General features: G+C 41.2%; 30 protein-coding genes (2 of these 30 only partly in view). 6 read left to right on the forward strand and 24 right to left on the reverse strand.

All coding sequences use genetic code 11. The annotated features are described in order from the left end of the window. Window positions 1–2,166: the 5' portion of a SusC/RagA family TonB-linked outer membrane protein gene (locus tag ABD769_RS09455; RefSeq protein ID WP_344851185.1), read on the reverse strand. Its footprint begins 1,041 nt before the window's first position; the window shows 2,166 of its 3,207 coding nt (coding positions 1–2,166); the start codon lies at window positions 2,164–2,166; the stop codon falls past the left edge of the window. 657 nt (window positions 2,167–2,823) lie between these two features. On the opposite strand from ABD769_RS09455, the gene ABD769_RS09460 reads away from it, so the two are divergent. Together ABD769_RS09460 and ABD769_RS09465 are read left to right on the forward strand one after the other, a co-directional pair. Continuing rightward, entirely contained in the window at window positions 2,824–3,825 is a 1,002-nt protein-coding gene (locus ABD769_RS09460; protein WP_344851186.1) for a family 43 glycosylhydrolase, read from the forward strand. A gap of 8 nt (window positions 3,826–3,833) precedes the next feature. Further along, the gene (locus tag ABD769_RS09465; protein WP_344851187.1) at window positions 3,834–6,803 is read left to right on the forward strand and encodes a glycosyl hydrolase 2 galactose-binding domain-containing protein; all 2,970 of its coding nucleotides are present in this window, start codon (window positions 3,834–3,836) and stop codon (window positions 6,801–6,803) included. 284 nt (window positions 6,804–7,087) lie between these two features. Here the strand turns inward: ABD769_RS09465 and ABD769_RS09470 are convergent, their stop codons facing one another. The 20 genes from ABD769_RS09470 to ABD769_RS09565 all read right to left on the reverse strand — a co-directional run bounded on the left by ABD769_RS09470 (window position 7,088) and on the right by ABD769_RS09565 (window position 46,486). Beyond that, window positions 7,088–8,341 (reverse strand): glycoside hydrolase family 28 protein, encoded by a 1,254-nt coding sequence (locus ABD769_RS09470; protein WP_344851188.1) that lies wholly within the window; start codon window positions 8,339–8,341, stop codon window positions 7,088–7,090. A 116-nt stretch (window positions 8,342–8,457) separates the two neighbouring features. After that, the gene (locus ABD769_RS09475; protein ID WP_344851189.1) at window positions 8,458–9,471 is read right to left on the reverse strand and encodes a tetratricopeptide repeat protein; all 1,014 of its coding nucleotides are present in this window, start codon (window positions 9,469–9,471) and stop codon (window positions 8,458–8,460) included. An 81-nt stretch (window positions 9,472–9,552) separates the two neighbouring features. After that, the gene (locus ABD769_RS09480; RefSeq protein ID WP_344851190.1) at window positions 9,553–11,301 is read right to left on the reverse strand and encodes a RagB/SusD family nutrient uptake outer membrane protein; all 1,749 of its coding nucleotides are present in this window, start codon (window positions 11,299–11,301) and stop codon (window positions 9,553–9,555) included. 24 nt (window positions 11,302–11,325) lie between these two features. Continuing rightward, entirely contained in the window at window positions 11,326–14,589 is a 3,264-nt protein-coding gene (locus tag ABD769_RS09485; protein WP_344851191.1) for a SusC/RagA family TonB-linked outer membrane protein, read from the reverse strand. Window positions 14,590–14,616: 27 nt separating this feature from the next. Beyond that, the gene (locus ABD769_RS09490; RefSeq protein ID WP_344851192.1) at window positions 14,617–16,041 is read right to left on the reverse strand and encodes a fasciclin domain-containing protein; all 1,425 of its coding nucleotides are present in this window, start codon (window positions 16,039–16,041) and stop codon (window positions 14,617–14,619) included. A 91-nt stretch (window positions 16,042–16,132) separates the two neighbouring features. Beyond that, window positions 16,133–17,980: a fasciclin domain-containing protein gene (locus ABD769_RS09495; RefSeq protein WP_344851193.1), complete on the reverse strand. Its 1,848-nt coding sequence runs from the start codon at window positions 17,978–17,980 to the stop codon at window positions 16,133–16,135. Between the two features lie 8 nt (window positions 17,981–17,988). Continuing rightward, window positions 17,989–19,461 carry a RagB/SusD family nutrient uptake outer membrane protein gene (locus tag ABD769_RS09500; RefSeq protein ID WP_344851194.1) on the reverse strand — a complete coding sequence of 491 codons (1,473 nt, stop codon included), beginning with the start codon at window positions 19,459–19,461 and terminating at the stop codon, window positions 17,989–17,991. A gap of 11 nt (window positions 19,462–19,472) precedes the next feature. Beyond that, window positions 19,473–22,724, reverse strand: coding sequence for a SusC/RagA family TonB-linked outer membrane protein (locus tag ABD769_RS09505; RefSeq protein ID WP_344851195.1), 3,252 nt, complete (start codon window positions 22,722–22,724; stop codon window positions 19,473–19,475). Between the two features lie 6 nt (window positions 22,725–22,730). Continuing rightward, a complete protein-coding gene (locus tag ABD769_RS09510) occupies window positions 22,731–24,953 on the reverse strand; it encodes a fasciclin domain-containing protein (protein ID WP_344851196.1) in 2,223 nt (740 codons plus the stop codon). 386 nt (window positions 24,954–25,339) lie between these two features. Continuing rightward, window positions 25,340–28,111 carry a glycosyl hydrolase gene (locus tag ABD769_RS09515; protein ID WP_344851197.1) on the reverse strand — a complete coding sequence of 924 codons (2,772 nt, stop codon included), beginning with the start codon at window positions 28,109–28,111 and terminating at the stop codon, window positions 25,340–25,342. A 4-nt stretch (window positions 28,112–28,115) separates the two neighbouring features. Continuing rightward, a complete protein-coding gene (gene rhaM / locus ABD769_RS09520; RefSeq protein WP_344851198.1) occupies window positions 28,116–28,424 on the reverse strand; it encodes an L-rhamnose mutarotase in 309 nt (102 codons plus the stop codon). 614 nt (window positions 28,425–29,038) lie between these two features. Next, the gene (locus ABD769_RS09525) at window positions 29,039–31,492 is read right to left on the reverse strand and encodes a glycoside hydrolase family 31 protein (protein ID WP_344851199.1); all 2,454 of its coding nucleotides are present in this window, start codon (window positions 31,490–31,492) and stop codon (window positions 29,039–29,041) included. A 2-nt stretch (window positions 31,493–31,494) separates the two neighbouring features. Beyond that, window positions 31,495–33,996: a glycosyl hydrolase 115 family protein gene (locus ABD769_RS09530; protein WP_344851200.1), complete on the reverse strand. Its 2,502-nt coding sequence runs from the start codon at window positions 33,994–33,996 to the stop codon at window positions 31,495–31,497. Between the two features lie 5 nt (window positions 33,997–34,001). After that, window positions 34,002–35,129, reverse strand: a complete 1,128-nt coding sequence (locus ABD769_RS09535; RefSeq protein ID WP_344851201.1) for a glycoside hydrolase family 88/105 protein — start codon at window positions 35,127–35,129, stop codon at window positions 34,002–34,004. Between the two features lie 16 nt (window positions 35,130–35,145). Continuing rightward, on the reverse strand, window positions 35,146–38,049 hold the full coding sequence (locus tag ABD769_RS09540) for an exo-beta-1,4-galactosidase (RefSeq protein WP_344851202.1): 2,904 nt from the start codon (window positions 38,047–38,049) through the stop codon (window positions 35,146–35,148). Between the two features lie 95 nt (window positions 38,050–38,144). Continuing rightward, window positions 38,145–38,939 carry a rhamnogalacturonan acetylesterase gene (locus ABD769_RS09545; protein ID WP_344851203.1) on the reverse strand — a complete coding sequence of 265 codons (795 nt, stop codon included), beginning with the start codon at window positions 38,937–38,939 and terminating at the stop codon, window positions 38,145–38,147. A 110-nt stretch (window positions 38,940–39,049) separates the two neighbouring features. Continuing rightward, the gene (locus tag ABD769_RS09550) at window positions 39,050–39,820 is read right to left on the reverse strand and encodes a rhamnogalacturonan acetylesterase (protein WP_344851204.1); all 771 of its coding nucleotides are present in this window, start codon (window positions 39,818–39,820) and stop codon (window positions 39,050–39,052) included. Window positions 39,821–39,827: 7 nt separating this feature from the next. Next, on the reverse strand, window positions 39,828–42,164 hold the full coding sequence (locus ABD769_RS09555) for a glycoside hydrolase family 2 TIM barrel-domain containing protein (RefSeq protein WP_344851205.1): 2,337 nt from the start codon (window positions 42,162–42,164) through the stop codon (window positions 39,828–39,830). Window positions 42,165–42,182: 18 nt separating this feature from the next. Beyond that, window positions 42,183–43,955, reverse strand: a complete 1,773-nt coding sequence (locus tag ABD769_RS09560; RefSeq protein WP_344851206.1) for a rhamnogalacturonan lyase — start codon at window positions 43,953–43,955, stop codon at window positions 42,183–42,185. A 119-nt stretch (window positions 43,956–44,074) separates the two neighbouring features. After that, window positions 44,075–46,486, reverse strand: coding sequence for a hypothetical protein (locus ABD769_RS09565; RefSeq protein ID WP_344851207.1), 2,412 nt, complete (start codon window positions 46,484–46,486; stop codon window positions 44,075–44,077). Between the two features lie 517 nt (window positions 46,487–47,003). Here ABD769_RS09565 and ABD769_RS09570 point away from each other — a divergent pair. Further along, a complete protein-coding gene (locus tag ABD769_RS09570) occupies window positions 47,004–47,939 on the forward strand; it encodes a glycoside hydrolase family 43 protein (protein ID WP_344851208.1) in 936 nt (311 codons plus the stop codon). Between the two features lie 45 nt (window positions 47,940–47,984). On the opposite strand, the gene ABD769_RS09575 is transcribed toward ABD769_RS09570, so the two are convergent. Then, window positions 47,985–49,313: a rhamnogalacturonan acetylesterase gene (locus ABD769_RS09575; RefSeq protein WP_344851209.1), complete on the reverse strand. Its 1,329-nt coding sequence runs from the start codon at window positions 49,311–49,313 to the stop codon at window positions 47,985–47,987. Window positions 49,314–50,093: 780 nt separating this feature from the next. Next, the gene (locus ABD769_RS09580) at window positions 50,094–50,387 is read right to left on the reverse strand and encodes a hypothetical protein (protein WP_344851210.1); all 294 of its coding nucleotides are present in this window, start codon (window positions 50,385–50,387) and stop codon (window positions 50,094–50,096) included. Between the two features lie 1,157 nt (window positions 50,388–51,544). Between ABD769_RS09580 and ABD769_RS09585 the strand changes: the two genes are divergently transcribed. From ABD769_RS09585 to ABD769_RS09595, 3 genes are all read left to right on the forward strand, one after another. Further along, window positions 51,545–53,413: a hypothetical protein gene (locus ABD769_RS09585; RefSeq protein ID WP_344851211.1), complete on the forward strand. Its 1,869-nt coding sequence runs from the start codon at window positions 51,545–51,547 to the stop codon at window positions 53,411–53,413. Window position 53,414: 1 nt separating this feature from the next. After that, window positions 53,415–54,638 carry a cytochrome P450 gene (locus ABD769_RS09590; protein WP_344851212.1) on the forward strand — a complete coding sequence of 408 codons (1,224 nt, stop codon included), beginning with the start codon at window positions 53,415–53,417 and terminating at the stop codon, window positions 54,636–54,638. A gap of 581 nt (window positions 54,639–55,219) precedes the next feature. Beyond that, complete coding sequence (locus ABD769_RS09595) at window positions 55,220–56,038, forward strand: hypothetical protein (RefSeq protein WP_344851213.1); 819 nt, start codon at window positions 55,220–55,222, stop codon at window positions 56,036–56,038. Window positions 56,039–56,694: 656 nt separating this feature from the next. On the opposite strand, the gene ABD769_RS09600 is transcribed toward ABD769_RS09595, so the two are convergent. Further along, window positions 56,695–57,671, reverse strand: partial view of an SDR family NAD(P)-dependent oxidoreductase gene (locus ABD769_RS09600; RefSeq protein ID WP_344851214.1) — the 3' portion only. 7 nt of this gene lie beyond the right edge of the window; only the last 977 of its 984 coding nucleotides appear in the window; its start codon lies off the right edge, out of view; it ends in the stop codon at window positions 56,695–56,697.

The following is a 57,671-nucleotide window of genomic DNA, read 5'->3' on the forward strand; positions in this document are numbered from 1 at the left end:
ATAGGTTAACGGCTGCAAAAGCCCCAAAGTGCTGCCAATATCAACAGCAGAGTTACCGGTACTGCCAACACCCAGTCTTAATTTCAGCTGACTTACCCACTTAATATTTTTCATAAATTCTTCCTGATCCATACGCCATGCCAAAGCTGCTGAGGGGAAAAAATCCCATTTGTTGCCCTCAGCCAGTTGCGAGGCCCCATCCGAACGCAATGATGCCGTTAGCAGGTATTTATTATCAAAACTGTAATTGATCCTGGCCATGTAAGATTCGAGGGTAGATTTTCTAAAATCGGTATCAAATCCATCCAGAGCGGTAATGCTTCCTGCCCTTAATCCATACCAAAGTGGCGCGATGAGGTTTATTTTACTCCCCGTTAGTGATGACGATTCATCCTGAAACAGCGATGAACTCTGCAATAAGGTTACGCCGAAACTGTGCTTGTTAATGGTTTTATCATAATACAATAAATGATCGAGGGTATAAGCGAATTTATTGCTTTGGTTTAACTGTGCATAGTTGTTAACTGATCCCGGAATACCCGCATCGCGGTTTACAGATTTTGCATCCTGGTATTTTCCGTTGTAAAAATTAGAAAAATCGGGACCGAAATTGATGCGGTATTTCAATCCTTTTAAAATATTTACCTCAGCAAATGCCGAACCTAAGGTTCTTAATGTTTTACGTAAATTGATGTTATAATCGGCTTCCAGAATTGGGTTCTGGATGTTGATATCGCCACCAGGGAGATTAATCCTGTTTCCATTTGCATCGTAAGGGATAGCCATTGGAAGCATGCCACGTGCCGCTGCATAAATATTACCTGCACCCGAAGCACTGGCTGCAACGAAACCATAATTTTGTAAACTGTAAGTTGCAGTAACGTTTAAGCCCATTTTAAACCATTTTACCGGATTAATTTCTACACTTAACTTACCACTGTATCGTTCAAAATCCTGGCCCAGCTGTGTACCGGTCTGGTTCAGATAACCGAATGATCCGTAAGCTTTCATTTTATCTGTTCCGCCACTTACACTCAGTACGTGGTCCTGCGTAATGCCCGTCCTCGTTACCAGATCGCCCCAATCGGTAGTGGGTACCAAACTTCCATCATAAATACCGTTTACCCAGCCCTTTTCGATGTTTGCAAGCACATTGGGATCTCCTGCAAAAATTTCCCTGTCTTTCGCCAGCGTTGGAACGGTTGGATATTTTCTGCTGTCTGTAGCAGGTAATGCCCTGAATGCGTCTCGGCGGAAATCGATATACTGTGCCGAGTTCATCATCTCCATCCTGTCATTTAATGTTTCGATGGTTGCAGTACCCACATAATCGAGTGTTAACCGCCCTGCTTTGCCTTTTTTTGTGGTTACCAGCACCACTCCGTTTGCACCGCGCGAACCATAAACAGCAGTTGCAGAGGCATCTTTCAAAACGTCGATATTTTCAATGTCGTTGGGGTTAATAGCATCAATTCCACCAGCCTGCAGTGGGATACCATCTACCACGAACAACGGTGAATTACTGGCTTTTAACGACCTGAGGCCACGGATTTTAATGTCTCCTACCTGTCCCGGCCGCTCATTCGAGGTAATGTCTACACCAGCAGCTTTACCCTGCATGGCCTGCAGTGCATTGGTTACAGGCCTCGATCTGATTTCTTTTGCGCCGATACTTACTACCGCACCGGTTAAATCACTTTTCTTAACCGTATTGTAACCAACAACTACAACTTCATCCAAATCGTTTGCAGAACTTTTAAGTTGAACCGTTATGGTGGTTTTTCCTGTTACAGGTATTTCCTGTGTGGTATAACCCACGTACGAAACCACCAAAACCGGGTTGCTCACCGTTGATGGAATAGTAACCGAAAAAGCACCGTTAACATCAGTTGATGCTACAATCGTGGTACCCTTAATTTTAACACTCACACCAACCAGCGTTTCGCCCTTTTCATCCACAATTTTTCCTTTAAGGCTCACATCCCGTTTGCTCAGAACGGTGTTTGGAGCTGTTTTAGCAAGTAATGTTTCGCGGATAAATGAATCTGCACGGGCTGTGTTTACCACACATAGTAGGCTCAATGCCGAAATTCCGGTGACCAGGATTTTTTTGTACGAAAAGACTTTACGCCGGTTGAGGTTTTCAGGATAAAAATTAAGATCCATAGTATTATTTTTTATGTAAATATTTGGTTATTAGAAAGGTATATTGCAGAATCTGCTAAATTTTAGAGCGAACGTGTTACCGGGCAATCAACATCATGTGATATGGATGAATACCCTTTTCAGAAAATAATGGGTTTAATAAGCCTGTTTTTTGATGCCCTGTGTTTCCGACGCACAACTTATGCCGTATCGGTTTGGCACATTATAAAATAGCTATCCCTGCAGACTTTGGTATTTAATGCTCATATAGAAAGATTTAATTAGTATTTATATTTGGTTATACGAGGTTAGGGCTTTTAATTTATTAATCCGTCCTGTTCTATCCTGCAATGGGTTGCATTGTTTAAATATGGTGCAGCGTCAATCACCCTTGCAACCCTGAAAGGGATTTTCCTGCCCGGTTATTTTTATTTAACGGATAAAGATTAAGGAAACAGGAGAAACCAGAAGAATTAGATTTTCTTAATCATTTTCAATCGTTTGAATTTCATTTAAAACCACCTGCGGGATAATTAATTCAATTTATACAGGATAGCACAGGATGGCTTTTTTAATTTTAAATGTTAACCTCGTTTAACATTTAACCAAATATTTCTCCTTTAAAAATGGCGTTCCGTCCGGTGGTATGGATACGATGCCATGATGATCATTTTTACGATGAAGAAAATCCTGCTTGCCTGTTTAATGCTGTTTTCAACATATACTTTTGCCCAAAAAATCACAAAGGCGCAGCTTGTTCCAAAACCCTTGTACAGCGACCCTGTTTACGATGGGGCTGCCGATCCGGTGGTGATCTGGAACAAAGGGGAAAAGAAGTGGTTTATGTTTTACACCAACCGCAAGGCCAATGTTAAAAACCTCGATGGCGTAAGCTGGGTGCATGGTACACGCATCGGTATTGCAGAATCTAAAGATGGGGTAAAATGGAAATACCGCGATACCTGCGACATCCAGTACCGGTTAACTGATTACACACACTGGGCACCGGAAGTAATCGAAAATAAAGGAATTTACCACATGTACTTAACCTATGTGCCCGGCGTTTTTAAAGACTGGCACCACCCCCGGTATATTGTTCATCTCACCAGCAAAAACCTCCTCAACTGGAAATTTGAATCGAAACTGAACCTTGCCTCCGATCGCTGCATTGATGCCTCCATATTTAAACTACCTGATAATAAAGGCTGGCGCATGTATTACAACAACGAAATGGCAGGCAAATCGATCTATTACGCCGATAGTAAAGATCTCTATAACTGGGAAGATAAAAACACCAAACTGATCGGCGATAAAGGCTGCGAAGGCCCAAAAGTTTTCTATTGGAAAAACACCTATTGGATGGTTGTAGATAATTGGAAAGGCCTTGGTATATATTCTTCAAAGGATCTGTTAACCTGGAAACGCCAACCCAAAAACATTTTACAGGAGCCTGGTAAAGGAGCTGATGACGGGGTAATGGGCGGACATGCAGATGTGGTGGTAAATGGCGATAAAGCCTACATTTATTATTTTACCCACCCTGGCCGAACACCTGAAAATAAAGGAACCGATAATGCAATCACCAGAAGAAGTGTAATCCAGCTGGCAGAACTTGAATATCAGGATGGCGAAATTACCTGCAACCGCGATAAACCGTTATCCATCAGCTTAAAACCCTAACCAAACATATGAAGCTTATTTACGTCATGTTAATAGCTGCGCTCCTGCCCTTTTTCGGGATGGCGCAACAAACTGCCGCCACCCGGCAAACCTATAACTTTAATCCTGGCTGGAAACTTCATGTTGGTGATTTATCGGCAGCAGAAAACCCCGGTTTTGATGACCACACATGGAAGCCAGTTACCCTGCCCTATGCCTGGAATGAGGATGAAGCCTTCAAAAAATCGATAGAAGATTTATCAACCGGCATTGCCTGGTACCGGAAACATTTTACCCTTCCGGCAAACAGCCAGAGCAGCAAGGTATTTCTTGAATTTGAAGGCATCAGGCAGGCTGGAGAATTCTACCTGAACGGCAAATTTATCGGCCGGCATGAGAATGGTGTAATGGCCTTTGGTTTTGATATCAGTGCATTAATTATTCCAAACCAGGAAAACGTACTTGCCGTAAAGATTGATAACGCCTGGAACTACAAAGAAAAAGCCACCAACTCCGGCTATCAATGGAACGACAAAAATTTTAATGCCAATTATGGTGGTATCTCTAAAAATGTTCGTTTGCATATAACAGGTAATGTATATCAAACCCTTCCGCTTTATTCTACCTTAAACACCACGGGAAATTACTGCTACGCCAAAGATTTCAACATTATAGGCAAATCAGCCGTCGTGGTTTCCGAATCGCAGGTTAAAAATGAAAGTAGTACAGATCAGAAACTGGTTTATGAAGTGGAGTTAAAAGATCTTGATGGAAAAACCGTAAAAACATTTACATCTGCAGAAACCACGATTAAAGCTGGCGATACTTTAACCCTAAAAGCAGAAGCACTGGTAACCGGTTTAAACTTTTGGAGCTGGGGTTACGGTTACCTGTACACGGTTACTTCAAGGTTAAAATCAGCAGGAAAAATCATCGATGAACTGAGCACCAAAACCGGTTTTCGAAAAACCGGTTTTAAAAACGGTATGGTGTATTTAAACGACCGCGTATTGATGATGAAGGGTTACGCACAGCGCAGCAGCAACGAATGGCCTGCAATAGGCCTGTCGGTACCACCCTGGTTAAGCGATTACAGCAACCGCCTCATGGTAGAAAGCAATGCCAATCTGGTACGCTGGATGCACATTACCCCATGGAAACAGGATATAGAATCCTGCGATCGGGTGGGTTTAATCCAGGCAATGCCTGCCGGAGATTCAGAAAAAGATGTAACCGGTACCAGATGGGACCAACGCAAAGCAGTAATGACGGATGCCATCATCTACAACCGCAATAACCCGAGCATAATCTTTTACGAATGTGGAAATGAATCGATCAGTGCAGCGCACATGCAGGAAATGAAAGACATTAGAAATCTTTACGATCCAAATGGCGGCCGGGCCATCGGATCGAGAGAAATGCTCGATATTCCTGAAGCCGAATATGGTGGTGAGATGCTGTACATCAATAAAAGTGCAACGAAACCCCTATGGTCTATGGAATATGCCAGAGATGAAGCCCTGCGAAAATACTGGGACGAGTTTTCCCCTCCTTTTCACGTAAATGGCGCTGGCCCTAAGTATAAGGATGCCGATGCAAGCGATTATAACCGCAACCAGGATTCGTTTGCCATTGAAGACGTAACCCGCTGGAACGAATATTACCAGGAACGCCCTGGTACAGGAACCCGCGTAAGTTCGGGCGGCGTAAACATTATATTTTCCGATTCGAACACCCACCACCGTGGCGAAGAAAATTACCGCAGAAGTGGCGAAGTAGATGCCATGCGCATTACGAAAGACGCCTATTTTGCACACCAGGTCATGTGGGATGGCTGGGTTGATGCAAAAAAGACTGGTCTTCATTTAATCGGGCATTGGAACTACAAAGCTGGCATAAAAAAGAATGTGTATGTGGTGGCCGCCGGCGATAAGGTTGAACTAATTTTAAACCATAAATCGCTTGGTTTTGGCGAGAAAAGCAATGGCTTTCTGTTCACTTTTAGAAATATTGCTTACCAGGACGGAACCATCAGGGCCATCTCCTATTCTTCAGCAGGAAAAAAACTGGCCGAAACACAATTAAAAACGGCGGGCAGGCCAGCAGGATTGAAACTTACCGCAATAAAAAACCCTAACGGTTTTAAGGCAGATGGCGATGATGTGGTGCTTGTTCAGGTTGAAGTAGTAGATCAGGATGGGAATCGCTGCCCCACGGCTTCAAATATGATCAGTTTTAGTTTAAATGGCCCTGCTGAATGGCGCGGAGGCCTTGCCCAGGGACCTGATAATTACATTTTAGCCAAAGATCTTCCTGTGGAAAGTGGCGTAAACCGCGTTTTGATCCGCTCGACAACCACTGCCGGACAAATCAATTTAACGGCAAAGGCTGAAGGCCTGCAAACCGCAAACCTCTCTTTTGAAACTTTAGCAGTTAAAACTAAGAACGGATTATCTGCTCAACTGCCGTCCGACGGTTTGAAACCTAACTTAAGCAAAGGTGCAACCCCGCCCGGTCCCTCGTACACGGTAACGAGAAAATCGGTTAAAATTGCATCTGCCGAAGCAGGAGCCAATAACGACAAAGCCATTTTAAGTTTTGATGACAATGAACTGAGCGATTGGGTAAATGATGGCAGAGTTGCAACGGCCTGGATAAAATACACGCTGGCAAAGGAAAGCAGTGTATCGGCAGTTGCTTTAAAATTGAATGGCTTCAGGACAAAAATTTATCCATTAAGAATTTTAGTGGATGGAAAAGTTGCATTTGAGGGTAATAGTACACCAAGCCTGGGTTATTTTACTGCAAACTTCAAAGCAATAAAAGGAAAAACAGTAACCATACAACTGGCCGGTTCGGGAAAAGAAAAGGAGAACAGCAATATTGGTGTAGAAGTGAACGGCAAAAAGTTGGATGATGGTGTTGAACGTGCCGAAACCAAATTAAAAGGGGGCTTAAGCATTATTGAGGCAGAAATTTACGAGCAGCCTCAAGGCTGAGCCACGCTTAAACCATCACGGAGAAAAGAAAAATGTACATACTTTTTTATACGGAAACACGGAAGGCAAGAAAACAGAGAAATGTTTATAATGATGTAAAAAGATTAAGGATAAGAACCCGACATATTCTTTCTGTTCCGGAAGTATATTTTTGTACCGCTTTCCTCAATCATTTAACCTAAAACCTTAATCAATTAACCTCAACGCTTAATCATTTGGCCTACGCCCTTAAATGATTAACCCCGAAACCTGTTTCTTTTACTTCAGATCAGTATGGTGGAAGATTAAGGTTTCACTACTAAAGGCGCTCCGTTTACCATTACATGATCGATCTGAACATCCTGGTATTTATTTTTTAGAAAAGGTGTTTTAGTACTCACTTCTAAGTTTTCAAAAAGGAAACCGGATACCTTATCATCAGGATTGCCATCCATTTCACCAAATTTTGTTGCTTCTACTTTAATGTTCGAAAGCCTGATATTTCTGATGGTACCAAAGGGTTTTGCGGTACTGCCCGCCAGATCGAAAAATTGCTTCCAGGGGTTTAAGTCGATGATTGAGCCACATTTACCGGTAATGTTTTCTACCGTAATGTTTTCGTAAAGCTGAAAGGTATCTCCACGCATTTTCATCTTTAAAATGGGGCAGTTATTATCTACCTTACAGTTGCGCATGGTAATGTTGCGGGCATGGATGCATTCGCTACCCATGGTTAGGGTTGCATGGGCTTCGCCAATGGTGCAGTTTTCAATCAATATGTCTTCCACAATTCCGTTTTCAGGAAGTTTCTGAGCATCTACCCCTTTGCCCCCTTTGATGCAGATGGCATCGTCGTTTACAGAAATATAACAGCCTCTGATGGTTACTTTTTTACAAACATCAATGTCTATCCCATCAGTACTGGGTGCTTTTACCGGTCTGAATGGCGAACGGATATCGCAATTTTCGATCAGCACATTGTTGCACTGATACAAATGAGTGGTCCAGAATCCTGAATTACGCAGTTTTACTCCTCTGATATTGACGTTATTGCATCCCCATATAAATAATAAGCGCGGACGACTTACTTCGAGGTTTGTAGATTCTCTGCCCAGTTTGTTTAAAGAATCGCGGTGCGACCAGAATGTTTTCCAGAATTTAAGTCCGTTGCCATCTATGGTGCCCGGTCCTGTAATGCTAAAACCATCTACCTTGGAGGCATTAATTAAGGCAGCAAAATATTTCAGGCTCCTGCCTTCCATACGCGAAGGGATAAAAGGATAATCTTTAATGTTATCTGATCCTTTAAGTACGGCGCCCTCCTGCAACAGCAAATTGGTTTTGGGTTTAAAAAATAATGCCCCGGTTAGGTAAGTACCTTTCGGAACCACAATTGTTCCCCCACCTTTTTGGAAGGCTTTATCAATTACACTTTGAATGGCTTTGGTATTCAGTTTTGTACTATCGGCGTTTACGCCAAATTTGGTGATGACGTATTCCTGGGCACCTCCATTGAAGCCCATAAAAGCAAAAAAAGTGAGTAAGGTTAATCTTTTCATAGTAAGCAGGGGCAGATATTTGGTTAAGTAGATTGACAGCACAATCTGATCAAAGATCAATAAAGCTTTTCTATTTTGCATCCTGCGGTATCCTGCTTAAAAAGTTAATTTTGTAATTATCGGCAATATTTAGCCAACAGTGCGTCAGCTAAGCTGCTGTTAAGAGATTGCACCTTCTTCCAGTCACTACAGGCCCCTTCGAGGTTTCCAAGCTGCTGCCTGCAAACACCTCTGCGATAAAAATTCTCTTTGTCATCTGGTCTATCCTTTAAGCTCAGGTCGTAATAATAAAGTGCTACTTCATAGTTTTTTTCTTCATAAGCAGCATTAGCTTTTTGTGCATTAAAAAAACTGGGTATAACTTCATCTGTTTTAAAATATTTCTTTTCCTGATGCATTAATACATTAACAGGTTTCCCATTATGTGTTGCAGCTTCCCATTTATATTGTGCCGCATAAAATATCTTGGTGTAGGCCTTGTCGTAATTGGCATTAATACCCTGAATAATCTTTAAACTATCGGCTTTACCTGAGGCATTTACAATAAAAGTTGCCTGTAGAGCTCCTGTTTTAACATAGATCCCCATTTTGCTAAGCTCATAAGAAATATAATTACTAAAATCCGGGCCCTTAAATAATGCATATATTTTTTGGCTGGAATTAAATACGGTATCAGTGCCCTTAATTTTATAGATATCATCTGGACTAAGTGCAAGGCTGCGCTGCACTAGCGGTTCTGGATAAAAAGTATATCTGATGGCCGTTGGACTTTCTAAAGAACCATTTGCATCAGCCATAACCAAAACCAATTTGGTTTTGCTCAGTTCCATTATCTTTAACGTATTCATTACAAACCCGACACTCGATTTTACCAAAAGTTTATTTCCGCGAAGTTCAAAAAGCAATTCAGAGCCTAAAGTATGATATACTGAAGAAAAGTACATTTTGTCTGGCATTGTAAATGTGTATTTTACATAAGTGTATTTCAGCACATTTTCATCCGGAAGATCATCACCACTAAGATAATTCACCTTACCGGCAACCCACGAGCCTGAAAGATCACCCGATTTTATCTGTGCTTTGCACAATACAGAAGTTAAACAAAGTAGAAGGACAATTAAGAAGCGCATGATAGATTATTTTGTTTGCGAATATAAAAAAAGCTTTCACCTATTTTAACAGATGAAAGCTTACAACCAATTTTTCAGATTTTATTTCCAGTCAAACGGTAAATACCAGTTTGCCGGATCCATTAATTTCGCCCTGGTTGCGGTGGCATTGGGATCTCCGGCTTTTAATAACTTCTGATAAACCTTTTCAGCTAAAAAAGCAGGATTGTTCTGCCTGCGGGCTACACGTACCAGATCTGGCCAGCGGCTGCCTTCAAAGGCCAATTCTAAAGCATCCTCATCAATAATTTTTCCTTCTAAACCCAACATATCAGTTTGAAAGCTTACATCAATAGGGCGCACGTTTGCCCTGTTTCTGATTCCTGTGTTTCTGTACCAGGGCGATTTATAATCAGAATTACTTCTTGCATCAAAATAATATGGCGATGAGGTAGGATAAGGTGTTTGCATGGTGTTAATTTCGGCTGTTGATACCGGCGATTTAGCCCCGTTCACGAAAGTACCTGTATAATAAGTGTCCTGAATTCCGGTATTTAAAAAGGCCCATCCCAATTTGCTCTGGCCATCGCGGTTTGCTGCTTCAGAAAAACGCAGATGCAAAAGACCTGCACGATAAATGCCCCATTTACCACCTTTATTAAAACTACTCAATACAGTATTGTTATCTGTTAATTTGGTAATTACCGGACCAGCGGCAGAATTTTCGTAAGATAATCTTCCGCGTGCATCATAAGGAATGCCACTGTATTGCCTTTGTGCATTCCAGTTATCGATTGCTACCTGCGATGGTTTGATCAAATATTTACCATACAGGGAAGAGCAAACATCAACCATTGGATTACCAGGTTTATAACCCGGGTTATAAGGTATGCCCCAAAAGAACTCCGAATTCCAAGTGATGTTATTAGTAGGCTGTATAAACATATTGCGCCAGCCACCATCGGTAATTAAAGCACCTTCATCCTGGGCCCTGGTATAACGAACCACCAGATCGTTGTAGGCAGAACTTAAATAACCAACTACTTTATACGCATCAAACTGAACATTGATGTTGGTATTGGTATTTTCTACATTCATCACCTTTGCATAATTCTCTGCAGCCTTTAAATAATTACCCTTCCATAAATATAAATCGCCCAGAATAAAAGGTTTACAGATGAATATTTTTTGGGTGTTCTGCCCGTCGATGGCCACATTTAACGCATTGCCTGCCGGATAAGAATAAACCTCTTTATAAGGCAGCTTTTCGGTAAAATCAATTAGTCGGGTTAACAGCTCATCGAAAGATATGCGGGGATAAAGGCTTAAATTTTTAACATCTTCTACCTTTTCTACCGGTTCGGTGATATAGGGAATGCTACCGTATTGCGCCCCCAGCTGCAAATAAATAAAACTGCGTAAAGCACCCAAATCGGAATAATGTTTATTGTAATCATCAACACTCATCCGATGGTCGGCAAGCATCAAATTAAAATTTTTAAGTGCGTCGTTAATATTTAAGATCACTGTGTAATAAGGCCGCGGGTCGACATAAGGGTTATCTTTGCTGGTGGTATGGTTTGATAGTTGCTTTAAATATGCATCGGCATTACCCGTAACATCTACCAGATCGCCACGTAGTTCATTTTGCAAAATATATAATTTTTCGAGCCCCAAAAACTGACCATAAGCACCAATAACCGCTGCATCTGCATCACCCACGTTCCGATAAGCGTTGGTAATATCCAATTTATCTTCGGGTACTTCATCTGTAATTTTTTTGCACGACCATGAACCTGTTGCAAGCAGGGCTACCGCTAAAAGGGCAATAACTTTTTTATTAAAATCCATCTTCATCTTTTTAAACATTATCAATTATAAACCAATTCTAACGCCCAGCTGGAACGACCTGAACTGAGGTTCCAAAGTGGTATCTACACCTTGAGTGAAGATACTGCCCGAGGCACTAAACTCAGGATCGTAACCTAAGTAATTGGTTAAGGTGAATACATTGCTGGCTGTTGCATAAAGCCTGGCATATTTAATTGCCTTTGCTTTTAGCGGTACATTATAGGTTAAATTCACCGTGCGCAAACGTAAGTAAGAGCCATCTTCGATCCAGCGGTCAGAAAACTGTGCGTTGCCCATCGGGTCGCCATAACTTGCTTTAGGCACATTGGTTACCTGGCCCTCTCCGCGCCAGCGGTTACGCACAATATCAGTCTGGTTATAATAACTGTTTCCCGATTCCAATACCGAACGGGTATAGTTGTAAATGTCGTTGCCCGCCACAAAAGAGAAGAGCACATCTAAACTCCAGTTTTTATAGCTGAACGTATTGTTAACACTACCATATACATCAGGGTTAGGGTCGCCGATAACCACACGATCTGCGTCATTAATAATTTTATCGCCATTGGTATCAATAAACCTGGTATCTCCGCCTGTAAATGGCACTAAAGCACCTGAACTATTCCTGATGGATAGCCCTGCTTCAGTAGCCTCGGCAGTGGTAGCATATACACCATTGGTACGCTGCCCGTAAAATAAATTAGCCGTTTGGCCCACCCTGGTTAAATAAGTGCCATTGGCGTAACTGGTTAAAATATCGGTACCGCCGGGCAAGCTATTTATTTTATTCTTATAGGTACCCAGGGTAATGCCTAAATCCCATTTTAAGGTTTTATTTAAAATGCGGCTGTTTAAACCAAAATCCAAACCCGAGGTACGCATACCGCCCTGGTTATCGATATAAGAATTGATCCCTCCTACTGATGCAACAGGCACATAAGCCAGCATTTTGCTGGTGGTATGGATGTAATAATCAAGGCTCAGGCTTAAACGTTCATTAAAAAACGAAGCATCTACACCGGTGTTAAATTTGGCTACCTGCTCCCACTGGATGCCAGGATTAGCAATGTTGCCACGAACAAGGCCCTGTAAACCCAGCAGGTTTTGGGAAACATAGTATTGCCTGTTGTTATAGTTGCCAATATCATCGTTACCAACCAAACCGTAACTTAACCTGAATTTCAATAAATCGATGTATTTATAATCGCGCATAAAGTTCTCTGAAGAGATTAACCACGCAGCACTTAAGGCAGGCAGAATAGCCGATTTATTACCGAGGATATCTAAACCATAACCGCCAATATAGCGAACTGAAGAAGAAATATCTTTGCGGCCAAACCTCGACGACTGATCTACAGCAGCATTAAGACTTAAATAATATTTGTCCTTATAGTTATAATTGGCTGTGAAGTAACTATTCAAATTGCTCCATTTGCCAATATCACCCCCAAAATAGCGCAGCGCGGCATTACTGTTGCCAATACTGATTAATACATCGGTTGCGGAGTTGTAACCAATGGCATAATCCTGCTCGCTCTGGCTCGAAGTATAACGTGTACCCAATGCCGCATGTAAAGTATGGTTGTTACCAAACTTACGATCGAAGCTTAAATGCAGATCGTCGAAAACACTGAAATAACGGATCACCTGCGTTCCCAGTTTACTATCGCCAATGGTGGTTGGCAAAATTTCGTTAGTTACGCCCTTCCGCGGAATAAATAACGTTTCCTGAGTTTTATCGTAGGTTATCCCTGTAAGATTAGAAAGTTTGAAGGTTTTGTTAAAAGCATAATCAAAATTAATGTTACCAAAAAAGCGGTAGGCTTTTTTCTGATTTAGTCCTTTTTCTATTAATGCCCTTGGATTACTTACGCCCAATGTATCGGCTTCGGCCAGGTTTGGTGAAACCGCCCCGCTTGCGCTAATCTCATTTACAGCCAAAAACGGTGCCTTAACCAGCGACAGGAAGATCGGGTTTGAACGGGCCGATAAACCCTGGTCTTTTAACCGTTGCTCGGCATAGGTAAACGATAAATTGGTGTTTCCTGTAAGTTTCTTGGTCAGATTTAAATCACTGTTGAAACGCATGGAATACCTGTTGTTGCTTGTTGAATCGATAATGCCTTTATCTGATGAATAACCTGCAGAAAGCGCGTATTTGGCAATGTTATCGCCGCCACTAACTTTCAGGTAATAACTCTGATCGATGCTGTTTTTAAAAACCTCGTTCTGCCAATCGGTATTTTGGTGGTACATCTGGTAGGTTGGATTGGTTACCGGATTTGGATCATCGTTCATATAAGGTTTAGCGGCAATTTCACCGGCACTTAAACCCTGGCTTTTCAAAATATCAGATAAATAACTGCGGTAATCGTCTACCCCCATTACGTTGATTTTTTTAGGTTTCAGGTTAATCCCTGTATATGCCGAAAAATCGATCAGTGTGGCTAAATCTTTGGCATGGCTGGTGGTAATAATCATTACGCCGTTTGCAGCTTTGGTGCCATAAACCGCAGCGGCCGATGCATCTTTAATGAGCGTAATGTTTTCGATATCGCGTACATCAATAAATTGTAAAGGATTATTTTTATGCCCGGTGGTGAGCGATGTACCATAAGAATTGGCATCGTAAACCATACCATCCACCACATATAAGGGCTGGTTTGTGGCATACAGGGAAGTGAAACCGCGTACAAATACATCGGCACCAATCCCCGGGGTTCCCGATCTTCTGATTGCATTAACCCCGGCCATACGGCCTTGTATATAACTGTCTGGCGTTTCGGAATTAGCGCTCCAGCCGCCCTGAGGGTTTAGGTAGCTTAAGGCCGACTGAGACCGTGCCAGGTTTTGCATACCTGTAGGCAAAGTTACTTCGGTAAATAATGAATTGTAGCCATTTGGATAAATTTTGATGGTAGCCAGCTTACCTTTATGTACCGGTAATAATTTAGTGTGGTAATTGGTAAAACTGACTAAAATGGTTGCGTTAAAATCGGGGACAATGATGCTAAACTTCCCGTTGTTATCTGTTAAAGCACCCGAAAAATCGGTTACAGTTAGTTTGGCTCCGGTAATGGGCTTATTGGTGTACCCATCTACCACAACGCCGGTTATTCTCTGGCCTGCCAGTTTTTTCTGCCGCACCTTTACGGTAGTGGTATCGGTACTGTACTGGCTCGAATCTGTTTTGCCGGTATCGGTTTGCTGAGCAAAAGCCATAGCCGAGCACATCAGCCCAAACAGCACAAGTAAAATTCCTTTTTTTATGATGGTAAAATTATGCATAGTCTTTTTTTGAGTCAGATTACTTATTTAAGGAAGAATGGGTTCAAATCGCAGGTAATCTAAAATGAGCGTATTTTGGTCTTTAGATGTGGTATTCGCTGCCGTTAAGCGTAACTGTAATTGCCCGTATTGTTGTGGCGTGTAATCGCCAAGGTAAACCTCTGCGTAATTTAAAGGCGTTACCGTTTGTGTGGCAAATAAGTCGAAAACCAAAGTGGCTGGGTTGTAAATAAAATACCGTTGGGTAAAATTGGCTACCTGGGCATCACCTTGCCCGCCTGATATGGCCCTTGCATATACTTTGTATTTAACCGAAGCAACGGTTGAGAGGTACTGAACATAATATTCGGCTACGCCATGGTTATACACCTCAATATCTCTATAAGGAATGCCCTTATCATCCAGCTTTAACCGGTACAGTATATTGCCTGTTCTATCCGATCTAAAGCTAAAGGGTAGTTCACCTTCTATTTTAAAGGCTGGTACTTTATCTTTTGTTCTGAATGGTAATGCATTCATGACGTAGACTATTCCATTACTGGCACGGTACGATTTTACAATAGCCGATTTTTTGATGGGAATTTTAACACCCCTTGTCGAAATCAGGGTATCAGGTAATTTATCCAGCGTGTATAAACCTCTTGCCACCAGATCGCGCACCAGAATAAACGCTCCGCCATTTGGATAAAAAGGCTCTAAACGGTTGCGTTCGGTAGTGAATGTGGCATCCTGCAACATAAAAAAGGTGTACTGCTGATTTTCTGTCCTTAAATCGGCAACACTGTTCCAATAGGCATTTCTTGATACCATTGGTGGATTGGGTGCAAATATCGGATTGCCCAAAGCATTGTAACCAATAATGGTTGCATTGGCGGTATCGATAACCTGTACAGATAAATTGGCAATGTAATTGGTTTGGATGGATGCATCGGTACTGCCAAGCATAAAATCCCAAACATTCAGCTTGGTTGGAATCGCTTTATCGATTACATACAAAGCACCGTTCTTTACAAAAGCAGGTTTGCCTACAATAGCCGCTTCTTCGAAGGTAGAACCTACCATGGTAGCGTATTTTTTATTTTGAAGCAATACTTTAACAGTATCAGTAGGCCCCTTAGGTGCAGCGGTAGCAGTTAAGCCTATATGGTTGGCCACAAAATCTTTTAGTTTAACAGGATCGCTAATAATGGCAGCATCAAGCGTTGCCAATGCATCGTTTGTAGGCGCCCATACCGTATAGGTTTGCGATGAGGTAAGCAGTTTATCGTAACCGGTACTCCTCACGTATCCGGCAAACTTACTTAAGTCGGGCTGAGCAGCAATTTTTTGCAACAGATCGGTGGTATTGTCCACATTTACTATTTCTGCATGTTCTTCCAACGCATTTTTACATCCTCCCAGCCAAAGCACTGCTCCCAGTAATAATATGGCATGTAGTATATTTTTTTTCATTTCTATTCTTTTATTCCCCTTTTACAGGTGTATTTTTTTACTGTAAAATGAGGTTGCACCACTGTTTGTGGCACAGCCTCCTATTTAATGATTAGGGTTTTTGAAAAATCAGGCCGTCTTTACCCGGCGAAAACCTTGGATAGTTCTGGTCGTCGTTTTCCGGTATAAACTGGATCATATCCAGCCAGGTACCTCCTGACCCTGTACCGGAGGCCTCGGTACCACCTACCATGGTTAACCTGATCCAGTGTCTGTCAGTTGTGGTAATATTTACTGTTCCTGCCAAACGGGCTACGGCACTTCCCCAGTTATTTTTAACCGCAGGCTGGATTAAACCTAGATTGCCGTTTTTATCTTTATCGTTAGTTGTGGCCAGATAGCGTTTAAAGCCCTGGGCTAACATTAATGGATCAGAACTTGGTAAGGCTGCACCTGCATCAGTCATTCCGGAAGAAGTAAGCGATTGCCTGAAATCTACCAGATTGGGCAGTATCTGCGCATCGGGGGTGCCAATATCCATCCCCACCTGGCAAAGTGGTGATGAACCATTGTAGCTGTAACAAACCCAAACTTTATACTTACCTTTTACCAGCATGGGCGTTTTTAACTCCACCCATATTGCCCGGTTTGCATTGGTTAAGCCTAACGACAATACCAATTTATCATCGTAAGCCACTCTTCTGGTCTGCCCGAAAACAGATACTGCGTAATCATAGTATTGAGGTAAGGTGGCTTTAGCAGGGTTATTTACCCTTAATCCGGCTAATGTACTGGCACCATTGGCAAATAAGGGTATTGTGCCGCTTGTTGCGCCGTTACGGCCGCGCCAGATCGGATTAGCTTTGAGTTCTGGCTGGTCGCACACGTCGAAAAATACCGCCGTAGGGTAACGCACCTTAATGGCATATAAGTTTTTAGTTTCATGGAGTACACCGTTAGCGGTTGTGATGTTGCTAAAGGTTCTGTTTACTTCTACCCCAGGTTCTAACACACCGTTAAACTCATCGTCGTTAAGTAAAATTTTCTGATTAATGTATTTGGTTGTAACTACTTCTTTTGGGGCTAAAGTATTAATGGTGGTTGATGAAATGATATCTGGTGTATAGGTGGCCCCGGCCGAAAGGTGATAAGCAATGTATAACCATAAACTATCGTTATGGTTTTTCGGATCTCCCGTTTTAGAAAACTTAGCCTTAAACGCCTCATAACTGGAGTAACCCGCTTTTACCAGAGCAGAATCGGATTCGATAATGGCGGTTTGAAGGCGACGGGTGGTATCTTTTACGGCCGATGAAGCCACATTTAACGAATCGTAGAAACCAGTTTCTTTTAAAGCCTGCGTAAAATATTTATACCGGCCGCTTGCCTCAATGGTTTGAGCGGTTGTTAATGTTGCCGGAATCAAAACATGATCAATTACATGAACAATTCCATTACCCAGCCTTACATTGGATTGGCTTATTTTGGCCTGTTTGTTTACAATATAGCTACTTACACCGCCATCGTTTATGGCACCTGTTTGCAGGTACTGGCCATATAAGGTAATTTGTGGCAATTTCCCATCTGTAAAACGATTGGTTGCAACTGTATCTGGCAGTAAATGGAATTTAACCATATCCTTCGATTGCTCAACAGTTAAATCGGATACATTTGCTTTGCCAATGCCTTTAAGCCAGGCGGTAACCGCATCATTGGTGGGGGTAAACAAAGTGTACCTGCCATAAGCACCCAAATATCCCGCCGTGCCCGAGCGTTCTACAATCTGCCTCATCATCGAGAACTTATCGGGGTATTTATCCAGATAGCCGGTAATGTTTACATCATCTGTGGTGGCTAAGGTGTACGATTCTCTTTTACATGCATTTACAAATATGAAAGCAATAACGCCTATCACCATCAATATGGCGAAGCTGCGTAAATTTGGATTATTTTTCATCATGCTAAAATTTATTTGGTGTAAAATGGATTTTGGACAAGTTTTGAATCGGCAAAAAGCTCGTTTTCGTTGATGGGTAAATAATGGCTGTTTACATCCCTGAATTTGGTTATAGCCGATTGTTGTACGGCAGGTGATACCGTTCTGGCAACCATTTCAAGCAATACGTTAATGCGTCTGTAATTTTCATGTTTGGCAATCCGAAGTAAATCGTACCAGCGTTTGCCTTCAAAAGCAAATTCGCGCGATCGCTCAGCTAAAATGTAATCGCATATGGCATCCTTGTCATTTTCGTCGGGGCTTTGTTCGGTTATTTTAACGGCGTTTCTCTTTAACCTTAAATCTTTAATGAGGTTAATGGCCTGTGCACCAGCTCCAGTATAAGCCAGGGCCTCGGCTTTTAGCATCCAGATATCGGATAAGCGGTAAGCCTGCCAGTTTACATAAGAAGGGTTTTCGGTACCATATTTAACAATGCTGTTATCGCCACTGTAAAATGCCGAAGCGCGGATATCATAAATGCGGTCGGGATCTACATCATCCGGAGTAAATATATCGGAGGTTAAAATGCCCGAAGCAATAAAGCGTTTTTTAGATTGTATGAGTAAATTATAGAATACGTTATTTACGGCGTTTTTATTCGAGAATTCGAAAATGGTTTCGGTTGAACTGCCATTGTAAAACACATTGTTGTACCAGCCGGAAGCCGCCCCCTGAACGGCAAATTTCTGCGAATCGATAATTTTGTTGCATTCGGTAATGCAGCCGTTAAAGTTATCCATCCACAAATACACATCGGCCAATAAGGCATTAACCGTAAATTTTGTAATTCTTCCTTTATCTGATACGGTATTGCCATAAGTGTTTACCGCTCCGGCTTCAGCCTTTTTTAAATCGGCTACGATCTGGTTCAGAATATCGGCAGCAGGCGTTTTAGTAAGCTCCTGCAAATCGGTATCTTTTGATGAAGAAGTTAATTTTAAGGGTACATCCCTAAAATTCCTGACCAGATAGAAATACATCATGCTCCTGAGCGCAAGTGCCTCACTGATATAGGCATTTAATTGTATGTCGGTTAAAGTTGGATCGGTTTCCTTTACCGCAGGCGCAAAATCCAGTACGGTATTGCAGAAGTTAATGGTACGGTAAAAAGCGGCCCAGCTGGTTAAGGTATTGCCCGGAACAATATTGTTATCAAAAACATCCTTCTCTTCAATGGTTCCATTTGGTCCGGCATCGATCATATCGGCCCGTATTTCGCCGTATATAAATATATACTCGGTTAATGCTTTATCTGTAATATTTGGCGGAGAGGCCAGTAAAGATGCATAACAACCTGCAACCGCAGCCTGAATATCTTCTTTGGTTTTCCAAAAGCCCTGCCGCGTAATGCCATCCCGGGGTTGTAAATCCAACCATTTTTTACACGAGCTGCTCATGATCAGCATCACGATTATGCCTGTACTATATAAAATCTTTTTCATGGTGTTGCTGATTAAAAATTTGCGGTTAAACCAAGGGTGATTGTTTTGATCGGAGGCGTGGTAGAATTATCAACCACGGTAGAAAATGCTGTTAGTTTTACCGGGACTTCCGGATCCTGACCTGTGTATCTGGTAAAGGTTAAAATGTTCTCTACCATTAAATTGGCACTTAAACTTTTCATCCCCAGTCTTTTCATAAAGTTTTTACTGAAATCGTATTTCAGGGTTACACTACGCAAACGCAGGTAAGAACCATCTTCTACGTACCGGTCTGATCCTAAAAAGTTATATCCGGTAGCATATACAGCCCTGGGCATATCAGTTACATCGCCCTCAGCCCTCCAGCGTCTTAACACGGCTGTACTTTGGTTACTAAAACCATTCATATTGGTGGTGGTGATTTTGGTTCCGTTGATGATCTGATAACCGGTGCGGTAACTAAAGTTGGCACCAAAGCGGATGTTGCCGTTGATGGTAATTCCGGTGCCAAAGCCTCCGGTTAAGTTGGGATTACTGTTACCCAAATACACAATATCCTTATAGTCGATATTTCCGTCGTGGTTAATATCTTCGTACATGGCATCACCAGGCTGGAATACGTAATCGATAGACGGATATGCAAAACGCATATACACTTTTTGCCCATTGGGACCAACGATCTGGTTTCCGCTTTCATCCACTGCAATCGTTGAGTTCAGATCCTTGTAAACACCTTTGAACTTAAATCCGTAAAAAGAGCCAAACGGGTTGTTTTCCTGAATATAAACCTTAAACACATTGTTTGTGGTGATTTTTCCTTTGTTTTCGCGGGGATAAAGCGGGTCGATTTCGCGGATGATATTCTCATTGTGCGAGATATTGAAGCTAAAGTCCCATCTAAAATTTTTCTTTCTGATCAGTGTGGCATTCAGGTTAAATTCCCAGCCCTGGTTATCCATCGTACCCACATTCAGGTCTACCCCCGAATAACCATTATAGGTTGGGATGGCAATACCGGGGTAAAATAAATCGGTTGTGCGCTTGCGGTAGATGTCGAAATCCATATTGATGGCATTTTTAAACATGTTTAGCGTAAGCCCAAGGTTAGACTGGGCTACTTTTTCCCATCTTAAATCTGATAATTCGAGATTGCTGGAATATACGCCAGACATGCCCAGGTAACTGAAACCATAATTCTGATAGGTATTTAAATAAGTATAATCACCACGGGGTGCATTACCTACAATACCGTAACTGGCCCTGAAACTGAAATCATCAATGTATTTTTCAGTTCTTTTCATAAACGGCTCCCCTGAAATCCTCCAGCGAAGTGATGCTGAAGGAAATACGCCATAACGGTTATTCGGGCCAAACTTAGAGTTACCATCGCCCCTTATACCGGCATTAAAAATATAGCGGTCTAAAAATTTGTACTGCGCACTCAATAGCAAACCAACAGAGCGGCTTTGTGCATAAGATGAATAGGCTGATCCGGTGGCATTTGTACGTCCGTCAATAGATGGATCGGCGAGGTAAGATGATGCCGTGTTGGTGGCAAACATGCCCTGCCCTGTTCTACGGCTATCGTTACTATCGAACCTTGCAAAAGCGATCAGATCGTGTTTTTTGCCAAGTTCGGGCGTGTAAGCCAGGGTAATGTTAGAAGCCATGGTAAACCCGTCGCCATCCACATCGCCCGTCGAATTTACAACGGCATCGGTAAATAGTTTACCTGTTGCAATTTGTGGCAAAAAGGTTTTGGTTTTAGAATTGTTAATGTCGACCTGAAAATTTGCATTTAACCTTAAACGCTCGGGAACAATCTGGTACTGTAAGGAGAATTTCGGAATTACCCTTTCGCCAAGCTGGTGGTTACTGGCTGCATTTGCCATAGCTAGGGGATTGTAAGTGCCCGGATAATTGCCCTGAGCGGTAGCCAGCGGACTGAAATAATTGGAGGTTAAATTACCGTATTCATCATACTCGTAAACCGATTGATTTGGCATTTTTTGATAGGCAATATCCCTAACCTTTGTGCTGTACAGATTTTCGTTATCGATGTGCGTGTACACAATATCGGCACTAAACCTGATTTTATTGGATACCTGGTAATCTAAATTTACACGGGCGCTTAAACGGCCTAAACTTGTACCACGGGTAGTACCCTCCTGGTTAAAATAATTTAGCGATGCCCTGTATTTGGCCTTTTCGCCCCCACCCGAAATGGAGAGGTTATGATCCTGAAGGTAGCCGATCCTGGTAATGGCTTTTAACCAATCGGTATTGTTGCTGTAATTAAAATAATTGTATGGATCGTTCGGGTCGTACTGAAATTCTTTGGCAAACTCTGAAGTAGAAAACTGTCGGCCGGCATTGTAAAACTCTTCTAAAACCAACGATGAATATTGGTTACCGTTAAGCATTGGTATAGGACTTGGCTGTTTTGAATAAGAGCCTTTAAAGTTATAAGAAATAGTAGGCGGCCCCATTGTTCCCCTTTTGGTATTGATCACCAAAACACCATTTGCTGCCCTCGAACCCCAAATAGCCGTAGCCGCAGCATCTTTTAACACACTGATGTCTTTAATATCTGAAGGAGCAATATTTAATAACTGTCCGTAATTGGTTTCATCAGAAGTTGCAAAGTTAAAATCAGATGGAATGGAAATATCGTAAGGCATACCATCCACTACGATCAAGGGATCTACCGCACCATTAATGGAAGAGGTACCACGGATCCGGATCTGCATCGGGGCACCGGGATCGCCACTGCTCGCTGCAATATCCAAACCTGCCAACCGGCCCTGCAAAGCCTGATCGATAGAGGCGGCCTGCATATCTTCCAGTTCTTTGGCATTGATGGTTCCTATAGCAGAAGTTTGATCCCGCTTATCGATATTCATCCCGCTGCCATTATCAGCCCTTGCTTTCGAAACAATCTGAACCTCATCCATCTGGTTATCTGAAGCTTCTAATTGAAAGTTAATGGTGGCCTTATCAATTGCAACAGGCGCAGTTGATTTATAGCCAATGTAAGAAACTGAAATCCGGTAGGTTTTATCGGCAACAGGCAAGGTATAGTTACCATCAATATCAGATGATACCCCTTTGATTACCCTGCGGTCTTTATCAACAATTACTACCGAAGCACCGATAATGGGCTGTTTATCTTTTTTATCAATAATCTTACCCCGCACGTAGTTAATTTGCTGTGCACCAGCAATAGCAGACGCAAATAAAAGGCACAGCAAGGCAAATAAACGTAAAGTATATTTTTTAGTCATATCGGTTTAGAATTGATATTTTAAGTAATTATTGATCTGATGAATTACTGTACGGTTTGATAATACATTGCTCCTGTCTGCCGGGTTTAAAAGCACGTTAGCTGTTCTGCCGACCACATCTCTAAGCGTTAAAGAAGAGGTGGTATTAATGGCAACGCTTATCTTGGCGGCATCACCGCCATCGTTTTTCATTAGGGTTTCAAACTGCCCGGTTTTTTGCCCATCGCTTGCAATGGTGTTTTTATTGATTATGTGGTAGAGGAGGAATTTACTCACCCTGGTTACATCCGAACCATCGGTTGGAGCAGTAGCTGGAATGCCTGTGGTTACGTTACCAGGTAAAATGCCATCTTTTACAGCCTGCATGATGGCCGCATTGGTAGGGATAAAAACGGTATAGTTTACGCCCTCAACGGTTCCCTGTATTACACCAGTGGCTTTAGTATAAATGATGTTATTGTTTAACAACTGAAAAAAGTAATAATATGGATCGGTAGTGAGTGTACCATATTTTTCGATGTGTTTGCCAATGTTCAGCACGGTATAGGTAAGTGCTTCTTTTCCGTAAACGGCTGCACCATTAACCGGTGAGGTGCTGATAGAATCGACAGGGATACTTTGTTTGGCAACGGCAACACTATCCTGTGTACCTGCCGAAATCAGTTTCCCGGCAGCATATTTAATATATTCGCCGTTCGAGGCTTCTAAAATTCCGGATCCGGTGCTAAAGTTGGGGATATCCCTATCGCCCAAAGCAATAATGTGGGTTTGCAAAATGCGTTTCAGTGCGACTAAATCGCCTCTAATCGGGGCTGATGCATAAAACGGATCATAATTAAAACCCATTCTCCTAAGCGTTACGTCAGGAATCATCACCACCACATAACGCAATGTTGGTGTTTTTAAGGCAGGTATCAGCCCGAAATAAATTAAAGCCTGTTTCATCACACTGTAATCGGGATCAAGGTTTACGTTGCCATAAACTGTAGAGAATACATTCGCGTTCTGGGCCTTATTTATACCATATAAAAAGCCATTGCTCAGAGCCTGTTTATCTACCACATCGGCTACTACACGGGTTGTAAAATCGTTTAGGGCATTGGGTGTAGTGGCAAATTTGCTTGGCCAAACGGTAGTGGTAAACAAATGTGAATTCACAAAATCCTTAATTACATCGGGTGCCACTACATAAAGGTCGTTCAGGTTGTTTACGCCTTTTTTCTTCCAATATTTAAGCAATACATTTTGGGCATAAGTATTTACTGCAGCATTGGTAGGGGCAAAAATGCTGTACGAACCCTGTTGCGCATCATTTGCATCTACTTTTAAATAATTTTCGTTGTTTGGCGAGAAAGCCAGTAAAGTACTGTAGGTTTTGGCATAAACATTGGCCGCTTTACCACTCAGCACCTCGTAACGGTGAGAGATATCGGCGTTTAAAGAATAGGTAACAAACTTATCCAGTAAGCCTTTAAAAACACTGTAATCGGGCTTTTCGTTAATATACTGATCAATACTTTGAGGCGGGGTTAATACCTTGTCGATTACATGGATTACACCATTTTCGGCTACAATATTCTGTTGTCCGTCAATTAATCTTGCTGCACCTATATTGTTGCCATTGTAAGCAGTGTTTGGATAGAAGAAATTATAATCGGCAGCCGACAGACCATTGAATGTCATGTAAGGCGATAAAAAATAGGTAATATTCTTATTGTTAAAATCGGTTGCCAGATAAGAACCATTACGGTTTGCTGCAATAACCTTAATTGCATTTCCATTATTGTCTTTTCCGTCATAAACGAAATCGTAGTACACGCTTCTTCTTCTAAAGGCGCTGTTTTTGATAAATCCCTTAACAGAGAAAAAATCGCTCAAACGCTCCACCTTTTCCCCATCATAAATCATGGCGTAACGAACAATTCTGGAAGCAAGATCTACCGAAACTTCAGTTAAATTATTGTCTTTCAGATAAGTGACAAATGCTTCGTCGGTGGGTGCAAAAACCGTCCACGAGCCTGCCGTACTCAGGGTTTCTTTGTAACCGGCTTTATCAATACAATCCAGAAATTTGGCAAAGTTCCCTTTTGCCTGAAGTTGCTGGTAAATTGGATCTCCCAAATTCTCCGGGCGACCATAAAAATCATCGAATTCTTTTTTCCGGCAACTGCTCAGGAAAAAAATAACTGTTAAAAAAACGATTAAAAATTTGGGTAAAATTTTACTCATAGCAATTCTATTGGGTGCGAACGCCCATTAGCTAAACTGCGATAACAATAGAAATCAGTAGCGGGATTGGTTAGAAAAGAATGGAGGAAAACGTAGATTTTTTATTGCATAGCGTTAGTTTAACGAAACGTTGTAGGTGTTGGTTTATTAGTTATTTGGTTAGTGAATTATTTCTTAAATATAAACAGGAGGTATAAAATTCCCATCCTGTACTATCCTGTCTTTTTCTTATAAAATATTATCATGAATGCAAAACAGAAGCCCAACGCATACTAAATCGATTAACGATGGTTAAAATTTATTTGTTAAATCTTTTTCGACTGATTACTCATACACATTTTAAAAAACAGATGTGATTTGTGCTATACATTTATGTTAGCGAAAATTTATTGATAAGGCATAATGGTAACCGGACCGATTAATCCTGAAGACATTACATTCCAGCTTGAAGCATCAAAATCCTTATAATTAATATTGACGAAATTAATTTCGTGGTAATTCCGCCATTGTATTTTTTTGATGTCCATATCACGGATGCGGTTCGCCATCAAATTAACCACTTCAATTTTAATGGTATTATGACCTGCTTTTAAATATTTACCCACACGGGCCTGAAAAGGAATGCTCCATAAAATACCTACTTCCTGTCCATTGATCCACACCCTGGCACTTTCATCAACCTGGTTCAGGTTCAAAACATATTCTTTAGCGGTTTTTGAGCTTAAGTTAAAACCTGAAGTATAAACACCAGTACCCGAAAAGGCCTGTAGTTTAGGATCACTCAAAGTTGTCCAGCTAACCAGTTTAGCTAACTGCTGATCTGCAGGAAGCTCGGGTCCACCTTCTGTAAAATGTAAATTCCAGGCTTGGTTAAGGTTTATAACACCCGCAGCTTTATTTAAATAAACCCACGGCGTATTGATTGTTCCATTATGCTCCACTTTTAAAAACAAACTCTCCCCCGATTTAAGTTGTACGTGAACCTTTTTATCGCGTATTGCCGCTACACCCACATTCGAGCTTTGCGGGTCCATAATTAAAACCTTGCCTTCTTCATTTAAGGAAAGTTCGGTATCGATATCTTTAGCGGTGTGGTTAACCAGATAATAGTATTTGCCGGTTGTTGTTTTTCTCCTGATAAACTGAAGGCCGGTATCGGTTAAAGTTTCTCTGTTAATGGCTATCGAACTTAATGCTTTTTGTATATCGCTGGCTAGTAAAATTACTCCTGCACCAACTTTAAACTGTTTAATACCATCTGCGCCATCCGTAAAAATTAATTTCGCCAGGCTGGCTTTGAGCTGCGTTCTCCTTGCTTCCAGGTTATTTAAACCCGGAACATCTTTAGGCAATGCCTGAAAAATAACTTTTGCGCCGTTGCTGGCCAGTTTGATCATCTGATCTAAAGTTTCCGGACTGATCATTTCGCACTGCGGAACAATTAACACCTGATATGGCGCAGCTGCCGCGTTAGTACTGATCAATGTTTTGTTCACCGTTGATTGCTTTAATAACCGATCAGATGCAAAATCAAAAGAATAACCTGACTTAGAAAGTTCTTTCGACAATTTATAAAAGGCTGTTGGGTGTAACCACTCATCAACATCATGTACTTTTAAGGCCATATCCAAACCTTTGGCTTTGTTCCATACATCATATATGGGCCAGTAGATTAAAAGTTCGTTATCTGGCTTTCCTGATTGAAGAATAGACTGGCAACGAGTGATATAATTGTTTAAACCCTGTGCATGTGGCCATAAACTGTTGTTCGGGTTCATTTCTACGGAGGCGTAAAACAGCCATCCCGGCCAGGGTGCATTTGTGGGCGAATTGGTAGTACCGTGATAAAAGATATGGTTGATGCCTGCCAGAAACAATTGTTCTGCTTCCGGTTTACATTGCGAAAATGAAGTTTTAAAATGTTCTGTTAACCAGGTAAAGGTTTCAGAAGAAGCCAGTTTTTTACCACCGGTATGTGCTGCAGATGAGGCAAACTTACACATCATCGGGTCTGGATCTACATTGCGGATATCTGCTGCATCACGCCTAAGCCCTGGGATAGGAAAATAACTTGAACCAAAAGTTTCGGTTTCGGGGATATCTACCGCACCGTAAAGATCGAGCAGATTACCGGGCGAACCATGCGACTGGTTTTTGGTAGCCGATTTAAGCCGATGTGCCCAACCGGTCCAGTTTTGCGTAAAATTATGCAGTAAAAGTTCATCCATGGTTTCGCGGTAATCAGATTTTAAACGGGCAATATTTGCATTTGTAGAATCTTTACCGGTTAATTCTTTAATATGACTGGCCAGATCATAACCCCTGTTTTTCTTAAATTCCTGAAAGAAGGTGGGCGTCCAGGTTGCGCCGTAAACTTCATAACTGTCATTAAAAAATGAGCGAATACCTTGTGGTTTGCCACCAAAAGCATCCGAAAATCTTTTCAGGTAAACATCAACTGCATTTTTATCGAGGTGATCTAAAGTAAAACCTTCGCCTCCAGGTGCAGCACGTTTGACCATTTGCCTCGTTTTACCGGAAAATGTGGCATAAATATCCCAGTCTCCACTACTTGGCGACCAATTTAAAAATCCATCAGCCTGAACTTTAGAAAGCAAATTGAGTACCTCACCATTGTTACCGTAAGCGGTTAAAGCCTGTAACTGCGCGAAATCTTGTTTGGCTTCTTTAACCTTAATCGCTTCCGTCAACTTTTCGCCGGCTTTGAGCGTGTATTGCTGGGTAATTAGTTTTGTTGCAGCATTTTCGGGTTTAATCTGCGGACCACCGAACGGCCAGCCCGTGCCTGTGTTCATATCAACCCCCAGGCCTAAAGTATTGGCTTTATTTACCGTATGGTGTAATATATTCATCCACTCTGGAGACAAAAACTGGAGGTATTGTTTTTCAAATCCTTTGGCTCCATAAATTGGTGTAATTTCTACACCACCGAGGCCAGCATCGGCATATTTCTTTAACACAAGGTCTAAATTCTGTTCATCTACAGCATTCCCCATCCACCACCAGCGGGTCCAGGGTTTCATCTGCTTTTCGATAACCGGCCAGCTACCGGTACTTTTTACAGGCTTTTGTGCTTTGGCCAGACCAAAAGTTAGCGTACTAAACAGCAGAACAGAACAGAATCGATGTAATTGCATATTGTTAATCTAAATGGAATACCATTTCTAAAGGGAATGTTTTTGGAGAATTATCGGCATTGGTCTCCATAATATCGGCCATGTATGCCCACCATTTCTGCACAATCCGCGTGCTGCCTAAATCTTGCGAAGAGCTGCCGTTTTGTTGTTGCACAGCGAAAAGGGTATTGGTTTCTTCATCTAAAAAAATAGAATAATCGCTGATCCCGTTTTCTTTTAACAAAGTTGATAGCTCTGGCCAGATCTCATTGTGGCGCCTTTTATATTCTGTTTCAAAACCGGGTTTAAGTTTCATCTTAAATGCAATTTTCATGTGATCCATTTTATTATTTAAGGATTTTATTTCTTCCGTGGTTCGTGTCCCCACGAACCACCTGACAATTAATCTTTTAGTTTCGGTCTGTGGGGACACAGACCGAGGGAATTGACCCTGAGATTCTTCACTGCGTTCAGAATGACAAAGCTTATTGACGTGTTTCATGTCCGTACAAACCACTATCTGTCATTCTGAGGCACGAAGAATCTCTAACCCATTGGCACTCAAACTGAGTCCTTCATCAGCCTTTAGTTTCTTCCAAGGTTCGGATACCCTCGAACCATTAATACTATTTTATACCCAAGAAGTAAGCCTCATCCGTCGTGGTTCGTGTCCCCACGAACCACCAATTATTATTCTCTGCCAAAAAAAATCGCTCAGTTTCGATCTGTGAGGACACAGACCGAGGAACCAGAGATCGTCATTGCAAAGCCGATTTTTCATCGGCTGAGGCAATCTTAACATTAACAAAAAGATTGCTTCGTCGTACCTCGTCGCAATGACGCCAGATTTTGATATCTCATCCGCTGTGGTTCGTGTCCCCACGAACCATTAGTTAAATTTATTGTTCCGTTTCGGTCTGTGAGGACACAGACCGAGGAACTCCCCCATTAATTCACGACAAAGCTCAAATCAGTACTGTTATCTCCGGCCGATTTAATCCATAGTATTTTATTCCTGGTATCATAAAACCATCCCTCTGTTTTATCCAATCTATCTGGTGTTTTTAAAACTTTTAATTTTATACCATTTTCGGAAACTATCGAAGGCACAATTTTGCTATTCCAGTGTACCTTTGCCGAATATTTATGCTTATCCGTTTTAAAATTTCCAATCGGCTTTGCCACTTTCAGCGTAAAATTTGAAGCACCTAACAAAGAGGTGATTTTGGTTAAAGCATAATTTCCTGTCTTATATGCCGCGCTTAAATTATCATCTTCATAAAGGTCATATTTAGATTCGCCATAAGGGAAAACATCCAGGGTAATCACATCAACGGGTTTTTCGCCACTGTAGGTCATTTCTGGCTGCATCGGAATAATGCTACCCGCTTTAACAAAAAGCGGAATCGTATCTAAAGGCGCCACCACATGGTGATAACTTTTGCCTTCGTATTTTTGGTTTGTCCAGTAATTAAACCAGGTGCCTTCTGGCAGATAAACCGAACGCGTAATGGCCCCTTTAGTGGTTACCGGGGCGACCATTAAATGATCGCCAAACATATACTGATCGCCAATTTCGTACACATTTTCGTCATCCTGATGGTTTAATACCAAAGCCCTCATCATCGGCAAACCCGCTTCATATTGTTGGTGCATGCTCGTGTATAGGTAAGGAAATAAACGGTAACGCAACAAATCATATTTTTTAAAATTACGCAAAGCATCTTCACCATATTTCCAGGGCTCTTTATAACCAGGGTGATCCATCCCGAAAACCAATGCAATCGGACTGAACATCCCAAACTGCACCCAACGGATATACAGCTCGGGATCAGCCTGATGCTCGAAACCGCCCATACAATGCGCCCACGAACCTACGCCTGAAAGACCAACATTTAAACCCGCTTTAATTACCGGAGCGAAATATTGCCATTCGCTAGGCCAATCGCCTGCGAAAATATAAGGATAACGTTGTATGCCTGAATAACCTTCACGGGTTTGGTTCAATCCCCTAAAACCATTAAATCGTTCAAACTCCAAAAACGGCGCTTTAGCATAAGCGATAGGGAAAAGATTATGTAAACGTTCGGCATCTTTTCCGGTTGGCCCTACTTTCTCACTTTCGTTGGCCAGTGATCCAAATGCACTGCCTTCGTCTGTTTTGAGAAATTTTGCCCCCAATTTTGCTACCCGCATTACGCCGTTATCCCACCACCATTGTGTTGCCTTTTCATCGAAAAAGTTTACAAATTCGCCGGGTTTACCATTTTCAGGGTAGGTATAACCTTTTTCCCTCGCCTGATCTAATAGGTTTAATGTTTTAGCATTATCAAACCGCGGACGAAGATGTAAGCCCACCATTTTATAATTCATAGCGTAAATGCTATCGAACATCGATTTTGGATCTTTAAAGGTTTCTCTCCATTCGAAAGAAGTGGCACCTTTACCGCCATTTTCGCCAAACAAGCGCCAGGTAGAATCTAACCAAAGCAGATCAACCGGAATACCCAATGACCTGTATTTTCTTGCCAGCTCAACCACATAATGATCAGACGATTGTGCCTCATGCCCCCATGTACCTCCGCTATACGTACCAGCGTGTAAACCTAAAGCGAACTGTGGCAACATCGGCGATTTGCCGGTAATACTGGTATAGTGATCTAAAATGGCCGGAAAAGTTGGCCCATACATGAAATAATAATCCAATTCTCCATCAGCAGCTTTAAAACTGTACTGATCTTTTTTCGTAGCGCCCATATCCCATTCGGTGGCAAAGGAATTATGGAAGAAGATACCGTAGCCTTTTGTGCTCATAAAAAACGGAACCGGACAATAATTGGCCTCTAATATATTGTAAGCACCAATAGCATGCGGCAAACCTTTACCACGGCCTACATTTAAGGTTAGTTTTTTAAAACGGCGATCCATAAAATCCATGCGTTCGCCAAAACCAAAAAAATGTTCATCGGCCTGCAGTTTTTTGCTTACCCCAACCTGCGTATTTTCTTTACTTACCGCTCCCTTTACTTCGCTACTCAGTAATTTACCTTTGGCATCAAAAACATCAATCCTGAAAGGGGCCTTGTATAATTTAACCACCAATTTTGCTGTGGTAAGCAAGAAATGATCTTTTTTATCCGAAACTTTAACCGCAACATTGGGCCAGTTGTAATTGATTACCATCAGGTTTTCGTTGGCTTCGAATTTACCGCTCCAGCTGCTTCTGATCCTGAATATTTCCGGTGTACAGAATTCGAATTTCACTTCTCCCCTTGTGGTTGAAAATAAAATGGTATTTCCCGTTTTCTTAAAACCATATTTATAATCGCCAATGCTTTGTGCCCTGGCAATAGAAAATATAAAAATTAAGGTTAGCGCAAAAGCTAAAAGTTTCTTCATCATATTTATTGTATTTCCAACTGGTTAATTACTAAGCCCGGATCGAGCATATAAATTTTTACCGTCGATTTACCTGTTTTATTAATCTCGTGTTTGGTTAAACCTGAAGCGTAACCTTGTAATACATTCTGTTTCCAGATGTTATTTTCTGAAGCCGGAGAAATATTAATGACCTGCGGCTGATCGTTATTTACCGATATGGCATAACGCACTTTAATACCATTATTAACCCCTTGGGTAGGCAGGCATTTCACTTCGATCTGGTGCTCACCCTGTGTTTTAAAATCGACATTGTAAATGGCATAGGCAGCATTTTTAATCTCTTTTTCATCAATTGGTTTAAAAGTAAAAGGATAAACCGAAATACCATCGCCACCTAAACCCAATCCTTTTAAAGTTTGTAATGTTACTCCTTTTGGAACAGATTTCTCGGTATATTTAGCGGCCTGAAGAATAATTTTATTTTCAGTTTTCGCTACTGCACCTGATGGTTTCGCAGCAATAGAATCGGCCACTTTTGGCATTTTAAAAACCGCTAAATCGCGAGGTTTCCAGCTCATCATGCCGTTCCACTTGCCACCTGCAATTTCTTCATTGTATTTTTTGGTGATCAACTGGATCTGTTCAAAAGCAGCTTTCGATTTTTTCGAATAAGTCAAAGCGGACTGATCTCCGTTTGCCGCTAAGGCCAAACTTTTTTTAGCGTATAAAATCTTTTGGTTCATCAGCAGGGCACCTTCAACAGGATACAAAATCAATTCAAAATAAGCATCTTTTAACCGTGCAGGGATCTGGTCATTTAAACTTTTAGCCTGATTGTAAATCTTTTCATAAGCGGCCAATCTTTCTTCGGCCTGCTCATCAGTGAAAGTAACACTGGCCATATGCTCTGGTTTAGCAGCATGTGCCAAACGGTAATAAACGGCTTTTATCTCGGCAATGGGTTTTGCAAACTCAGCGCCAAAGGTTTCAGCAGCCCAGCTTTCGGCATATCGATCTGCATTTTCGAGTTTCCATTGCTTTACATTCCAAGCCAGGTCCATCGCAAACTGTGTTTCCATCTCAGCAGGTTTAATATCGCCCACATTTATGACCCAAAGTCGATCGGCTTTGTACTGGTAGGCTTTGGTTAACTCATAAGAAATTAAAGATGGAGAAATAGAAGAAAGCCACAGGTAGTCTTGCGGGGCACCCCAGTACGAAATATGGTAATACACCCCACTTCCGCCCGATCGTTTTTGTTCTTCAGGGTTCGAAAGCTGGCGGATATAACCATGATTATCATCCGCCCAGACAATGGTTACATCATCAGGAAGTTCCAATCCTGCCTGATATAAAGATAAAACCTCTTTATAAGGGCAAAAAATCTGTGGGATAGTGCTTACAGGTTTAGTAATATTCTTGCTTAAAATTGTTCTTTGATCAGTTATGATTTCACCCAGCAACTTTACTTTTGCATTTTTATCTTTCGGTCCGGGCATACTGCCGTCGTGAATACCACGCATCCCAACGGTATAAACCGATTCGTAATTTTTAGCTTGTTTTACACGGTCGGTCCAGTAATTGGCCATTTCATTTTTATTCAGATCGTAACGCCATTCGCCAGGTTTTTTACCGTATTCGTGCTCAAAATTCTCTGCCCATTCGAAAACATTATTCCGCAACATCGGTTCGCAGTGACTGGAACCTAAAACAATGGCATATTTATCGGCCATGACCGGATTGTTGGCATAATAATAAAACGCTTTGGTTGAAGGATGCATACCTGGCCAGATGTAATTGGCTTTTAACCGCAGCAACAATTCGAATATTTTGGTATAGGTTTTCGGACCAATATCTTTCACATCGGTATCCATCATTTTAGCAGCCCAGGGTTGGATGCCCCAATCTTCATCATTGATAAAAACACCGCGGTATTTAACCGATGGAGATTCCACCAAAGGCTGACCAGCTTTAATGTATAACGATTTTTTTGTTGCAGGTTTCACATCAGCCCACCAACAAAGCGGAGATACCCCAAGCATCCTTGACAATTGAAATACACCATAGGCTGTTCCTCTCCTGTCACTTCCGGCTATCACCAATGCTCTTTTTACGCCTTTTACAGGATTTTCGATTACTGAAACAGAAAAAGTTTCCCATTTACCGGATAAAGTAGTACGGTCGATTTTCCCGGCTTTAGCCAGTTGATCGATATAAAATGATTGACCTATTGTACCGATAATGATCGGATAGGCACTTAAAGTTGTATTATTTTTAAAAACCGGCGAAGTAAGGCCAGTTAATAATTGAATGTCATCTTTAAAAGCAGTGGCCGCAATTCCTACCACTTCGGCATCCTTTGCATCGATATAAATGGATGATGCTTTTCCTCCGTCAACAATCGGGAACGATGAAACACTGCTAATTTCAGAAACAGCAATGCCTGCCCTTTGTGCCATACTTTGTTTAGGCAGCAAGAACAACCACATTAATACCGATAAAGCAGCCAGCTTTCTGACATTCATTTTTATTACTTTTTAAGTTTATAAACTTCAGTTCCGGCCAATAAAAAACAGCCCAAACCATAATCTTCAAAATCAGGTACACTGGTATAGGTTACCGGTTGCCCATCTTTTGGCTCTTTACCTGTTCCCTGCATAAAACCGATGGATCCGTTTTTCTGAACGGCATCTTTGGTCATGGCATTCCAGGCTTTGGTAATGATAGGCAAATAAGTTGCCTTATCTAAAATACCCTGGTTTACCCCCCAGGCCATACCATATACAAACAAGGCAGTACCCGAAGTTTCTTTACCACCAAAATGCGTGGCATCGTGTAAACTTACATTCCAAAAACCATCAGTACGCTGGATCGGCACCAAAGCTTTGATCATTTCATGATAGGTTTTTAAATATTCGTTGCGATGTGGCTCATTTTCGGGGATAATTTCTAACACACGTACCAGTGCAGCCACAACCCATCCATTCCCTCTGGCCCAATAACAATCCTCGCCGTTAGGTTCTTTGTAAGGCGGCACAAAATCCTTATCGCGCCACCAAAGACCATCTTTGGCATTGTACAAACCACCACCTTCAGTATTTTTGGAGTGCAGGTACATTTTGTACATGTAATTGTAATAGGTTGTATCCTTATATAATTTGCCCAATTTGGCGAAAACAGGCATCCCCATTTGTATCGCATCGATCCAGGTCCAATCGTTTACCTTACCCGATTTAATCACCAGATCGATCGAGGCTTTAATATCTTTAATGCGTTCGGGCTGTTGATCAATCCGGTAAAGATCGATATAGGTTTGTCCACAGGCCTGATCATCAGCATTTTTGGTGCTAATACCATTTCTTAAACCCCAGTTATGTTTTTGCCCCCATTGAACGGCATAATCGTAATATGCTTTTTCAGGATGGATTTGATAAAGATTCATTAATCCTTCGTAATAAACGGCCCTTGTCCAGATGTTGCTTGGCCTTTCCCGGTTGGTTATGATCGATTTCCCGGCATCAGGCCACTTATTCATGAAATAAGCATTTGTAGATTTTAATACTTTTAGAACTTCCCTTTTATTTGGGATTTTCTGTGCCAAAAGTAACTGGACAGATATGCTGAATAGTATAGCGGAGCTGAATATAAATTTCTTCATGGTGGTTTCGCTTATCTTAATTGGTTTTCGGTTTTGGTTTTAATTCGTCCGGACTATCTTTTGTAAAGGTATCGAACTGGATTTTCGACGGACTTTCGAAGATATCTTTTACGGTATTAAAAGCCACTTCGTATTTTGGATTAAACTGATCAGATATCATGTATTGCTGTAAACTGAAATAAAGTTGCTGAGCCGCCGGGCTATCTTTTAAATCAGGTGAAAGATTGGCACTCGAAACTACTAATTTCCCCTTGCCCACTTTTGCCTCAAAAACCAGCGCCAAACGGCGGTTCAAAAACCAGGTATCAATCGGTTGAATAATTGGTTTAAATCCAGATGGAAAATCTTCGAGGTTCATCACCTGCGATTTGTTCACAATCTCCCACCATTGCATATCGCTGTGGAAATCGGTCGGGAAATTTTTAAAAGCAGCGTGTTTTGGGTCGCATAAAATACCCAGTGTATGTGGCGGACGCATTTTGAACCAAGAGGTATTCCAAAACACCGGTAAAAAAGTCTGCACCACTTCTTTTCCTTTTACCACTTTGCCTGCTGCATTGAGGAAAACATTGCCCCCTCCGGCCAAAACCGACTGGGCTTTGTCATCTAAACTGGTGCAATAGTACACATCGGTTTTAACTGCAGGCAATTGTGCAGGATAAACCCAGAAACTCCAGTCGTTGGCAAATTCAGTTCCATCAATGGTAACTTCTAATTTCAGTTTGGTTGCTTTTGTAATGCTATTTAGGGGAAATTTAATCTCTCCAATCGTTATACAATTGGTTATGGCTAAGGTTTTAGGATCGAAACTACCTTTCGCCACATTTGTGCCGCTTTCATCTTTGAGCGTCCAGGAGAGTTTTGCATTTTCAATCGGTGCTTTCCCAAAATGAGCCACTTCTACCGCAGCTGCTAAAATTTCATTATTGGTAAAAACAAACTTCGAAACTTTTAATAAGGGTACCGTGCTGTTAGAAAAACGTTTGAATGCTTTGGCATTGATATAACCTTTTTCATCCCAGAAGGCATCCAATACACCGACAAGCGCTGTTCCCTGCCCGGGATAATCATTTAAGGATAAAAGCTGGTAACCATTATAATTTGGTGTCCGTAATGCCTTCTCAATTTCGTTTTTATAACAAAGGGCTTGTAATTTGCCCGAAGCCATTAACAAGTTATGCCCCTGATCAGCCATATCGTGATCTTTAAGATCTTCCTGAAACATTTCGAAGTTCTTTGCGCGATAAACACCGGTGTATTTTTTGATTTCATCGAAATTAGGAAAGGCACAATACTGTCCCATTTCGTGTGCCACAAAAGGTACCGTAAACTGTTCGATCTGCTTGGCATAAGTGGAAATGCTTTCTGGTTTTCTGCCCCAATCTAAACCCCTGGCACCTGCACGTACCATAAATTCGTTGTTTGGAATAACCGGCCAGCTTCCACCAACCGATGCGCCGGTGTACAGTCGTCTCGAATCTTTGGCTTTCCAGTAATTATTAAATTTGGTCAGGTATTCAACCTGCCTGCCACGTGGTTCATTTCCATAGGCCATCATACAAAAAGATGCATAATTGCCATAGCTTTTAGCCATGCGGTTGGTTTCATCATAAATAAACTGATCGATCGGTTTTCCATCTCCGATTGATGAACCATGATTGGCCCAGCTCGGTCCTTCTGGCTGCAGGTAAAAACCAATCTGATCTGCGGCAATAAAGGCAGCTTCAGGAGGACAAAATGAATGAAAACGCATGTGATTTAAGCCATGGGCCTTCGAAATTTTAAAAATACGTAGCCATGCCGCAACATCCATTGATGGGTAACCGGTTAGCGGAAATTCGCAATTATTAACCGTACCGCGTAAAAAAACCGGACGGCCATTGATTTCAAAAGTTCTGCCTACCGCTTTAAATTCGCGCATGCCGAACTGTATTTTTTTCTCATCTTTTTTACCGTCTTTCGAATTCAGTGTGGCGGTTAAACGGTACAAAGCCGGATCGAACTCATCCCAGGTGGCTATTTTATTGCCCATTGGCAAATTGATTTCCAGGCTGCCCTCACCATTTCTGATCTGATAAACAGCTGTTACTGGTTTGACCTGCAGGATATTTTTGGTATTGAAACTGCTGGCAGAAAGCGTAATTTTTCCTGTAGAAGATTGATTGGCATTAGCTTTCAACTGGATTTTAACTCTGGCAGACTTATTTTTCAGATCAGGGTAAACCTGGATATCATCAAAATAAACAGGCGAACCGGCCAGCAGTTCCATTTTGCCAACTACCCCGTTCCAGTTGCCCTGGGTATGATCGGTTAAACTATGCGAATCCTGCCCTACATTGATTGCCTTGATGCGGTTATCAATCAGTAAAGTGATGGTATGTTTTCCGGCTTTCAAATTTGGCGGGAGTTCAAAATTCTGAGCGACTACAAAGGTAAATTGCGTACCGATTTCGATATCGTCTATCCAAACCCTTGTTTCGGAATGTGGGTATTCTAAAGATAATACCAGCCGCTTACCCTTCCAATTGGTTGGGATTTCGATAGCTTTCTGATACCAGGCAGCACCGGTATAATGTTTGGCAGGGGTTAACCAGAAAGGTATTTTTAAGTTACCGGGTTTACGGTATTTTTCTAAACGAGGGTGGAAAAAATAAGAACTATCATAAATGCTTCCGGTCCACTTTGTTTTTAAAGTAATATCATCGCCTTTTAAATTTTCGGCCATCGAACCTGGTAGATTAACGGATTCAGGAAGAACGGATGAATACCATTTTCCTTTTATGCCTTCATCTTTAGCATCTATTTTGAAACGCCATTTGCCTGCCAGTGAAATACTTTGGGCATGTGTTTTCGGAATGCTTAAAAATATTAAAGCAATGCTTATCAGCACTATGAAAACCCGGTTTATCTGTATCTGCATAAAATTGAGCGGCTTATCACCGCTGGTATTTGGTTAGGCTGTTAAAATAAAACAATATCGGCAGGAAAGCATCCTGTAGTATCCTGCCCGATGACTTATTTCAGGTAACTATTCAGTTTATTGGTTTTTAATTTCTTTAGACCTTCTACCACAGTTGTTGCATTTAACTTTGCACCGGCTTCGTTGGTATGGGTGTGGTCTTTCTCGGTAAAAAATGCCTTTACCTCAGCCGCACTTAAAGCGGCATATTGATCTTTAAGGAGCTGATTTAATGGAATAAAATCGACTTTTTCGGCTTTTGCCACCGCTTCGGCCCAACCTGCATAACTATCGTTGGCTAAAACCACCGCGTTATCTTTAACGGGATTGCGTGGAATTGGTGAGCAAACAATCGGTATTGCGCCTTTAGCTTTAATATCGCTGATGAATTTGCGTAAGTACCAGCCGTAAGTATATACCACTTCCTGCTTTTTCTTAATCGGGTTGTAAATTTCTTTACTTTCCGTTCCGATGCCTTTTATGGTGCCACGGGCACGGGCGGTATCATCCAGCGGGCTGCTATCATTATGGCCAAACTGCATCATCACAAAATCTCCTTTTTTTACTTTTGCCAAAACTGCATCCCACAAACCGTTGGTTTGAAAAGTACGACTGCTGGTGCCTCCAAGTGCATCATTTTCGACATTGATTTTTTCGGTATTAAATAGATTACCGATAAAACTTCCCCAGCCCCATAATGAACCATCGCCTTTGCCTTTTCCATTTTTAACCGTCGAATCGCCAATGAGAAATAAAGTGGGTTTCGCCTGCTGTTTCAAGATGATGCAGGAAGAAAAGATAATAAAAGCGGTTAAGAGAATGAGATGCAGGTATGATTTAGTTGGTTTCATGGTTATTACCTTGGGATGATTACACAGATTATTAGATTACTTAGATTAATTTTCGGATGATTGGCTATGCTCCTTAGTCTTAGGACATCGGACTTTCGTATCTCCGTCTTCTAGTCTCTCAGATACTTTTTCAAATTACAATCTTTCAATTCTTTAATCCCTTCTACAACAGATTCCGCGTTAACTTTTGCACCTTCCAAATTGGTATGGGTATGGTCGCCAGGGAAATAGCGTTTTACTTTATCCGGACCGAGTGCATCATATTTATCGGCCGTAATTTTATTCAGGTCGACGAAATAAGCGTTTTCTTCTTTCGCAACCTCAGCAGCCCATTTTCCGAAATCATTATTGGCCCGAAGTACTTTACCATCTTTAAAAATGTTCCTGGGGATCATCGACAGTACAATCGGTGTAGCGCCTTTGGCTTTGGTTTCGCGTACAAATTTGCGGATATACCAGCCATAGGTATGTATCGTTTCTACATTTCCATCAGGCCAGGTTAGTACTTTGGTTTCTTCACCGGTGCCTCTTAACACACCTCTTCTACCGGCTTTGGTGGTATCAGGTGCACTTCCGTCATTGTGCCCGAACTGCATCGTAACGAAATCGCCGGGTTTTAATGTTTCCAGGACCTTATCCCACCGGCCTTCTGATAAAAAAGTGCGTGTACTTCTCCCCGCCATGGCATTATTTTCTACATGGATTTTTGTGGTATCAAACAGGGACGCAATTGGTGTTCCCCAGCCCCAGGTTTCTTTGTTCGAATTGCGAACGGTAGAATCGCCAATGGTATGAAGAGCGGGTTTATCGCCTTTTATAAATGCCGAAGCCAAAAAGATGATGGCTACTGCGGTAAGTAGTTTTATGGGTGTAAACTTCATTGTATTATTATTTATTCACTTCTAATTTTATTGATGCACCTTCCAATCCATCTGCAGTGGCCTTAACCTCAACATTTCCAGTTGCATTACCTTTTATATTAGCCATGCAAACACCCTGATAGGCATGCCGTTGCGTGTCTCTGTACATTTCGTGACTGGCTATATTTCCATTATCAACAGCATCAATAACTCCACTGCCTGAAATGGTAAATTTGATCAGTTGGTCAGCATTTGGACAGAGATTTCCGTTTACATCATAAATTTTTGCGGTTACAAAAGCCACATCCTCCCAACTATTCTTGATTTTGTTTTTATCAACCGATAATACAATTTTAGCGGGAGGTCCGGCAGTTTTAAGTTCTTCTGATGAAACCACTTTGCCTTTATTTTTACCAACTGCTTTAATACTGCCTTTTTCGAAAGTGACATCCCATAAACGGGGTGAATCATCGGCTGGTTTAGGTTTGCTGCCCAGCGATTTACCATTTAAAAAGAGTTCTACCTCTTCGCAATTGCTGTAAACGGCAACTTTTGCATCATCGTAAGTATCAAAATCGGTGGGTGTCCAGTTATTGATCCAGGCACCAGCACCGGCATTATCTTCTTTACGGACAATATGTACCACAGGTTTATCCGACCACCAGCTCTGGCGTTGTAAACTTTGCTGTTTCCAGCTTCCAATCCTGTCGAACAAGCCTTGCCCGTTGGTAATTTGCGGCCAATCTGCTTCTCCAAGATAGTCAAAACCTGTCCACAGGAACTGACCTGCCATAAAAGGATTATCGCGAAGTGCCAGATATTGCTGAATGACATGCGTATTCTCTGTGCCGGTTACTTTTAAATTTGGTTTCTGATTGTGCAGGGCTACCAATTCATTCTCTCGGTAATTCTGCCCGACAACATCCATGGTTTCGGCTAATCCATTGGTGTAAACTTTCGAATTGGCCGGACGGAAAAGCGCCATGGTTACCGGGCGGCCTGGGTCGAGCTGATGAATGAGGTCTTGCTGATCCTTATATTTTTTAAATCCTTCAGGACTGTTTAAATCATCATAGATTTCGTTTCCAACACTATAAATTATGATGGACGGATGATTACGGTCGCGCATTACCATATCACGCGTATCGCGTTCCCACCATTCGGTAAAAAATCTGTTGTATCCTTTTTCACCATTGTTTTTAGCTGAATTCCAGGTATCAAAGGTTTCATCCATTACTAAGAAGCCCATCCGGTCGCACAGATCCAAAAACTCTGGTGCAACCGGATTATGCGCTGTTCTGATGGCGTTTACCCCTACCTCTTTTAAACGTCCTAACCGAAACTTCCATACGCTTAAAGGCACGGCTGCGCCAACAGCACCGCCATCATGGTGCAAACATGCCCCTTTCAACTTAAAGTTTTTGCCATTTAACCAGAAACCGGTTGCAGCATCAAATTTGAAAGCCCTGATCCCAAAAGTATTCAGCTGATCGTCAATTACCTTCCCGTTCAGTGTTATTTTTGTTAAGGTTTGGTATAAATCCGGACTTTCCAGATTCCAAAGTTTTGGGTTTGTTACCAAGAGCTCCTGATCTACACTACCATTTTTTCCACCTGCGATGGTTTGTTTACTTTGCACAGTTTTAACAATTTTTCCGGCAGGATCTAAAACTGATGTTTCTATGGTAACCTGTGCACTTTGACCAGATTCATTCAATACTTCCGTTTTCACCTTTACTGCAGCTTTTTGAGCAGTAGCATCAGGAGTAGTGATGTACACACCCCAAGCGGCAATATGAACTGCATCAGTGGCAACAAGGCGCACATGCCTGTAAATTCCGGCACCGGTATAATAACGCGAAGCAGGTTGTATGGTATTATCGGCTTTTACTGCAATTGTATTGATTTTGCCTTTCCCAAAATTTAAATATTTACTTAAATCGTAGCTGAAGCTGATGTAACCATAAGGGCGTTTACCTAAATAAAATCCATTAATCCAAACCTCACTGTTGGCCATTATGCCATCAAATTCTATCGTTACTTTCTTTTTGGAAAAGCTTTCGTCAAGATTGAAAGTTTTACGGTACCAGCCGATGCCCGAAGGTAAATAACCGCCTCCGCGGGCAGTTAAATTTGTTTTATCATATGCCCCTTCAATGCTCCAATCGTGCGGAACATTCAATTTCCGCCATTTGGTTTGGTCGAAACCGGTTTTTTCTGCACCCTGTACATCACCAGGATTAAAGGCCCAGTCTTCATCAAAAGGAGTAATTACCCTCACCTGCTCTTTTAGAGTCTGTGCAAACACCACGGGGCAACAAAATACAAAAATGAAAGAGAGGATATATAATCTGTTGTATTTCATAATATCTACCGGATTCGTTTATTTCTTAGGTTCTACCAATGTTATGTGCGGTTTTGGTGCCTTTTTCATGCCGAAACCAAAATAAAAACCAGTATGTGGCGGCTGATTATAACCATCATTTTGCCAGGCAATGCTTAAACGATATTGAGGATCGTGCATTAAGGTATAATTGCGGTGCTCAGTTGGTATGGTTGTGGTATAAATCCTTAAACTTTGATTATCATAAGATCTTAAGATCAGTTCTTCGCGCCAATCGCCAAAAATATCAGCACTTAAAACAGGGGTTGATTTGGTTCCGTTATTCGATACCGATCCTTCAGCTGTAAAAAGCCGCCCTCCATTATACTTATCAATGTGGTTTCCATCTAAAAGTTCCCTTGATAAATCACCGTCCCAATAAATCAAAAAATTAGTTGATCGTGGCTGATTTCCTATCCGGTTACCTTTGATATCGTATAATCCGTTCGAACCTGACCACCACATCTGTGCACCGAAACGGGTATTATCAATATTATCGGCCACTCCCCTGCCCACATCCTCATCCTGCGAGCCTTTCCATAATATTTCGCCGGTTTTTGCATCATAAACCGCAACACCAGGGCCTTTTGTACCTTCTTCTATTTCGTGCACCCCAAAAACTTCTATTCCCGGACGATCAGGATCAAGATCCGAAACATGAATGGCATCGCCGTGTCTTAAGCCTGTGGTGTACAATCCCTTTCCGTTATCATCCACGCACATTGAACCATAAATAATTTCATCCTTTCCGTCGCCATCAACATCGGCCACCGTGAGGTTATGATTTCCCTGCCCTGAAAATGGATTTTTCGCATCTTTGGTATCAAACACCCATCTGGACATTAATTTACCATTACGCCAGTCCCACGCAGCCAAAACCGTTCTGCCGTAGTAGCCCCTGCACATCACCACACTTGGATGAATGCCGTCTAAATAGGCCACGCAGGCATTAAATCGATCTACACGGTTGCCTGTATTGTCATTTTTTCCATTTCCGCCTCTGCCACCCCATCCACCAATATCGCCACGTGCAGGAATATAATCTGTAGTAGCCAAGACTTCGCCTGTTTTACCGCTGAATACGGTTAAAAATTCAGGGCCATTTAATATTTTACCATTCTGGTTTCGCCAATCTTTAGTCGAATCGCCAATTACCTTTCCTTTGCCATCTATCGTTCCATCGGCAGTTTTGCACACCATTTCGGCTATGCCATCACCATCCAGATCGTAAACCATAAATTGCGTGTAATGTGCCCCTTCCCGTATGTTCTTGCCCAGGTTAATTTCCCACAAAAAAGTTCCATCCAGTTTATAAGCCTGAAAAATTGGCGGATCGGTAATCCCGTTAGATGAATTATCTCTACCACGCCCTGTTTGGTGCAATATAATTTCATATTCACCATCTCCGTCTAAATCGCCAACAGAAGCATCATTAGGCGAGTAACCTGCAGGTGTTTTTAAAGGAATGGTTAAATATTGCTGAACCGGCTGCTTAGCTACAAGGGTAAACGGTTTGCTGGCCTCAAGTTCATGATTTTTAAAAACGGGTTTAACGAAATAACTATTTGCGAGATCAAAATTAACCCCCGCATCTACAAAATTTGTACTCTTTACAACGGGATCCTGGTTGAGTTTTACAGCTTTGCCATTCCCGGTTTTACGGTATAAATTAAAAGCAATATCATCCGGGTCGGTACCCAACATGCGCCAGCCTATATAGACTGAATCGCTATTTTGTCGTACCGCAATCAGGCCGCGGCCAAGCTTTTCCATTTGCCTTTGGGCAAAAAGCTGAGCCGAAAAAAATATGCTGAAAATTAGGCATGAAATCGTTATGGTTCTGATCTTCATTACTTAATTATCCTGATTGTTGAAGAATGGATTATTCATGGTTATTGAACTTTATATGTTGCTTTAGCTGATACTGCAATGCCTTTATCGGTAATTCCTTCGGCTTTAATGAAAATACCGGCTTTATTATCACCATTGAAATACATGATGGTAGCTTCTCCTTTTTCGTTGGTTTTAACAGATGGCGACCAGAAAATAGTTGTGCGTAAATCTTTATTTTGGCTTGCCGGACCAGCGTAATCAGGTGAATAAAAGGTCCTGGCCGTATAGTAACCGTTTAAATTAATATTGAGTAAATCTAAATTAGATCCGCGCAAGGCTTCGTCCTTTAAATTAAGGCTGATGACATAAACATCTTTAGCTTCATTATTAACCAAATGCCGCACCGTAACCTGATTGATCTGATCCATGGTCAGGCTATAATAATCCAGGCGCTCGAAAAGATCTTCCCGGTTATTGATTAAAATACGCGGCCGCACTTTTTTTCCATTTGACAGAAAGGTAACCCCTTCTCCTCCTGTGCTATCCGAATCATCAATCGTTTGCGCCCCATTGGCTTTTGTTAATAAAAAATGTTCCAACCCTTTGTAAGAATAATCGGCGGCAGTGATGTTAAACACCTGATCAGGGTAGCCAAAGGTTGATAAGCTCTCGTTAAACAACATTAGCCTTTTACCCGCATTCGCCTTAATTTCAATATCGTTTAAAGAGATTGAATCGCCAAATTTATACTTACGGTTGTAATCCATGCGTTTCCCAATTTCCGCATTCAGTGTATTCGGAATCCCAGCATCAATTACCTTTAACGGTAGCAGATTTAAGGGTTTGATCAGCGTATCAATCTGTAACCAACCACCTTTTTTCCCTTTATCATCTTTTGATGAAATTTTTATTGCCTGATTGCCGTTCCAGTTTAATCCATCCAGGAAATAATGCCCATCCTGATCAGTTTTCGTGGTGTACAGTTTATCCCCTTTAAAATTGCTTCCAAATAAAGTAATATTCATATCCGGAAGTGGTTTATTGGCCAATTTTTCACGTACCAGGCCTTTAATCGTAATACCTGGCTCGGGCAGGTAACTGATTTTTATTGCGGAATCGGCCAGTTTTCTCCAGATATAATCTCTCCAGCCCTGGGTAAGCAACAATAGGTCGAGTTGTTTTAAACGTGCTGGATTTTTAACATCGAAATACTGCGCTGCATTTTTAATTTCTCCTTTAACTTCCGATTGCAGCATTAAATAAGAAACGATGTCATTTCCATCATCCGGAACCAGCCCGTCAACCGCAGCAAGTGAAAATGAAGTTTTAGCAGGCTGGCCAAGAAAATCTGTTGCTTTTAGCTGAAGAACCACTTTTTCACGCGGTTTATAGCTGTTCTTGCCTGGTATAATGGATAGTTTGACTTTATTTTCGTTTTGTATGTAAACCAATCGCTCACAATTGGGCCTGTTTGCATCATCCAGTAAGGTAATGATCGAAATACCATTGGGAAAACCTTTTGTTGAGACAGATACCGAAGAAGTAGCTTTACTCAGTTTAACCGATCCCGAATAAATTAAATCACCTGCATGTTTAATTACCAGCGAAACGGATTTGTCTTTCAATTCGTTAAACATGGGTTCGTTGGCGCTGATGGTTGCCTTAATATTTAAAGAATCGGTGGTAACATGTAATGAAAGTCCTTTCTTAAGAATTGCGGGCATTTCAGAAGCAAATTTTTCTTTGCCATAAAATCCTTCAACCCTGTACTTTTCGCTGGCTTTTGGCGCAAAGGCAAAAATGCCCATACCCGCTTCGGTGCTTTGAAAAGTGGTTACGGTATCTCCTTTCGATGAAATAATGCTGCCTGAGGCTTTTATACCGTTTCCTTCATTATCATTGGTTTTAAAAGCAACAATACCGGTTAATCCTTCAACCAGTGCCCCCCCTTCCGGGAAAAAGGCAATAGATTTTTTCAGGTTAGCGGCATCTGTTTGACTGCCTGGATTTCGGGTAAAATAAGAAGCATTTTCGATAATGTTATTGCTGATGTGGATCCGTTTCTGAAACACAAAATCATCGCCAAAATTCCGCATCCAATTGGTGTATGCCCTTATGGCATACCAGCCTGAAGGGATAGAATCTTTCAGTTTAAAATCCCCCCTGCCAAGCCCGCCATCTATCCGGATCATTTTCCTGTCCAGAATTTCAGATTTGGGCGAAAGCAGCTCCACATATAAACTATTACTCGTAGCAGTCAGGCTGCTGCTTTTTCCGTTTACCAGATAGGCACTAAACCAAATATCTTCGCCGGTACTATAATAACTCCGGTCTAACTGTAAGTATGATTTCTCAAAAAAGAGTTTAACCGATTTTTGATCAGAAGCAACAGGTGCAGTTTTTTGTTGCGCCAAACAACAAATTGCTGATCCACTTAAAAGGCAAAACAACGTATATTTTTTGAGGTTCATATTCCTTTGTTAATCATGTGAAACAGATATCCGCGCCACATATACTGACCCACAAAAAATATCATCAATAACAGAATATTGAAAAAAAAGAGGCTCATCATGCGTATTTGGTTAGCGAATCTTAACTTAAGCCGGGTGGCTTCCATTAATTGATTCATGTCGAATGTAAATAGTATATTTTTAACCTGCATCCTGTAGTATCCTGCTTTTTTAGGATGACAATATATTATAAGAAAGATTTTAAGGTTTTCCTCAGAATAAATTTTAAACATCAAGTAAAAAGTTACTTTACTAAACCCTTTTAGTAACTTAACTATAATTTGGGAAGATTAAAAGCCATCTGTTAATGCTAAGATTGTAGAATGACTCCTAAAATGAATTATGAATAAAATAAATGTTTAAATAACGTTTATTATTTTAAATATTTTACTTTTATCACGAGATAATCAACTACTATTTTTCAAAAATAAATGCAAAACCGGCAACGGAACGGTGCATTTAAACAAAAATAAAATAAATGAAAAAACTGTTATACCTGGCCATCTTACTGTTATCAGCGTTTTATAATGCACATGCACAGTCTGAAAAAGAAATTTATCTTTTTGCTTATTTTAAAGGCAATGGCGAAGATGGCCTCCACCTGGCTTACAGTACCGATGCTTATAAATGGACCGCGCTTAAAAACGATCAATCATTCCTGACACCTATGGTAAGTAAAGATAAGTTGATGCGGGATCCGTGTATTATCCGTGGAGCTGATGGTTTATTTCACATGGTGTGGACGGTGAGCTGGAAAGATAGAGGAATCGGCTATGCCAGTTCGAAGGATTTAATCCACTGGAGTGAGCAACAATTTTTACCCGTGATGATAAAAGAAGGTGGTGCAAGAAACACCTGGGCGCCAGAAATTACTTATGATAACCGCACTAAAACCTACATGATTTACTGGGCCACAACGATAAAAGATAAATTTAACGAAACGGCTTCAACTGAAGAAAGTGGTTACAACCACAGAATATATTATGTTACCACTAAAGATTTTAAAACTTATTCGGAAACGAAACTGCTTTACGATCCGGGGTTTAATGTAATTGATGCGACCATTATAAAAGAAGGCTCAGGCTTTGTAATGTTCTTAAAAGATGAAACCCGGGAACCCGCTCAAAAAAACATCAAGATGGCCTACGCCGGTCAATTGATTGGTCCGTACAGCAAGGCTGGAAGTGCAATAACCGGAAATTACTGGGCCGAAGGCCCTACTACCCTAAAAAAAGATCATACCTGGATGGTCTTTTTTGATAAGTACCGCGATCATCAATATGGTGCTATTCAGTCTGTCGATTTAAAAAACTGGACAGATGTTTCAGAAAAAATCAGCTTACCAAAGGGCTTACGACACGGAACCATAGTAACCATCAAAGCAAAAGAACTTAAAGAACTGTTAAATCAATAAGTGTAAACAATACCGGTTTTAATGCTTTCGTTTTTGCTATAAAACTTAATTACCATCTGGTTTGAGTACACTACTTTTCGGACTTTCCGGCCAATGCCAATTTGCCGGGTTATCTGGTTTAGCAGGATCAAATTCCGGCAGATCATCAATCAGATATTTGGCAATACCTAATTTCTGTTCTTTAATGCCCAGAATGATACATTGTGCAATTTCATAAGCTCCGTAAGGATTAAAGTGTGTATTATCAGCCAATGCTTTATCCTGCCCGGGATAACTGTTGGCCGGATAATGAACAAATGCCTTTGTTGATGGCCCCTCGCCTAAAGCATTAAACAGCGTCGTTGTCATGGTGTTCAGATCAATTAAAGCTACTTTTTCTTCAGCTGCCACTTTACGTGCAGCATCGGGAAAATCGCCCAGAGAGTTTACAATTTTTCCTTCCGGTCCGAAAGATCTCCTGCTGGTTGAAGTAACAACAACCGGAATTCCACCCTTTTTCTTTACTTCCGAAATAAAAGTTTTCAATCTTTCGGTATATGACTTATAGGCACCATCATTCGGCCCTTTATCTTTTTGATCGTTATGCCCGAATTCGATAAACAGGTAATCGCCGGGTTTCATCACACTTAAAATCTTTGCTAAACGTTTGCTTCCTAAAAATGAACCTAATGTTAAACCAGATTCGGCATGATTGGAAATGGAAACACCTGGTTTAAAAAAACGCGGAATCATTTGCCCCCAGGATGCCCAGGGTTCGTCATCCTGATTAACTACTGTAGAGTTTCCTGCCAAGAAAACAGTAACCTGATCATCAACTTTCGTAATTTCGAGTGCCTGCAATGCAGTCTGGTGATCAAATTCTAAAGTCAGCTTATCATCCCAATCGAGTTTAGTGAGCTCGCGTGGCTTTAATGCAACAAGCTGTCCACCTGCAATGTGTTTATTTTTAACATTTACGATAAAAGTTTTGGTAACCGATTGTCCAGAAGCAGTTTTCACATCTTCGAGCATCAGTCTCCTCGATTCTGCTTTTATTGTACTTAATGCCGGTGCTTTCGGATCGCCGAGTGTAACTGTGATTTTGTAATTGCCTTCGGGAACGGCTACCGAAAAATAAAACGGCCGATCACTTTTAACCAGATCTGAAGTTAAAAAATTCTTACCTCCATAATCGAGGCCTTCAACTTTTAAACCGAAATCAAAACCATAACCTTTTTCCTGGCTGTAAACATCAGCTGGTAAAACTGCGGTATAACCTTTAGCGACTTTTCCTGTGCCGAAATCAAATTTGTAATTGGTTTTTTCCTGTGCCTGCAACTGGCTGGCCGTTAAGCAAAGAGAAAAAAACAGGTTAGTACACTTTAGTGCGCTCATATAGATCAGGTTTAGTCTGCGTATCCTAAGGATTCAGCTCCTTAAATACACATGCTCATAAAATTCGAAATCTGGTTAAATTAAATGTCGTAAAGACGATTATAAAACGAATATATAAAATAATTTTTAATGGGTGTAGATGGTTTAAGAAGTAGCAGTCAACGCATTCCGCTCTGAAGTGTATTTGTAGGTTTGATTCCGGTAAGGATTTTTATTTCGTACACGCAGTTATCCTTCAACCAGGTATTTCTTTTCTATTTTTTGTTTTAGCGAAAAGATATGGCAGGACCGGGCAGCTGATAGGTGAAGTAATTATATATTACTAAAAATCAATGCATTAAATTAAGCGATTGAAATAGTTATAGGGATTACTTGCATGTGCAGCAATTAAAACATATTGATAATCAGCTTATTATTAAAATAACATCCAAATAAGCAGCAATAAAAATTACACCTACTGAAAATCAATACCTTATCTGTCTGGAAATAGAGACAAAAAACATTTCAAAATCAGCATATTTCATTGAAATTAAAAAGTTTAATTACTGCAATAAACGAGTTATAGAACAAAAAAATGTTGCATGTTTTCATTTTTCCGTGCGACAAAATAAAATTTATTTATAAATCTTTCCGAACTTGTTTGCTACAATTATCAAAAAGCCGGAGTTAATGATTGAACTAAAAGATTTTTAAACGATTTTTTCGAACCAAATTGCTGGCCATGCATACATAAACACTACCATTGGCAAGATATACTTATAAGTGAACTGTACAACAAAATCATTGTTTGATAGGACTACCTGAATCAGTAGAAAAAGCGAGTGCGCCTTCATATTTAAATGTTGCGAAAGCGTTGCCCCCCGGGATACGTATAAAGCCCGTAAAGCTTGAAGGATAATCTCCAAGGGATTCCCATACTGCCTTTGCCGCCTTGGCGAATTTCAACAAATCTGTCCCCTCTTTTACAATGAAGGTCATGCTGTGATCCCCTTTAAGATGACTTCGGTGTGAATCCAGAAACTGTGCACGGTAATAATCATTTTCTTTCTTTATTGTATTTACGCTGCTATCCATAATCTCAGTTATTTCTTATTTGACGGAATCTGTCTATTTGAAACATCGTTTACCGGATAAAGTTTTGTCTGAAATATCAAAACCACCGATCTTATTATTTTCCATTTCCCCACAACCGTAAGGCTTATCCCTATAGCTATTTAGCCCTAGCACAGTAACCTATGCTGGAGAGTTGGGCGTTAATACTGTTAAATAAAAAGTCTAATAATTGGTAGAATTACAATCTTCAGGAAATGAATAGAAAGCTGGTAATATTTCACCATTTTTAAGCTTTCCAGCACTTCCTTTCCCGATACTATGCCGATCTAGATCTATACGAGCCGGTAAACTGATTTTTCCATATTATTTTGATTTAATTATGATGCAGTCACTGGTTTGCTAACCGCTAAAGCAAAATAAGCAACGGAATAAATGAAAAAGTGCGAAAAAGCAATAGGTGGGTTTATGCCAAAATTTCTTTCTGCATGCCGGACATCCAACCTAAATTTTTACCTGTTTAAATGAAGTTACTCATTTTGATTGTTCTTAGCTTGCAATTCGACAATCCTCTAGTAAACCGTATGTTTACAAAAGGTTATCTATCCACCTTGAATTTATTCGGTTAATCGGATGGATGTTAATCTCGTCAATAACCTTTTTCACTATGCATGCAGGTGATTGACCAATACCAATTCTTTCATGCTAGTCGGATGTGACTGCACCAGGTTAAAATCGTATTATTTAAATACCGGTGTCGTCCATAACTTAAAACACACAATAAAAAGAAGCCATCCTTTGAGACATCCTCTTTCTCATATCTGCCATTTTGCACCAAAACCTTAATAACATTCATAGCAGATTATGTAGGTAAATAATACGTTAATGTCTTCTTATTTTTATAATTTAATATTTTTTTTTAAAGCGTGCTATTTTGAGATTGACAGGTAAATAATGATAAATTTCATCCTAATACTATTTTAACAACCAAACAGAGGATTTTTTACTCTTATTAGTTGTTTTTTAGACTTTTTAAATATACTAATAAATAAGTATTGGAAAGTATTTATAAACTGCCTAATTTGTCTTTTGATCAAACAGTACAATGAAGGGCGAAACCTGCAGGATAGTTCTTCGAAAAAATATTTAAAATCATCTTTTACATTCTCAAATCCCAAATTATGAAAAATGAGACGGAAACATCCGCAGGTCAAAATATAGTGCCTACCAGCGCTAACGACTTCCTTAATGGTTTGATACAGCAAGGGAATACTGCTGTATTGCAGGAAACATATTATAGCGCCCTCGCAAGTGGCGGAACTGCTGCCCAGGCCGATGCAGCTGTGCAGGCCTACATTACAAAATCTGGCTATACAGGAGTTACCACTGATCAGGTAAGCAGTGCCATCAATACTGTTGTTGGAGGCAGCTATACCGATGTAAGCAGTGGGAAAAGTTCAACCCCGTCATACCCACCTTTTGGAAATCTACCCTCTATCCTTTACGGAACTTATCAAACATTCGATGCTCAGGGTAATTCAAGTATTCTGATTATGATATATGATAATGGCAAGGGAAGTTGGAAGCTGCAGGTTGCTACAGCGGCAACAGGTGCGCTGGTTGATATTTCCTCATCTTCGGCTTTTCAAAACAATTCCGGTGAATTTTTGGTGATGACATCTTCTTCCTTTGCGTTTAACGGTACAATAACCTTCTCCTCTTGCGTGGTCACCTATAATAACACCCCTACAACAGACTTTAATGTTGTAGTGTCCCTTAATCCGACCAATGGAGGTAGTGCCATTACCTCAAGCGGGCGCAGAAGTGTTTATTCCTCAGTGGCAGCACTTGCACCAGCAACAGTAGATCTTCCCAGTATCTGGGCAGGCAATTACTCCTGCATGCTCAATACTTCAACGAGTGCAACCTTAAACATTTCCTCAGATGGCTCAACGGTAACCTTCCAGGGAACAGCAGCATCAACAACCGTATTTGGTCCTTTTACCAGTTACTTCAACTGCATCCTCGGAAACAATACCTTATTAATCTACATGCAGTGGACGTATTTCCCCATAATGGCAGGTAGTACGTTCAAAGGGCCAAACTTCTTTGGTTATTTTTACCAAACTGGTTCAACCAGGCCAAGCAGCCCAAATGTTTACGGTAATTTAGGGCAAACCCCTCCGCCGCCGCCTACGCCCCCACAGAAAGAAACAAATGAGTGGGCACAAGTTGGTATTATGATCGGTGTTGGTGTGGCCGGCATGGTAGCTTTTGAGATTATTAAAAAATTGGCTACAGCTGGTTATAACTATCTTAGTGAACTGATTCAGAATGCAAGGGCTCAGGGCCAGCAGGTTGCTGATGATCCGGGAAACAGGCCTGTTGAAGATCCTCAGGAATTTAACCCTGAAGATAACCCAGGGGGAGAAGCCGTAGGTGCAGAAGCCGAAGCAGAGGTGGAACCAGAACAGGAACCGGAGGCAGAACCGGAACCGGAGCCAGAGCCAGAGCCTGAAGCAGAACCAGAGGCAGAACCGGAAGCTGAGCCAGAAGCTGCAGGTCCATGCTTTTTGACAACAGCAGTAGTAAATACCCTCGGAATGGCCGATGACAGCGAACCATTAACACTGGCCAGGTATCTGCGCGATAACAAAATGACCTCAGGTAAGGACAATGCCTCGGTACAGCTTTACTATAAGGTTGCACCTTTGATTGTTCAACGCTCAACTGCACCCGAGTGGCAACAGTTCTGGACAGAACATCTCCGCCCGATTACCGTTCTGATCAAAATGGGTGAGTTTGATCTCGCTAAGGATCTTTACCGGATCGCAACCGCAGAATTAGTGAACCAGAAAGCCACTACATTTAAAGATGTAGATATGGTGAATGAAGTATATGCTTACGGCCTTGGCGCCTTTGCTAAGATCCGGCTTCCTTATGCCATCCGTTTCGCGATATTAAAAGTAGCTTTCATGGTTGGCCTTTCTTATCACTCGGCTAGACTGTGGTGGTTAAAACGACGCTTCAACGAAAAGATCAATTTGTAAGATGCGTAATCCATTAAAATGGCAGGGAAGTAGCAAAGTCTATTCCCTGCCATGGCTTAAAAACCGCATTGAGTATTCGTCAGATCCCGACAGGATAGCCGCGTATGCAAAAACGCAATTTACGCGTTCGCGTTTTGTAATGGCCCTGCTTAGTGAGTTTCATTTAAGCCATCATTCCATTGTGGTAAGCGACGATGAGCACGCCATGTGGTTAAAGCGTGTTGCAAAGCCACACATGCCAATTGATGAAGATGTACCCGCTATTGCCAAACAGATTACTGAAAAGTTATTTGATGTGAATGGACTTGGAAATGAGCAAAAAAGCATCCAGATTTCAGACAACTTGATCCCCGAGCTCTACCGCATCATGCTCAAAAATATGCTGGAAGTAGAAGTTTTGAAGCCATTAGAAGATTATATCACACAGACCAAATTTCCGCACGGATCACGTCCACTGGTTTTAGAGGGACTGATGTATTCTTTTAGGCTACATTTACCATTATTGCGACCTGTGCGTTGGCTCTTCGATAATTTGTTTTTCAAGAGAGTATTGTATATGAAGCGTATTTCGGTAAAACTGGAACAAATGGTACTGGATTTTACATTGCCCAAGCCAGATTCATGGTTCGCAACGCTGAAAGAACTAAGATTATCTGGAAAGATCACAAAGGCACAGTTCAGGGGAGAGATTACGAGTATGCTAGTTTCTTCCTTTAGCCTGGCGTCGGCAATGGGATCTGCCCTACTCTGCTTGGCCGCACGCCCCAGTTATCAGAAAAAGATCCAAAGCGACCCTGCATTTACCCGCTATTTTGTAATGGAGGTGTTAAGGCTCTATCCACCTTTCCGCCAGTTTGGTTACGAACAGACTAATAAAAATAGTGATAAACAGCATCCTAATGGTTTTGCGACCGAATTTATGATACCTGTGGTTGATCTGCACCGCAATGGCAGCATCTGGAAAAACCCCCATAAGTTTTATCCAGAACGTTTTTTAGAGCCCGATGCATCAAAAGGCTTCAAATACATGCCCTTTGGTATGGGCAAACGAAGTTGTCCGGGCCGGAGTTTCTCCATGTCACTCATCTCTCAAACTATAAAATTTGTCTGTTCTGATGCATGCAGGTTTAGGCTGGTAAAAAGTAAAGAGATGCCGAAAGGGGGAAGAGGTCGCCTCGTATCGTTTGTATCCAACGATACCATCACCTATGAAGTTAAGGGCTGATCTGCCGGCAGCAACAATATAAATATTTTATACATAATCATTAAATTAAATGATCAGCATACAGAATATAATCGATTACGGTTTTGCTTTACTACTGTTAATTTGGTGGGTATGTTCCTGCATTTCCCAGTACAATGAAAAAATCAGAAAAATCTTTGGGCAGGGAATCCTCCACCTGATTCCAAACTACCGTTTTTTTGCGCCAGTACCCATCCGGCGAGACTTTCATTTGGAGTACAGGCTCATCAAACCGTCATTAAAGACTACTGAATGGAAAAGGATATCGTTTTTTTCCGAGCGCACAGTCTTATCTGTGTTATGGTATCCTGATAAGCGGACCAGAAAATCATTCAATACTTACGTAAGAAGGATTATTAAGTTGCAGCATTCCCAGAGCCCAAGGGCTATACCAAGGAGTATTTCGTACCGTCACCTCCTAAATTACCTCCAGGACAAAAACAACGATGTTAACAGCAGAGGTATGCAGTTTAAAATCGTATCTGAACAAACATTTGATACGGCCTCAAAACCCCGTTTGGTTTTAATTTCAGATTGGCATTTTCAAATAAAAAAAGAGAACCATGAAGTATAACGCTTTTATTTTAATTTACGCGGTAGAAATCATCCTGGCGATACAGACAATTATTGCAACTGGGGAACTACTGAGGTATTATAGAATTTATAGAAAAGATGGCTTAATGGCTTGGGATTTACAGCGTTCAGGCCCAAAGTTAGCTGTTTATGTCAGAAAATTAAAGCTTGATTTCGTTTGTAAGTACCCCAATGTACTATTTGTGCTCATCCTCCGGCTTTTGAGCGCTATAGCCTTGATACCGATTGTCTGGTTACACCAATCGGCAGTGATACCCTTATTGCTGATTACAGTCATAAACCTCCTGATGCAGATCAGAAATTCTCAGAGCAACGATGGTTCGGATCAAATGGCCACAGTTTGTTATATCGTACTATTGTTTGCAAATGTTATCAATACCGTAACCAGCATGTCTTGCGCACTCTTTTTTATAGCTGCCCAGGCCGCATTAGCTTATGGCACTTCTGGTTTTCTGAAAATGCAGAAGATAGGATGGTACAATGGGGAATACGTAACCGATATTTTAAAAACATCATCTTATGGCAATAAAAAAGTACTGGCAATTACACAAAAAAGCCGATCAGTAGCAAAGGTTTTGGGCATAATGGTTGTATATGGAGATTGTTTATTATCCGTTTCGTTTCTCTTCCCCCCACATATTTGCATGTTTATCCTGGTTTTTGGCGTTTGTCTACATGTTGGTATTGGACGGATAATGGGGCTCAATACTTTTTTATGGTCATATATTGCAACTTATCCAGCTACCTATTACGTGTCATATATCCTGTATTTCCTTATCTTGAATTAAGGTAAAAATAAAGGAGACTGTTTCATAAGTAATTGCGAGGCGGTTTTTCATTAATTCAGTTCTGCAGGTATGTTTTACTTTGTCAGACCCATGCCCTATTGTCTAAATAAATGGCCCTACTGCCACTTAAAAAAACAAGTGCTAACAAAAGCAAACCACATTAATAATCAGAAAAAAAATTTCAGGGTATTTTCAGACTTTCTTCCTGAATTATAAAATACTCAGAACAATTTGCCAATGTAAGCAATGAAATGAAAGCCTGTAAAAATAAAAACCTTGTTTATGATCTCATAAGCAAGATTTTACATACTAAAACAAAAACGTTATTGGCCAATACATAAAACACAAACACCTCAAAGTCAATTATTTACACCTAAAAAATTACAACATAAGAATTGAATTGATATCTGTAATTATTCCCCCATGTTGTTGATAATTTACCGATTATCAATACCGTTAAAGGCAATCACAATCTCGAATAAAAACCAATTAGTAGACGAATTAGTCGAAACAGGCGGTTTTAGAAAATTCTCAAACGTGTGTGAATTCCAGTATGTGTTTTTGATTAAAAGGCAAGATGGATAGACATTAAAGTTTAAATAACTGACTATTATTTGGCGATTTTTTTCGCTATTCAAATTTATAACTTTAGCTATTTAACTTTTTCTACCTGAGATCAAAAGCAATCCCAGACCGAGTGCGATCCCGAGCCCCAATACTAATTTTGTTTTCTTCGATGGCATTGGAATCAACGTCTCTCCGTAGATCTGATGCGGTGGGCCTGATGGGACAAGCACATTTCCGCTTGTCGATTCACCCTGCTTAATTTCCATTAATAAACGCATACCCGATGAGGCCGTATTAACCATTGCCCTTGGCAAAATGCCGTGCATGGCCTTGAGTGCCCAAGAAGTAAAATCTGGGAATTTATCTTTCCTGGGGTGGATAGCAAGCTTGAGCAGCTGATCTGCCGTATCGCGGGGATCAGCAGCAAACGGCGGAATCTTGAAGTCCAGTCCCGAATATTTCGCCGAATGCATGTTGCCGGTAGAACGCTGAATCTGTGGATAAAGGTTACAGATATGTATCTTGGCCTCGCCGGAGAGCTCTCCCTGCAGACATTCCATCATTCCTTTGATTCCAAATTTTGTTGCAGAATATACCGCACTGTATGGTGCAGGCATAAACCCACCTATGGATACATTGTTAATCAGCACACCATGCCCCTGTTGTTTGAAAATTTTAATGATGGTGTGCGCACTGTTGAGATAGCCTAATAAATTCGTTTTCACTACCTGGTGGCTTACCTCAATCGGGATTTCTTCAAATTTACCGCTGGCCATCACCCCGGCATTGTTCACCCAAAAATCAATATGCCCGGTTAGGGAAAGTGCACGATCCGCTAGCGCTGAGACTTGTGACTCGTCTGAAACGTCGGTAGGCACTCCAATTACATTCGCGCCTAGGCTTTGGCACAAATCAACAGCATGGTTAAGCGCATCTACTCCCCTGGATGCCAGTACGACATTGCATCCTGCCCTGGCAAAAGCCTCAGCTGTAGCCAGTCCAACCCCACTTGATGCTCCGGTGATTACAACTGTTTTATTGATCAGGCTGGCTATTGATGTATCTT

This window comes from Pedobacter jeongneungensis, assembly GCF_039538295.1.
Taxonomy (GTDB): Bacteria; Bacteroidota; Bacteroidia; order Sphingobacteriales; family Sphingobacteriaceae; genus Pedobacter; species Pedobacter jeongneungensis.

Excerpts from the sequence above, each read along its gene's own strand:
- ABD769_RS09460 (WP_344851186.1), top strand. The coding sequence starts at position 2,824 with ATGAAGAAAATCCTGCTTGCCTGTTTAATGCTGTTTTCAACATATACT.
- ABD769_RS09510 (WP_344851196.1), bottom strand. The coding sequence starts at position 24,953 with ATGAGTAAAATTTTACCCAAATTTTTAATCGTTTTTTTAACAGTTATT.
- ABD769_RS09535 (WP_344851201.1), bottom strand. The coding sequence starts at position 35,129 with ATGAAGAAATTTATATTCAGCTCCGCTATACTATTCAGCATATCTGTC.
- ABD769_RS09470 (WP_344851188.1), bottom strand. The coding sequence starts at position 8,341 with ATGAAAAGATTAACCTTACTCACTTTTTTTGCTTTTATGGGCTTCAAT.
- ABD769_RS09490 (WP_344851192.1), bottom strand. The coding sequence starts at position 16,041 with ATGAAAAAAAATATACTACATGCCATATTATTACTGGGAGCAGTGCTT.
- ABD769_RS09540 (WP_344851202.1), bottom strand. The coding sequence starts at position 38,049 with ATGCAGATACAGATAAACCGGGTTTTCATAGTGCTGATAAGCATTGCT.
- ABD769_RS09550 (WP_344851204.1), bottom strand. The coding sequence starts at position 39,820 with ATGAAGTTTACACCCATAAAACTACTTACCGCAGTAGCCATCATCTTT.
- ABD769_RS09485 (WP_344851191.1), bottom strand. The coding sequence starts at position 14,589 with ATGCATAATTTTACCATCATAAAAAAAGGAATTTTACTTGTGCTGTTT.
- ABD769_RS09575 (WP_344851209.1), bottom strand. The coding sequence starts at position 49,313 with ATGAGCGCACTAAAGTGTACTAACCTGTTTTTTTCTCTTTGCTTAACG.
- ABD769_RS09580 (WP_344851210.1), bottom strand. The coding sequence starts at position 50,387 with ATGGATAGCAGCGTAAATACAATAAAGAAAGAAAATGATTATTACCGT.
- ABD769_RS09595 (WP_344851213.1), top strand. The coding sequence starts at position 55,220 with ATGAAGTATAACGCTTTTATTTTAATTTACGCGGTAGAAATCATCCTG.
- ABD769_RS09555 (WP_344851205.1), bottom strand. The coding sequence starts at position 42,164 with ATGAAATACAACAGATTATATATCCTCTCTTTCATTTTTGTATTTTGT.
- ABD769_RS09565 (WP_344851207.1), bottom strand. The coding sequence starts at position 46,486 with ATGAACCTCAAAAAATATACGTTGTTTTGCCTTTTAAGTGGATCAGCA.
- ABD769_RS09495 (WP_344851193.1), bottom strand. The coding sequence starts at position 17,980 with ATGATGAAAAATAATCCAAATTTACGCAGCTTCGCCATATTGATGGTG.
- ABD769_RS09570 (WP_344851208.1), top strand. The coding sequence starts at position 47,004 with ATGAAAAAACTGTTATACCTGGCCATCTTACTGTTATCAGCGTTTTAT.
- ABD769_RS09465 (WP_344851187.1), top strand. The coding sequence starts at position 3,834 with ATGAAGCTTATTTACGTCATGTTAATAGCTGCGCTCCTGCCCTTTTTC.
- rhaM (WP_344851198.1), bottom strand. The coding sequence starts at position 28,424 with ATGAAAATTGCATTTAAGATGAAACTTAAACCCGGTTTTGAAACAGAA.
- ABD769_RS09560 (WP_344851206.1), bottom strand. The coding sequence starts at position 43,955 with ATGGAAAAGCTTGGCCGCGGCCTGATTGCGGTACGACAAAATAGCGAT.
- ABD769_RS09480 (WP_344851190.1), bottom strand. The coding sequence starts at position 11,301 with ATGGATTTTAATAAAAAAGTTATTGCCCTTTTAGCGGTAGCCCTGCTT.
- ABD769_RS09515 (WP_344851197.1), bottom strand. The coding sequence starts at position 28,111 with ATGCAATTACATCGATTCTGTTCTGTTCTGCTGTTTAGTACGCTAACT.
- ABD769_RS09475 (WP_344851189.1), bottom strand. The coding sequence starts at position 9,471 with ATGCGCTTCTTAATTGTCCTTCTACTTTGTTTAACTTCTGTATTGTGC.
- ABD769_RS09505 (WP_344851195.1), bottom strand. The coding sequence starts at position 22,724 with ATGACTAAAAAATATACTTTACGTTTATTTGCCTTGCTGTGCCTTTTA.
- ABD769_RS09590 (WP_344851212.1), top strand. The coding sequence starts at position 53,415 with ATGCGTAATCCATTAAAATGGCAGGGAAGTAGCAAAGTCTATTCCCTG.
- ABD769_RS09530 (WP_344851200.1), bottom strand. The coding sequence starts at position 33,996 with ATGAATGTCAGAAAGCTGGCTGCTTTATCGGTATTAATGTGGTTGTTC.
- ABD769_RS09585 (WP_344851211.1), top strand. The coding sequence starts at position 51,545 with ATGAAAAATGAGACGGAAACATCCGCAGGTCAAAATATAGTGCCTACC.
- ABD769_RS09545 (WP_344851203.1), bottom strand. The coding sequence starts at position 38,939 with ATGAAACCAACTAAATCATACCTGCATCTCATTCTCTTAACCGCTTTT.
- ABD769_RS09500 (WP_344851194.1), bottom strand. The coding sequence starts at position 19,461 with ATGAAAAAGATTTTATATAGTACAGGCATAATCGTGATGCTGATCATG.
- ABD769_RS09525 (WP_344851199.1), bottom strand. The coding sequence starts at position 31,492 with ATGATGAAGAAACTTTTAGCTTTTGCGCTAACCTTAATTTTTATATTT.